Source organism: Pseudoalteromonas obscura (genome assembly GCF_030135505.1).
Taxonomy (GTDB): domain Bacteria; phylum Pseudomonadota; class Gammaproteobacteria; order Enterobacterales; family Alteromonadaceae; genus Pseudoalteromonas; species Pseudoalteromonas obscura.
Window position 1 is genome coordinate 1 of the sequence record NZ_JASJUT010000010.1, and the last position, 57,671, is coordinate 57,671.

The 57,671-nt window shown below is 41.2% G+C and carries 44 protein-coding genes and 1 pseudogene (1 of these 45 running past the window's edge); 27 read left to right on the forward strand and 18 right to left on the reverse strand.

The annotated features are described in order from the left end of the window. Positions 1–181: 181 nt before the first annotated feature. The 3 genes from QNM18_RS19470 to QNM18_RS19480 form a co-directional block, all read right to left on the reverse strand. A complete protein-coding gene (locus QNM18_RS19470) occupies positions 182–2,197 on the reverse strand; it encodes a TonB-dependent receptor domain-containing protein (protein WP_284138178.1) in 2,016 nt (671 codons plus the stop codon). Positions 2,198–2,337: 140 nt separating this feature from the next. Then, complete coding sequence (locus tag QNM18_RS19475; RefSeq protein WP_284138179.1) at positions 2,338–3,675, reverse strand: HAMP domain-containing sensor histidine kinase; 1,338 nt, start codon at positions 3,673–3,675, stop codon at positions 2,338–2,340. Further along, on the reverse strand, positions 3,662–4,357 hold the full coding sequence (locus tag QNM18_RS19480; RefSeq protein WP_284138180.1) for a response regulator transcription factor: 696 nt from the start codon (positions 4,355–4,357) through the stop codon (positions 3,662–3,664). Before QNM18_RS19480 ends, QNM18_RS19475 begins: the two co-directional genes overlap by 14 nt. A gap of 241 nt (positions 4,358–4,598) precedes the next feature. Between QNM18_RS19480 and QNM18_RS19485 the strand changes: the two genes are divergently transcribed. From QNM18_RS19485 to QNM18_RS19500, 4 genes are all read left to right on the forward strand, one after another. Next, entirely contained in the window at positions 4,599–5,705 is a 1,107-nt protein-coding gene (locus tag QNM18_RS19485; protein ID WP_284138181.1) for an SGNH/GDSL hydrolase family protein, read from the forward strand. Between the two features lie 307 nt (positions 5,706–6,012). Beyond that, positions 6,013–6,510 carry an SRPBCC family protein gene (locus QNM18_RS19490; RefSeq protein ID WP_211008530.1) on the forward strand — a complete coding sequence of 166 codons (498 nt, stop codon included), beginning with the start codon at positions 6,013–6,015 and terminating at the stop codon, positions 6,508–6,510. Further along, positions 6,507–7,397, forward strand: coding sequence for an AraC family transcriptional regulator (locus tag QNM18_RS19495; protein WP_284138182.1), 891 nt, complete (start codon positions 6,507–6,509; stop codon positions 7,395–7,397). Before QNM18_RS19490 ends, QNM18_RS19495 begins: the two co-directional genes overlap by 4 nt. A gap of 120 nt (positions 7,398–7,517) precedes the next feature. Further along, on the forward strand, positions 7,518–8,435 hold the full coding sequence (locus QNM18_RS19500) for an SDR family NAD(P)-dependent oxidoreductase (protein WP_284138183.1): 918 nt from the start codon (positions 7,518–7,520) through the stop codon (positions 8,433–8,435). Positions 8,436–8,611: 176 nt separating this feature from the next. Here QNM18_RS19500 and QNM18_RS19505 read toward each other — a convergent pair whose 3' ends face one another. The 3 genes from QNM18_RS19505 to QNM18_RS19515 form a co-directional block, all read right to left on the reverse strand. Further along, the gene (locus QNM18_RS19505; RefSeq protein WP_284138184.1) at positions 8,612–8,806 is read right to left on the reverse strand and encodes a hypothetical protein; all 195 of its coding nucleotides are present in this window, start codon (positions 8,804–8,806) and stop codon (positions 8,612–8,614) included. Positions 8,807–9,060: 254 nt separating this feature from the next. Then, positions 9,061–9,516 (reverse strand): NfeD family protein, encoded by a 456-nt coding sequence (locus QNM18_RS19510; RefSeq protein ID WP_284138185.1) that lies wholly within the window; start codon positions 9,514–9,516, stop codon positions 9,061–9,063. A 3-nt stretch (positions 9,517–9,519) separates the two neighbouring features. After that, the gene (locus QNM18_RS19515) at positions 9,520–10,473 is read right to left on the reverse strand and encodes an SPFH domain-containing protein (RefSeq protein ID WP_023397976.1); all 954 of its coding nucleotides are present in this window, start codon (positions 10,471–10,473) and stop codon (positions 9,520–9,522) included. A 212-nt stretch (positions 10,474–10,685) separates the two neighbouring features. On the opposite strand from QNM18_RS19515, the gene QNM18_RS19520 reads away from it, so the two are divergent. Then, positions 10,686–11,306 carry a class I SAM-dependent methyltransferase gene (locus tag QNM18_RS19520; protein WP_284138186.1) on the forward strand — a complete coding sequence of 207 codons (621 nt, stop codon included), beginning with the start codon at positions 10,686–10,688 and terminating at the stop codon, positions 11,304–11,306. 35 nt (positions 11,307–11,341) lie between these two features. Here QNM18_RS19520 and nudB read toward each other — a convergent pair whose 3' ends face one another. Next, the gene (gene nudB, locus QNM18_RS19525; protein ID WP_211008866.1) at positions 11,342–11,770 is read right to left on the reverse strand and encodes a dihydroneopterin triphosphate diphosphatase; all 429 of its coding nucleotides are present in this window, start codon (positions 11,768–11,770) and stop codon (positions 11,342–11,344) included. Between the two features lie 700 nt (positions 11,771–12,470). On the opposite strand from nudB, the gene QNM18_RS19530 reads away from it, so the two are divergent. The 9 genes from QNM18_RS19530 to QNM18_RS19570 all read left to right on the forward strand — a co-directional run bounded on the left by QNM18_RS19530 (position 12,471) and on the right by QNM18_RS19570 (position 24,843). Next, complete coding sequence (locus QNM18_RS19530; RefSeq protein ID WP_284138187.1) at positions 12,471–13,517, forward strand: tetratricopeptide repeat protein; 1,047 nt, start codon at positions 12,471–12,473, stop codon at positions 13,515–13,517. Positions 13,518–13,591: 74 nt separating this feature from the next. Then, on the forward strand, positions 13,592–15,478 hold the full coding sequence (locus QNM18_RS19535) for a M6 family metalloprotease domain-containing protein (protein WP_211008537.1): 1,887 nt from the start codon (positions 13,592–13,594) through the stop codon (positions 15,476–15,478). A gap of 299 nt (positions 15,479–15,777) precedes the next feature. Continuing rightward, entirely contained in the window at positions 15,778–16,791 is a 1,014-nt protein-coding gene (locus QNM18_RS19540; RefSeq protein WP_211008538.1) for an SDR family oxidoreductase, read from the forward strand. A gap of 1 nt (position 16,792) precedes the next feature. Further along, positions 16,793–18,016, forward strand: a complete 1,224-nt coding sequence (locus QNM18_RS19545; protein WP_284138188.1) for an aspartate aminotransferase family protein — start codon at positions 16,793–16,795, stop codon at positions 18,014–18,016. 9 nt (positions 18,017–18,025) lie between these two features. Further along, a complete protein-coding gene (locus tag QNM18_RS19550) occupies positions 18,026–18,472 on the forward strand; it encodes a type II toxin-antitoxin system RatA family toxin (RefSeq protein ID WP_284138189.1) in 447 nt (148 codons plus the stop codon). Further along, positions 18,469–19,584, forward strand: a complete 1,116-nt coding sequence (locus QNM18_RS19555; RefSeq protein WP_284138190.1) for an acyl-CoA dehydrogenase family protein — start codon at positions 18,469–18,471, stop codon at positions 19,582–19,584. The genes QNM18_RS19550 and QNM18_RS19555 overlap by 4 nt, the downstream gene beginning before the upstream one ends. Beyond that, positions 19,584–20,402 carry a formyltransferase family protein gene (locus QNM18_RS19560; protein WP_284138191.1) on the forward strand — a complete coding sequence of 273 codons (819 nt, stop codon included), beginning with the start codon at positions 19,584–19,586 and terminating at the stop codon, positions 20,400–20,402. The genes QNM18_RS19555 and QNM18_RS19560 overlap by 1 nt, the downstream gene beginning before the upstream one ends. 278 nt (positions 20,403–20,680) lie before the next feature. Continuing rightward, the gene (locus tag QNM18_RS19565) at positions 20,681–21,751 is read left to right on the forward strand and encodes an efflux RND transporter periplasmic adaptor subunit (RefSeq protein WP_284138192.1); all 1,071 of its coding nucleotides are present in this window, start codon (positions 20,681–20,683) and stop codon (positions 21,749–21,751) included. Further along, positions 21,748–24,843, forward strand: coding sequence for an efflux RND transporter permease subunit (locus QNM18_RS19570; RefSeq protein ID WP_284138193.1), 3,096 nt, complete (start codon positions 21,748–21,750; stop codon positions 24,841–24,843). Before QNM18_RS19565 ends, QNM18_RS19570 begins: the two co-directional genes overlap by 4 nt. A 429-nt stretch (positions 24,844–25,272) precedes the next feature. Here the strand turns inward: QNM18_RS19570 and QNM18_RS19575 are convergent, their stop codons facing one another. Next, complete coding sequence (locus tag QNM18_RS19575) at positions 25,273–25,455, reverse strand: hypothetical protein (protein WP_284138194.1); 183 nt, start codon at positions 25,453–25,455, stop codon at positions 25,273–25,275. 904 nt (positions 25,456–26,359) lie between these two features. Continuing rightward, positions 26,360–27,373 carry an IS110 family RNA-guided transposase gene (locus QNM18_RS19580; RefSeq protein WP_284138195.1) on the reverse strand — a complete coding sequence of 338 codons (1,014 nt, stop codon included), beginning with the start codon at positions 27,371–27,373 and terminating at the stop codon, positions 26,360–26,362. 466 nt (positions 27,374–27,839) lie between these two features. On the opposite strand from QNM18_RS19580, the gene QNM18_RS19585 reads away from it, so the two are divergent. From QNM18_RS19585 to QNM18_RS19595, 3 genes are all read left to right on the forward strand, one after another. After that, entirely contained in the window at positions 27,840–28,400 is a 561-nt protein-coding gene (locus QNM18_RS19585) for a hypothetical protein (RefSeq protein WP_284138196.1), read from the forward strand. Positions 28,401–28,789: 389 nt separating this feature from the next. Next, positions 28,790–29,359 (forward strand): hypothetical protein, encoded by a 570-nt coding sequence (locus tag QNM18_RS19590; protein WP_284138197.1) that lies wholly within the window; start codon positions 28,790–28,792, stop codon positions 29,357–29,359. Between the two features lie 1,396 nt (positions 29,360–30,755). Further along, a complete protein-coding gene (locus QNM18_RS19595) occupies positions 30,756–31,331 on the forward strand; it encodes a hypothetical protein (protein WP_211008548.1) in 576 nt (191 codons plus the stop codon). 10 nt (positions 31,332–31,341) lie between these two features. On the opposite strand, the gene QNM18_RS19600 is transcribed toward QNM18_RS19595, so the two are convergent. Together QNM18_RS19600 and QNM18_RS19605 are read right to left on the reverse strand one after the other, a co-directional pair. Continuing rightward, positions 31,342–31,899: a heme NO-binding domain-containing protein gene (locus tag QNM18_RS19600; protein WP_284138198.1), complete on the reverse strand. Its 558-nt coding sequence runs from the start codon at positions 31,897–31,899 to the stop codon at positions 31,342–31,344. Continuing rightward, a complete protein-coding gene (locus tag QNM18_RS19605) occupies positions 31,896–32,843 on the reverse strand; it encodes a sensor histidine kinase (RefSeq protein ID WP_284138199.1) in 948 nt (315 codons plus the stop codon). The genes QNM18_RS19600 and QNM18_RS19605 overlap by 4 nt, the downstream gene beginning before the upstream one ends. A 407-nt stretch (positions 32,844–33,250) precedes the next feature. On the opposite strand from QNM18_RS19605, the gene QNM18_RS19610 reads away from it, so the two are divergent. After that, positions 33,251–34,753, forward strand: a complete 1,503-nt coding sequence (locus tag QNM18_RS19610; protein WP_284138200.1) for a calcium-binding protein — start codon at positions 33,251–33,253, stop codon at positions 34,751–34,753. 219 nt (positions 34,754–34,972) lie between these two features. After that, the gene (locus tag QNM18_RS19615; protein WP_284138201.1) at positions 34,973–36,202 is read left to right on the forward strand and encodes a pentapeptide repeat-containing protein; all 1,230 of its coding nucleotides are present in this window, start codon (positions 34,973–34,975) and stop codon (positions 36,200–36,202) included. Between the two features lie 122 nt (positions 36,203–36,324). On the opposite strand, the pseudogene QNM18_RS19620 reads toward QNM18_RS19615, so the two are convergent. Next, a pseudogene (locus tag QNM18_RS19620) lies at positions 36,325–36,771 on the reverse strand (DUF3427 domain-containing protein); the annotation flags it as partial. A 230-nt stretch (positions 36,772–37,001) separates the two neighbouring features. On the opposite strand from QNM18_RS19620, the gene QNM18_RS19625 reads away from it, so the two are divergent. After that, on the forward strand, positions 37,002–38,249 hold the full coding sequence (locus QNM18_RS19625) for a UPF0149 family protein (RefSeq protein WP_284138202.1): 1,248 nt from the start codon (positions 37,002–37,004) through the stop codon (positions 38,247–38,249). 384 nt (positions 38,250–38,633) lie between these two features. Here the strand turns inward: QNM18_RS19625 and QNM18_RS19630 are convergent, their stop codons facing one another. Continuing rightward, entirely contained in the window at positions 38,634–38,774 is a 141-nt protein-coding gene (locus tag QNM18_RS19630; protein ID WP_023397949.1) for a hypothetical protein, read from the reverse strand. A 994-nt stretch (positions 38,775–39,768) separates the two neighbouring features. On the opposite strand from QNM18_RS19630, the gene QNM18_RS19635 reads away from it, so the two are divergent. Next, positions 39,769–40,152: a hypothetical protein gene (locus QNM18_RS19635; protein ID WP_211008558.1), complete on the forward strand. Its 384-nt coding sequence runs from the start codon at positions 39,769–39,771 to the stop codon at positions 40,150–40,152. 28 nt (positions 40,153–40,180) lie between these two features. Here QNM18_RS19635 and QNM18_RS19640 read toward each other — a convergent pair whose 3' ends face one another. Next, the gene (locus QNM18_RS19640) at positions 40,181–42,211 is read right to left on the reverse strand and encodes an amidohydrolase (protein ID WP_284138203.1); all 2,031 of its coding nucleotides are present in this window, start codon (positions 42,209–42,211) and stop codon (positions 40,181–40,183) included. A 207-nt stretch (positions 42,212–42,418) separates the two neighbouring features. Here QNM18_RS19640 and QNM18_RS19645 point away from each other — a divergent pair, with 207 nt between their 5' ends. After that, a complete protein-coding gene (locus QNM18_RS19645; protein WP_284138204.1) occupies positions 42,419–43,549 on the forward strand; it encodes a DUF1570 domain-containing protein in 1,131 nt (376 codons plus the stop codon). A 912-nt stretch (positions 43,550–44,461) separates the two neighbouring features. Here QNM18_RS19645 and QNM18_RS19650 read toward each other — a convergent pair. Then, the gene (locus QNM18_RS19650) at positions 44,462–44,767 is read right to left on the reverse strand and encodes a hypothetical protein (protein ID WP_211008561.1); all 306 of its coding nucleotides are present in this window, start codon (positions 44,765–44,767) and stop codon (positions 44,462–44,464) included. A 111-nt stretch (positions 44,768–44,878) separates the two neighbouring features. Between QNM18_RS19650 and QNM18_RS19655 the strand changes: the two genes are divergently transcribed. From QNM18_RS19655 to QNM18_RS19665, 3 genes are all read left to right on the forward strand, one after another. Continuing rightward, complete coding sequence (locus QNM18_RS19655; protein WP_284138205.1) at positions 44,879–45,769, forward strand: LysR substrate-binding domain-containing protein; 891 nt, start codon at positions 44,879–44,881, stop codon at positions 45,767–45,769. A gap of 1,588 nt (positions 45,770–47,357) precedes the next feature. Further along, positions 47,358–50,159: a tetratricopeptide repeat protein gene (locus tag QNM18_RS19660; RefSeq protein ID WP_284138206.1), complete on the forward strand. Its 2,802-nt coding sequence runs from the start codon at positions 47,358–47,360 to the stop codon at positions 50,157–50,159. 431 nt (positions 50,160–50,590) lie between these two features. Beyond that, positions 50,591–51,781, forward strand: coding sequence for a tetratricopeptide repeat protein (locus QNM18_RS19665; RefSeq protein ID WP_284138207.1), 1,191 nt, complete (start codon positions 50,591–50,593; stop codon positions 51,779–51,781). A 65-nt stretch (positions 51,782–51,846) separates the two neighbouring features. Here QNM18_RS19665 and QNM18_RS19670 read toward each other — a convergent pair whose 3' ends face one another. The 3 genes from QNM18_RS19670 to QNM18_RS19680 form a co-directional block, all read right to left on the reverse strand. Beyond that, positions 51,847–53,268 carry an EAL domain-containing protein gene (locus tag QNM18_RS19670; RefSeq protein WP_284138208.1) on the reverse strand — a complete coding sequence of 474 codons (1,422 nt, stop codon included), beginning with the start codon at positions 53,266–53,268 and terminating at the stop codon, positions 51,847–51,849. A gap of 161 nt (positions 53,269–53,429) precedes the next feature. After that, positions 53,430–53,861 (reverse strand): BLUF domain-containing protein, encoded by a 432-nt coding sequence (locus tag QNM18_RS19675; RefSeq protein WP_284138209.1) that lies wholly within the window; start codon positions 53,859–53,861, stop codon positions 53,430–53,432. Between the two features lie 123 nt (positions 53,862–53,984). Next, positions 53,985–54,422, reverse strand: coding sequence for a hypothetical protein (locus tag QNM18_RS19680; protein ID WP_247687175.1), 438 nt, complete (start codon positions 54,420–54,422; stop codon positions 53,985–53,987). A gap of 334 nt (positions 54,423–54,756) precedes the next feature. Between QNM18_RS19680 and QNM18_RS19685 the strand changes: the two genes are divergently transcribed. Both QNM18_RS19685 and ltaE read left to right on the forward strand, forming a co-directional pair. Then, the gene (locus QNM18_RS19685; RefSeq protein WP_284138210.1) at positions 54,757–57,000 is read left to right on the forward strand and encodes a response regulator; all 2,244 of its coding nucleotides are present in this window, start codon (positions 54,757–54,759) and stop codon (positions 56,998–57,000) included. A 403-nt stretch (positions 57,001–57,403) separates the two neighbouring features. Then, positions 57,404–57,671 carry the start of a low-specificity L-threonine aldolase gene (gene ltaE, locus QNM18_RS19690; RefSeq protein WP_284138211.1) on the forward strand. It continues 746 nt past the right edge of the window, so 268 of the gene's 1,014 nt are visible here — the first part of the coding sequence; its start codon is at positions 57,404–57,406; its stop codon lies off the right edge, out of view.

Genomic DNA, 57,671 nt, shown 5'->3' on the forward strand with positions numbered 1-57,671 from the left:
TTATCAACAACGGATAATTTAAAGGCAAGCGAATAATCTTTTTGAGTTCTCTTAGATATTGATGTCATGACATTCTCCAAATTTAAGTTGGAAAAGTGTCAACCTTATTTAGGACGGGACACTAAAAGAAAAAAGAGGCCTTATTTCAGGCCTCTTTGTTCAGCTGACTAGAATTTTGTTATTACAGTTGCCATGTAATGGTGGCGCGAATATCGCGTCCTGGCTCCGCAACACCTGTATCAATTGGGCCAAGTGCTGCATAGGTTGCATGGTCATAATAAAACTTGTCGAACACATTCTTGATGGCGACATCCAGTTTTAAGTTTTCGTTGTCCGTGATATACCACGTCGCTTTTAAGTCATGAACGCCATAGCCTACCTTTTCTGGTAATTGGGTATTGTCCCAGACATAGGTGCCAGCATCATCAAGGCGTTTAACCAGACGTGCTTGCCAAGCCAACTCTATTGAATCGGTGAGTGAGTAGTCAGCGCCCAAGGTTAAAGTATCACCAACAGAGGTACCAATAGACCAGTCTTGATCGGAGATAGGGGTTCCTGCAAGCGCTGGGTTTATATGCGTTTTCCACTCAGGGCTGCTGCTATTAAATGCCAGAGACAAAGATACTTTCTCAAAGCTATAGCGAGCATTGATGTTTAGCCCTTTATTCTCTAAATCACCGACGTTGCTCAGTATGTGGGCGGCCTGTGTTTCGAGGTTCTTTGCGGTAGAAACAGCATCATCAATCGTCGATACAAATACGTCAGCTTGCACAACGAGGTTGTCACCGAGATATTTAAATCCGAATTCGATGTTTTCAGCAACTTCTTTGCGCAAGTTTACGTCATTATCATAATAACCAAGGACAAATAGCTCTTTTACTTTTTGACCTCGAACAGCCTTTGCGTAACCAGTATTAACCGATAACTCAGGCGTAAGCTCATAAGTAAGGTTCACATTAGGGCTAAAGCCGCTAGAGTCAAAATTGTGACCGTTGTCATCGTCAAGTTCGTAGTTGTCGTATCTTACACCTGTGCTGATCTGAAATTGTTCTGTCACTTGGAAGTAATCTTGAATATAGATACCCAGCACTTTGCCTTTCTCAACACCGGACAGCTCATAGTTTGATCCAATGTCTTCTAATATCGCTTCGTCGTCTCTGTAGTCAAATCCAGCCACAATTTTGTGAGTGTTATAGAGCGCAATATTCTTGATATCAAAACCTTGTGAGTCATACTCGGCGAAATAAGTGTTTTGAACAACAATACCCGCTCTATTTTCACCTTTAGGGTGTGCGTGCGTGATAGAGTTTTTAGTTTGGTACGCTGAAAAAGCGACATCAATGAGATCATCATGCGGTGCGTAAAAATAATTTAGTGTATTTGTTGTACGCTCGCTTTCTTGCGGCAGTGGTAAGTTTTTACGGCTTGGGTGCCAATGGGCACGCAGTAAGCGTGTGCCGTCATCGTGGCGCACATCGTGACTTAGGCTAAATGATTGTGTGTCAGTTATATCACCACTAATTTTAGCAAAGCCAACTTCTTGCTCTGACTGAGAGTAAGGGATTTCATCACCGTTTCCATCTTCCATGTTCTCTGTGTCGCGCTTGATCAGTGATACCAATGCATCAATATCGTCAGTGACTCGACCATATACGGTAGAGCTTGCTTTGAAGCCTTCACTGTTGCCGTAATAACCTAGCTTGAATAAGGCGCCAAAATTTTCATCTGGTGCAAGCAAGTCTGAGGCACTCTTAGTTTTAAATCTCAGTGCACCACCTAGCGCGCCCGAGCCAGATGTGGCGTCCCCCGCACCTGCCACCACGTCTACTTGCTTGAGCAGTTCAGGTTCAATTGATAGACGACCTTGGTGGTGAAACAAATAGCCAGCTTGCAACGCGCCATCAATACTGACATTAAGCATGGTATCTTCTAGACCGCGAACATAAATTTTTTGCGCGACTGGGTTTGAACCACCTACCGATACTTGTGGAAGTGATCTGAATATATCTGACAGGTCATTCGCTTGTAGTTGAGTCAGATCAGTTTGGTCGATGATCATATCGGCGTCAGAAACTTTGCCGTGAACTTCGATGATTTCAATCTTTTGTTGTTTGTTGTCGGCTAAAGTAACAGGTGAACCAAAAGTTGCAACTGCCACAGCAAGGGCGATAGATGAGCGAGAAAAACCAAACTGCATTGGTGTGTTCCTTTATCTTAAATGAAAATAGTTATCAATACGCTGTGTATTATTCATGGTTCTGTCCCAAAACAAAGCACTTTTACAACTGTTACATTTGCAGTGACATTTGGTGCTAATTTATGTGACTACGGTTGGCTTTAGAGCTCAATGACGATACATAATCCGGATTTGGGTGTATTTTGTGCGTAGATATGTCCGTTTAGGCGCTCCATCTGCCTTTTACACAGTGCTAGACCCAAACCAAACGAGTGACTATCAGGTTGCGTATGCGAATAACCATGACTGCGATAAAACGGTTGAAATATATCTTCTAGCTCACTCTCAGCGACACCGGGTCCATCATCTAATATTTGAATTGTGTGCTTATCAACTACCACGGAGATATGCTTTGTGGCATACCGGCTGGCGTTTCTGAGCACATTCTCTATGACCTGACCAAGCACTCGGGCGTCACTATTGTGCTGCTGTGTTTCTGGCATGTTCAGCTGAAAGTGTAAATGTGGGGCTTCAAACTTAACTTCTTCAGCAATACAATCAATCAAATCAACGAGATCAAACGGGCTATTTGCAGTGTCTGTGTGTGGGCAAAAACGTTCGTTTTCGAGCCATGTTAGTGTGAGTGTATTTTCGGCAAGTTCTCTCATGGTGTTGGTGTTCTTGGCCACGCGAGAAAGCATATCTGGTTGGTCTAACCCGGATTTGTGGCATTCCAAAGCGGTTTCTATACGCGTAATTGGCGTTCTAATTTCATGCGAAAAGTCAGCGATAAACTGCCTTTGTGCGCGAATGGTGTTGGCGGTGCAGTGGGCCATTTTGTCAAATGTCGCTGCAATTTGTTTGAACTCCGTATCTCGGCTCGAAATTTTGTCTCCCACACGGCTGTCTAAATCTCCATCGGCAAAGGCGCGTGTTGTTTGTTCAAGTTGTTTTAGAGGCTTCATGATGGCGCGATATAGCAGCCAGCAAATGCCCGCTAGAACCAAAAATGGTACGAAAAATTGCAGTACAATGTAAGTGACTTTCCAGTAATTGCCTGGACGCATATGGCTGGGAAGCTGAATTAAAAAGTGAGTCCTGTCATCAGCAAAAGGAATGTCCATCACTGGGTTACGGGGGAAATATAAATGGATTTTCCAGCGTACATTTCGGCCCAGTGTAAACTCATCGAGGTAGTATTGCTGAAGTTGGGTATCTGCCAGTGGGGTCAGCTCACGCTGTACGACCGCAGCCCAAGTATTGTGCTCTTGCTCTATGTTTTTTACGTATGTACTCAAAGCCGCCATATCACCGTCTAAGAACAGTTGTTCTGCTTGTTGGCCTAGTGCAATTAACTCTTCTTGATGTTCTACTTTGATTTGACTCATTCTGAATTCGGTGTGGTTGACCAAGTAATCGATCACACCGAACAATATGATTGAGCCCGCTATGACCAGCGCGCACAAGCGTAAGAAATAAGAGGCTTTAAGGTTGAACATGCAGACGGTACCCTTTGCCATGTACGGTTGTAATCGACTCAGGGCTTAGCCCTACCGCGACTAGTTTTTTTCGAAGTCGACTCAAGTGCATGTCTAAACTGCGGTCATACCGGCTAAATTGGCGTTCAAGTACGCTCTGGTAAAGGAATGCTTTGCTAAGGGTTTCCTTGTGATTGTGGGCTAACTGCCACAGCAACTTAAATTGAATTGCAGTGATATCTAGCGTCTCTTTGTTATAGGCGGCAAGCTGCTTTTGTCTATCCAAGTGCAAGTCAGCCAAGACAATCTCAAATGGCGTTTGTGCTTGGGTATGACTTGCGTGGACACGCCTTAAAATTGCTTCTATACGCAATACCAACTCATCAAGGTTAAAAGGTTTAGAAAGGTAATCATCCGCGCCTAAGCTGAGGCCTTTAATACGCTCTTGCTCAGCACCACATGCAGATAAAATCAAGACTGGTGTGTGTTTTATTTTTCTAAGCTGAGCCAAAATTTCGTAGCCTTCCATACTTGGTAAGCGAATATCCAAAATGATGAGGTCATAATCGATAGCCAGCGCCTGACTAAGTCCTTGTTCGCCATCGTGAAGACAGTCTACCTGATAGCCCCTGTTGCTAAGTAGCACACAGACTTGTTGATTGAGAGTAATGTCGTCTTCTACGACTAAAATACGGTTGTTCACAGATTTGTGTCTTCTAAAATGAGAATGATTGTATTTTAAGATTATTGTGCCTGTGTATACAATAGCGACAAGGTCGGATAGTAAACAGACGTGCGCTGTATGAGTTTTTTTCAAATGGAGTGAGTTGTATTTGATCAAATTCCCAATGACTGAAGGAGTTAACCAGCATTGGGGTATATCACGAGGCAATAGGTAACATTGGAATACAGTCTCGGATACAAACTCATTTAAGGAATGACACATGTTAAGGTTAATATCTATCAAATTGTCGCTACTGGCATTTGTGCTCAGCTGCGTCGGAGGGCTCTTTTCCAGTGCCGTATTTGCGAAGAGTTATAAGGCGACCCATCATGCCATCGTATATGAAGGGCGAGTTAGTAAACATTACAATAAAGGCCAAGTAGAGTTTAACTGGCCGGGAACACAGCTCAAAACCAAGCTAGTTGGGAAATCACTTAAAGTTACAATGGCTGGATATGGTGATCAGTTTGATGTCTTAGTAGATGGGGTACTGCACAAGAAAATTGTCACAGGGCAAAATGGCAACTTTGAGGAGCACGTCGTATTTGCCCAACAGGATGTAAAAACGGTAGACATTGAAATCGTTAAACGTTGGGAAAACTACAGTAATAACACCAAAATTTTAAGCTTTACGACTGATGGTCGATTAGAGGGAATTTGGCAGCAGCAACCCCATATTTTATTTATCGGTGACTCTATTAGTGCGGGCTTTGGCAGTGAGTCAACTAAGCGCCAGTGCACTTGGAACGAAATTGTAGATACCAGCAATGCCAGAGTGGCGTTTCCTTATCTAACGGCGTCTCTGTTGGAGGCCAGTTTTACTCAAGTGTCTTATTCGGGCCTAGGTTTGATCCGCAATTGGAGCGGCAATGATCCTCACCACAATTTGCGTACTTACTTTGACAAAGTAACGGCTGTGTTTGGTGACAATAAAGCTTATGAAGATACACATCCTAATTTGGTAGTGATAGAAGTGGGTACTAACGATTTCAGTACAGATCCTCAGCCACACGAGCCTTGGGAGACGATTGAGGACGTGAAAGCAGACTGGGTTTCGACCATGGTAGAGTTTGTTAACACTGTGCGCTATCGCTTCCCCAACGCACCAATTGTTTTTATGCCAAGACCTGCATATCCATATGACTTTATTATTCCGGCAACATTAGAGGCAAAAGCAAAACTAGAAGAGCAGGGAATAGATAAGCTGTACTCTCACACTTTCTCTTCACCACTGGAAGGGTGTATTTGGCATCCAACAACAGCTGAGCATACCGATATTGCAAATAAGTTGTCGGTATTTGTTCGAAGCCATAATTTGTTGAACTAAAGGCTTAATCTGCCTGTTAAACCCATTAATTAGCGTTTTGCAATTGGTGGGTTTAACCACTCGAGACTTCATTTAATAACTTTGCCGCTGAGCACACTTGTATACTGTCCAAGCAGGAATAGTCAGCGTTTCTCAGAACTGAAAAAGTTCCGTTAGGGCGGCTTTAAATTCAACTACTGAGCCGCCCAAAATAAGGTGAATTGCATTGCCTTGAGAAACTTTTTATTGAGATAGCAAGAAATATCAAAAACGCGCTTTGGATATTTTCTAAAGTACACCTATCAACACAACACACACAGGTGTACTTATGAAAGTAACTAAAAAAATCATCATCAATAAACCCGCAGAGCAAGTCTGGCATTTAATCGCCCACGAATTTGATAAGGCACATTTATGGATGGGCCCTATCCCAAATTCAGTGGCTCTGGGGGCTGGTAAAGGGTTGTCTGGAGCGCCAATGGAAGGGCGTATCTGCGACTTAAATTCTGACCCCAATGGCGCTAAGGTCAAAGAGGTGATCACAGAATACAGTGAGCAAGGTAGATATTTGGCATTTGATGTCTTACCTGTCAACAACCCTAAAATTGTGCCTATTAAGCAAAACCATGTTCATATGTCAGTGCGTTCAATCGGCCACAATAAATCAGAGGTAACTTGGGTTGCCTCTCCTCAGCTGAAGCTGTTTGCTTACCCATTTTATCCACTGTTGAGATTGGTATTTCCGATTGCATTTGGCAAACTGCTCACGGGGTTGAAAAAATATGCTGAAGAAAATGTGCTAATGTCAGATATGGCACGTGCTTGAGCAATTTAGTAAAGAACTTTGAGGATTATGAGATGGAGCGGTTTTTTAAGAGCATTGAATATATTGAGTCACACTTATTTGAAAAAATCAGTGTGCATGAAATTGCGACAGCCTCACACTATTCAACTTATCATTACAGTAGGGTGTTTAAAGCATTGGTTGGAGATACACCTAAAGAATACTTGCGTAAGAGGCGCTTAACATTGGCGGCAAAACGTTTGCTAACAGAAGAGGTTGGGATTTTAGAGCTGGCAATTGAATGCCAATTTGAATCTCAAGAAGCGTTTACACGTGCATTTAAGGCGTTGTTTGATATGACGCCTGCACAATATAGAAAGATCAACGAACCGTTTAGGTTGTTGTATAAAAAACCAGTCAGCCAAAATGACTTGGCATTTTTACAGAATAATATCAGCATGGAGCCCGAAATTATTGAGCAACCAGCAATGAAAATTGTCGGTATTGCAAATCAATATGATGACGGTGATTTAAGTTTGCCGAAGTTGTGGTCGGGCTTTAGACCATACAGAGATAAAATACCAAACCGTGTCGGCAGTGACTTTTTTGGCATATATGAAAACTATGAAGAATCTGAAGATACCACGCGGTTTGTTTATATATGCTCAGCACAAGTTGAAAACTTCGACGATGTGCCTGAAGGCCTTATCACGCGTGAGCTTGAAGCCCAGACGTATGCTCGGTTCACTCATATAGGGCCCATTGCTAAACTAGAAGAAACACTGCGCTATATTTGGGGAAGTTGGCTACCTAAAAGCAGCTATGAATATGCAGATAAACCGGACTTTGAATTACTGCCCGCTAACTTCAATGATGCCGACCCCAATAACAAAATCTACTTGAACATTCCAATAAAGCCCAAAGCCTGATCCGTCAGGCTTTTTTTTGCTCAATAAACAAGACAGCAAGAAATATCAAAAAATCGCTTAGTGCATCGTTTAATCTAGTCGTATTGAACATTACATCATCATTAAGTGAAAGGTTACATCATGATCAAGCGCGTATTAATTACAGGAGCAAATGCAGGTTTAGGTAAAGAAGCAGCGAAACAGCTCGCGGCTCGCCCTGAGGTTGAAGTTGTCTATTTGGGTTGTCGAAACCGAGAAAAAGCCTTCATTGCGCAACAAGAACTAGAACAATTAACGGGGCGCAGCATTTTTAAAATAGTTGAAATTGATGTCAGTGACACTAGCTCTGTTAAACGCGCTGTTGAGTCATTGCCTCATAGTGTGGACGCATTAATCATGAATGCTGGCGGTACAGGCGGAAGGGACTTCTCGAAGCTAAATAGTGACGGCGTTACGCAGATATTTGCTGTGAACTTATTAGGGCACAGTGTGCTAACGGAAGAATTGCTAAAATATGGCAAGCTGACTCAAGTTGCTGTGTATGCGGGCTCGGAAGCTGCTCGTGGCGTGACTGAAATGGGTATGCCACGTCCCAATCTAACCACCTCGTCAGTGGAGGAGTTTACGACCATTTGTAACGGCTCTGCGTTTTCGAAGAATCAAGATGCAACAGCGCACTATGGGCCAATAAAGTATATGGGGGCGCTTTGGATGTCTGCCATGGCTAGACGCAACCCACACATCAAATTTATCACCATGAGCCCTGGGGCTACGACTGGGACTGAAGGGTTTAATACTTTACCTGTGATCAAGCAATACGCAATGAAAGGTATGATGCAAGTAATGTTATGGTTGGGTAAGGTGCACCGAGTTGAAGTAGGAGCTGGGCGGTATTTGTCCGCTATTTTTGATAAACAGCTAACATCAGGTCAGTTTTATGCCAGTAAAAAAGGGCTCACCGGAGTGATTGGTGAGCAACACCTTTTATTTGCTGACTTAAATAATGAGCAATATCAAGAGAATGCCCTTAAAGCGATACAGCGATTCAACAGCCATTGAGTTCATTGAACTACCTTAGAGCCTTGTATGAACGTGCGTCACAGTAATATTACACTTCACGAGATACACGATATTTAGAGACTAATTTGGGTAAAAAAATGGATTCAGCACGCTTAATTTATGCCTGATTTCAAATGGATCATCTATTTTTCAACCCGTTGACCTAAAATTCGCACTCATAAAGCACCTATGCTTTTCTTAGGTGAATCTCGGTAGATAGTGCTGTTAGTTACAAATTCGCCCGGCTCTCTAGCATAGCTATAGCCTGTTTCTTTATTGTCTTGAGCCTTAAATAGTTGGGCTGAATGAGCCTGGCTTATCAGCAACAGTGTCTGAACCACCAACAAGCTTAGTTTACAATTGTCGTGCATGGTTATTCCTTGCTTAGACTATGGCTTATAACTGCTGCGTCATTCACTATGTTATGGGCCGAAGATGAAGTCGGTGTGTCTGAAATATGAACAAATTAAGTTGTGAGCATGCGGGTTTTTAAGCTGATAGTTTGGAGAAGATAGTAGTGTCGGTTCAATGTGTGGAACGACTATTACCAAGCTCTGTTAAGTCATTTAGCAATATAGAAAAATTAGGAGAAAGCGCAGTGGGCTTGCGCTTTTCAATTGGTGGCTTATTCCACAGGCGTAACCCAAAGTATGCCCACTGATTTTTCGATGACTTTGACATGCGTGCCTTTAGGTAAGTCAGATTTACTTTTAATTTGCCATTGAATACCAGAGTATTGGTAATGGACTTGGTTTGATTCGGTCAAGTCCTGTTCTAATGTAAAACTAATTTCAGCAAAATCACTTTCCACGGGTTTGGTGTCTTGTTGTGCTTGCATTGCTTTGAGTGGTTTCCATAAAAGTAGCGCTAGCACCGCAGTTAAGATACCGTTTATCCATGCCGCGTTGAGTAAGTTTGGTTCGACCAGTCCGAAATACATGAATGTACCACTGGCTACAAGTGACAGGCCTAGAAAAAACAACACAAATGTTGAAAACCCTAGAATAATCACTTCAATACTGAGTGCTAACAAGCCAAAAATAATTAATGCTTGTGGTAAGTTTTCTGTGAGATAGGCCATACATTACCCATTCTTTTGACTGTTTAAGGTGTTAATTATCGACATGCCCTGAGCAACGAGTGAACTGGCATCCGTTCCATTGTCTGGTAGCAGTACAACTGACGATTCTTTAGCAATCGCTTCTTTTGCAGCAATTGCTTTGGTTGCCAAATCGAGTTGAATGGCTTTTTGGCCTTCTTGTGTATTGGCTGCTTCACCCACTTTTCTCAATGCATCTGCTTGAGCTTCTGCAACAGCAATGATGGCTTTTGCCTCACCTTCGGCCTTTAATATTTGCTCTGCTTTTTCAGCTTCTGCCGCTAAAACCTGAGCCTGTTTTTTACCTTCGGCAACATTAATTTCGGCCTGACGATCGCCCTCAGATTCTAAAATTTGAGCACGTTTAACACGCTCAGCTTTCATTTGTGCTTCCATAGCTTCCATGACTGAATTAGGTGGCACAATATCTTTGATTTCGTAGCGTAATACTTGAATACCCCACGGCTCTGATGCAGCGTTAATCGCAGTCACAATATTGGTGTTTAACATATCACGCTCTTCAAAGGTCTTGTCCAGTTCCATTTTGCCCAGTTCACTACGCATGGTGGTTTGAGCCAATTGTGTGACCGCGAACACATAGTCATCAACACCATACGTTGCTTTATACGGGTCGAGTACTCTGAAATACAAGACTCCATCTACGACTAAAGAAATATTGTCGCGAGTAATCGCGGATTGAGAAGGTACATCGGTTGCTTGCTCTTTCAAGCTCCTATCGGCCGCTACTTGGTCAATAAAGGGAATTATAAAATTTAAACCCGCTTCTTTTGTTGATTGGTATTTACCAAAACGTTCAATTATCCAGGCGCGATTTTGCGGGACAAATTTAATTGAGCCTTTTAAAAGTACAATAACAAAAATAAGTAAAACGGCTTCAATGGTAAAAAGAAAGTTCAGTATCGTTGTAACTGGGTCCATAAGATTTGAGTCCTTTTATTGCTAGAGCCTTTACAATAGCATGATGTTGTTAAGAGTAAAAATAGCTCTTTTTTAGTGTTGCTAACGTCATTATTGATCTATGTTTAAACGGTTTCACGATTTCAACTAGTGGCTGATTGTCATTATTTTGTTATACAGGTTACCTATCATAGATACTAAAAGCAGATACAATCAATTGGGGCCTTTGTACCATGACCGCGCAGTACTACGAACAAAACGCATTGAAATTAGCACAGATATACCAGACAGACTGCTTTGAATCATTACACGCAAATTGGCTTACTCATCTTAAACCCTATCTAGTGAAAGAGCATTTGAGCTTCTTGGACATTGGTGCCGGTGCAGGCAGGGATGCTAAGTTTATTGTTGAGCAAAATAGAAGCGCAGAAGTGGTCGCCGTTGAGCCTGTTAGTTCTATTAACCGATTAGGTCAGGCTTACACACGAGAGCTGCCGATTATTTGGTTTCGCGATGAGTTACCGCGTCTTGTTAAAGTGAAAAAGCAGTACGACACTTTTGACATTATATTGGTAAGTGGAGTGTTTAATTATCTTGATAGCCATGCTTGTATTCAAGCTCTCCTAACAATAAGGCAATTGCTTAAACCGCAGGGGTTATTAGTCATCAAATTGCGACACTGTACTGACGAGCAGCACCTTGAGCTCCGAGGTCTCACTAATTTTGACACCGAAGTGCTTGTAACTATGGCACAAAGTGCTGATTTAAGTTTGGAACTTATTACGGATAAAGAACAGGATGCGCAGGGGCGTGCCCACACAACTTGGCAAACAATGCTGTTTAAGCCAATATGAATTGGCTTTTTAGCATCTAAATCAAGGGCGCATCATTACAAGGCGAGGATTTCTTTTTTGTTACTTGCAGACCATGCTGTATTTGCTGCATCCTTTTGGTCTAGCCAGATGTAGTCTGTATGCTCTTCAGCGCATAACTTGACTGCAATATCGTTTGGAACACAAATGCTAAAAACGTGCTCTGAATTGATTTTTGCACTGCTTTCATAACGATGTCGCCATTGAGGGCGAATTTCATATTGATTAATTACGTCATGAGATCTTATTTCGAGGCCTAGGACATGAGCATCTATGCCGGTTTCTTCCTTTAACTCACGATAGGCAGTGGCTAATGGAGCTTCACCTCTATCTATCCCTCCGGTAACTGATTGCCAAAACTCGGGGTCGTCTTTCCTTTGCAGCAATAGAAACTGTTTATTTTGATTGTATATAACGACAAGAACAGAAAACGGTTGGCGTAGCATTTCTTTTTCCATGGATATAGGTACCAGATTATTATACCAAGTGATACGTATACAAGGGAGAGTTTGGGTCCATTTACAATACAAAAAAAAGGCAGGCTATCGCCTGCCCAATCTCCAATAGCAATAATCTTTGCCAAGGAAATACCCAATAAACCAACATCCTTATCAGTAAGCTCTACTTCTCGGGAGTTCTAGGAGTTACTTAATTAATTAAGTGGTGTCTCCAAAGGAACAACTTCATCCTACATGGATGTTTTCAAAATGTAAACTGTTTATGATGAAAAACTTCATATGTAACTTAAATGCGTCTTTTGTTTTTATTTGTTGTATTTTTATGCGTTTTTTCATATGAGTTGAAAAAATCCAATATTTACAATGTTGTATGTTTCTTGAATTTCTATTGTTGATTTTAGTAGTTTTATCGGGTACTTTCTTTTCATTGTTATGTCATTGATTTTTAATGTTAATAAAATTGAATGAATTTTTTCATATGTTTTATTTGTCCCGAAATGTTAAATAAATGTTTTCTTGATGCGTATTCCAAACAAATTTTCTTGTACTCATTGCGGGCGAACTTGTGGTTTGATGAAATGAAAGTAATTTGGTGAATTCAGGTCAATTGAGAAATTCTTAACCCAAGCTTGGTTTTCATTATGTTCTATACCATGCTTAGACAGGGTACCAAGAAAGTAGTGGCATTATGTTTATAGCAGGTTTGTTATCGGTAGTGGTTGTGATGTCACCAAGCGAAATGTTCATGACTCTCAATAAAATAAAAGAGCTCAATAGTCAAAACCCGCAACAGGCCGCACATGTATTTAGCTCGATACAATCCAGATTACCTAAAAAGCCCAGCCGAGGGTTATTAGAGCTCTACCTTGTCGGCTTGGAGTCAGGTGTTAGAGCCAATGATGCTGCAATCGTACAGCATGTTGTGTCCATATTTGAACGTGATAGTTGGCAAAGTGCAATAGAAGGCACAGAGCTGGACATTGCAACAGCAGTGGCAATTTATCATCGGCGTATTCACGACTACAGTTATGCAGAGATATTGAACGAATGTGCTATTTCGTATGCGGTCGACCCTAAAGAGTTTAGTCGAGTGGCTAACAATATGGCTGTCGTATATCGGTATAGTGGTCAGCCACAAAAAGCGGCAAACATCCTAAAAGAGTCTTTAATGTTGGCCGAAGACAGAGAAATAATAGCGAATATCAAGAATAATCTGGGTAACATCTATTTCGATCAAGAAAAGTATCGTCATGCTCAACTGATGTATATTCGCGCATTCCGTTTTCATTCTGAAATGGGGCAATCCGCTTATGCTGCTGGGACTGGGTTAAATTTACTCAACACGCAAATTTTTTTAGATGACTGGAATAGCTTTACGCGATTTCGAAGCTCAGTTGCTTTAGAAGTAGAACAAAGTGGTCAACCCGCTTTCAAATTGTTTTTTATGTGGCAAAAGTACTTGTACGAGTACATTAATTCAGGTGTTGATCTCTCGAATGATAGAGTGCACACATTAATTGAATCAATACCAATATTGCTCAAGAGTGAACTAGGGCCCTCTCTCCAGTTTTATTCAAAGCTTTTTCAGCGCGAAGATTTAGCTCAGGCATTGCAAGAGCAACTTAAAAAAACTCCAGATATCAAACGTATAAAGTCTCCAAGTGGAAAAAAAGTTAAGCTTGAAAGGTTATGCTCTTCGCGGATCATTGCAAAAAAATACTTCTCTGACCGTTAATAAGAATTGAATTCGGTTAAAAAAAGGTCAATACTTTAGTTTCCGTATCAGGAAAACTTGTAAAGGAAACTATAATGAAATTAGTAAGAAACATTGTTGCGTTGTCATCAATCCTTTTGCCGACGCTATCTATAGCCGCTATTCCCTATCAAAATGAAGAATATCAATTTACTCAGCCCAATGGTGAAGTTGTCTCTGTCTTTTTACAGGGTAATACCTATTATGCAGAGCAAAGAACGCGCTCTGGCAAATTGGTTGTATTTGATGAAAAACTCAACGGGATGGCTTATGCATCAGTGAACAAGGCAGGAACAGGCCTTGTCTCGACAGGGGTATTAGTTTCAGATCTAGATGAGGCAAAGAGTGGGATAGTTAGCATTGCCTCTGGCCCAGAAGTTGGGTTATCGAAAGAAGCTATTCAGGCATTAGTAGAGCAAAAGCAAAGTGAATTGTTACCAGCTCTTGAAAGTCCACTACTTGTCCGTACGCAAAGCACAGATGTGACGGCACAGGTGACTGGCCAAATCAAAGGGTTAACCATAATAATCGACTTCCCTGATGAGCGAGGGACTATTTCAAAATCTCAAGTAGAGCGCTTTTTAAATAATCAAAACTACACTGAGTTTGGGAATGCACAATCAGTACGTGGTTACTTTTTAGAAGTATCGAATAACAAGCTTGACTACACCAACACGGTCACTGCTTATTACACAGCGAAAAAGAACAAAGCCTATTATGCTGATTCTAGCTTGAGTTCAACGGTGCGTTCGCAAGAGCTGATTAAAGAGGCGCTCGATTGGCTAGAGTATCAACAAGGTTTTGATTTTTCCACTTTATCTACCAATAGCAGCAATCAAATTCGCGGATTAAACATCTTTTATGCTGGCAATTCTGACAGTGCATGGTCTAAGGGGCTATGGCCTCATATGGCAAGGTTGAGTCCGAGATTTTGCGCTGATGGAGTGTGTACAGATCGATATCAAATTACGGATATGCGTGCGAGCCTTTCAATAGGTACCTTTGTACATGAATCAGGGCATCTAATTACAAATTGGCCTGATCTCTATGATTACGATGGCAGCTCTCACGGATCTGTGGCCAGTTACGGGGTAATGGGCTTCGGTGCAATTGGCACTACTAATAAGTTTAGGCCGACACCACCTGTCGCGCATTTTAGAGCGATTGCTGGATGGGATACAGTAACTGAACTTAATCCAGCTGTAGATGCTAATGCACCGACTGGTCGCTTAAGTCATACATCAGGCAGCCATACATCTTATAAGTGGACCAATCCGAGCAATCGAAATGAAGCGTTCTATATCGAAGCAATTCATAAGTCAGGCCAAAATAAAGAGCAACCCAGCCAAGGTTTAGCTATCTGGCACGTAGACTCCAAGGGAAGTAACTCCAATGAGTGGTACCCATACATTCAAATGGAGCATGCTGATGGTAATCGTGACCCTGAAAATAAAGTAAATCGCGGTGACAGCACGGACTTGTATGGGGCCAGCGGTGAATTTAGCAGCGTCCTGCCAAATAGTTTGTCGTCACGAGGCACAAATGCATTGTGGTGGAATGGGTCTGACTCTGGGCTATCTATATCAGGTATCTCAGATCCCGCACAAACCATCTCATTTGATTTGGATTCGTCTGTTGTTGAGCCTCCAAAAGGTGAGACTTATCGCGGAACACTCGCGAATAAAGCCCAACAGATCCAACCTAATGGCAGCTGGTTTCAGTATGCAGGTGGTGTCATCAAGCTTGACCTAAATGGCCCAAGCAATGCGGACTTTGATTTGAAATTAGAACGCTGGCAAGGTGGTAGTTGGCAAAGAGTCGCAGTATCTGAAACACCCACGTCGGTAGAATCGATCTCTTACAATGCGACAAGCGGTTACTACCGTATTATTGTTTATTCTTACGAAGGTGCTGGTGACTATACGTTAGTAGTAAATAAGTAAGGTGTAGTCAACTTAGCTCACAATCAATAGTGGACCTAGACCGCTAAGACAGGTCCACTTTGAATATTTAACGCTCATATTCCTGTCTCAATATTTTTTGCACATTTCCTTGATACTTCAATAATTGGTTGCTGCAACTTCACTTTATTTTTGCGTGATAAAGGTAAACGAATTTCAAAGGTTAAAATTTAGTAAAATATTTGTTTGATCTGAAATTGAAAATCATTATCATTATTACCCGTAAAGGGGACTTTGTGGTTTAGCGTGCTTTTTACACACAATATGATTAAGGAGTAATTATGTCTCGTAGATTTCTATTAACCGGCGCGACAGGCGTCGTGGGGCTCTCAATATTAGAGCTTTTATCCCCAAATGATGAGATTGTTATTCTAGTTAATCAACGATCTTTTAGTGACTTACCTCAGGGGGTTAGTCAGCAAATTCAGGGTGATATACGCAAGGCCAATTTTGGTTTAAGTGAAGAACAAATAGCACAGCTAGCAGGGGTAGAGTGTATCGTGCACAGTGCGGCACTAACTGACTTTACTGCCGATCCAGATGTGTTGGCTGGCATTAACGTGGCGGGGCTGCAGCATGCCATTCAATTATCCGAACAGCTCAATGTACCGCTTATCCACATTAGCACTGCATTTGTAAAAGGTCGAAATGGCCATGATTTTAATAATTATGAGCAAAGTAAGCGTGAAGCTGAGGCGTGTCTGAGTGAACATATTACTGTTGTGCGTCCGTCAGTGATTGTTGGTGACAGTACGCTCGGATTGATGCCCAAAAAACAGGGGATCCACAACATGCTCAAGCTTGCGACGAAAGAAGTTATTCCAATAGTACCAGGGGACGCCAATACTCTGGTTGATGTAATCCCAAGAGATATTGTGGCCAAGTGCATTTTAACCATTGTTGATAAAAAGCTGACGGGTGAGTTTTGGTTAACGGCAGGTGGTCTTGCCAAAACATTAGGGGACTTGTTAACACTCGGAGAGGATGAGGAGATCACCTCACAATATCCAATCGGCTTTAAAGCTCCAAAACTGATGAGCCCAACCACCTTTGAGCGATTGGTTAAGCCAGTCTTTATGCCTGCACTGCCAAAACGTTTTAAACGTATGTTTGAAGAAACCTCTATTTACTTAAAATACCTAGATATGTCTGAAGGGTTTCAATCTGATGTGCCCAAGCTAGCGGAAGTTGCAGGCGAATGTTATGAATTTGATGTGCGCCACACTCTGGCTAAAAACTTGGTTGCTTATGATCAAACTCACCCGCTGATCACTGAATTGTCTGGAGCAGATTAACGTGAGAGAACATATACTTGGTCTACTTAAGACACACAGTAATCGCTCAAAAGCACGTTTATCCAACTTGATGAATTTGCCGATTGAACAAAGTGCTCAATCGGCGGAAATTCTCGATGAGAAAGGTAAAGTTTATTTAGATTTTGGTGGTTTTGGTGTTTTTATTTTAGGTCATAAACACCCCAAAGTTGTTGAGGCGGTTAAATCCCAAATTGATGTGATGCCGATGAGTTCACGTACATTAGTGAGTCCTAATTTGGCGACCGCGAGTAAAAAGCTGGTAGATATATGTCCTGATGCCATCCAATACGCTTTTTTCACCAATTCTGGTGCTGAGTCAACGGAGTTGGGGTTAAAGCTTGCCAGAGCCAACGGTTGCAAGCACATTATTGCGCTCACCGGTAGCTATCACGGAAAGTCATTGGGTGCGCTGTCTGTAACGCATCGCGATGAATTTCGAGCACCTTTTTCTCCTTTATTTGACAATGTTGAGTTTGTTGAGCGCGATAACATCGCTGCTTTAAAGTCGGCATTTGCAAAGCGCAGCGAGCCTGTTGCATTTATCGCAGAGCCAGTACAAGGTGAAGGCGGTGTTTATGCCTTGAGTTATGAATTTTTACATACCGCAAAGCAATTATGTGACCAGTCTGGCGGTTTGTTTATTTGTGATGAGATCCAATCTGGTTTGGCACGCACAGGCGCTATGTGGGCGATAGATAAACACAATATCGTGCCCGATGTGATGTTAGTTGGCAAAGGTCTCAGCGGCGGCGTCGTGCCCTGTGCCGCTGTAGTCGCGACAGAAAAAGCATTTGCACCCTTGAATCAAGATTTTATGTTGCATTCAAGTACCTTTGGAGGCTCGCCCATTGCACTGGCGGCGGCAGAGGCGACCATTGATGTTTTGCTCAGTGAGCAAGTAGCGCAACGCGCGGCTCGTCTGGGGCAACAGATCCTCGATAAACTCAACGACATCGTACACGCTAAAAATGCGCAACACGAGGAGCAAATTATCATACGAGGAGAGGGGCTGTTAATTGGTATTGATGTAGGCACGCCAGCCCGAGCTGGCCAGCTGACACTGTTACTGCTCAACCAAAATATTCTTACCAGCCATTCATTAAGTAATGCTTCAACTGTGCGCCTTACCCCTTGCGCATTTTTAACCGACGATCAGTTAGCACAGTTGTACAGCGCATTCACCATCGCAATTGAAAAGATTTAAGGAAAGACCATGAGAGACGTAAAATACATTCAAACTGTTAACGCTTCAGCACAGCAAGCGTTTGATAAGATTGCCGACTTCAAATCGTTTGAAAGTCATTGCCAAGCTGTGATCTCTGTGGAAGTATCAGAAGTTAGCGAACATGAGTCTGAGTCTGCCTGGCTAGTGCATTTTCATGACGGCAAAATGTCTTGGCGAGAGCGCGATATATTTGACAAAACCAATCTAAAAATTGAGTTTACGCAAATAGAAGGAGACGCAGACATCTTTGAGGGGTGTTGGCGTATCGAAGCACTAAATGACGCGCAGTGTACCATCGCATTCGATGCTCGTTTTTGTATGGGGATCCCAACACTTGCAGACATTCTTGAACCGATAGCAGAGTCCGCAATCAAGCAAAATGTCGAACAAATGTTGAGTGAGTTATTTGCAAGCCAAACAGAGGCCGTTGCATGAGTACCTACCAAAAAGCGCAGCAATTGCTGCGCGACACATTACCTGAATTGGCAAGTCACTTGAGAGAATCCCATTTTGATGAGCTTGAAGGGGAGCAAAGCCAAGCAATTAATATATTCAAATCAGCTGGCGGTGCGTCCACTTTAGTTAAAGAGAAATACGGTGGCAAAGGGCTCAGTGCATGGCAGGCTGTGCAATTACAAATGGCAATTGGGGGCGCTTCTCCGTCTTTGGCGATTGCCGCGGGTATGCATCAATTCTCAATTGCGACACTGCAAGAAATGGCCAAAGTTGGGAACGGATTAGAGTCACTGATGTTAGAAGGGATCTCTCGCTCAAACTTACTTGTCTCCTCGGCGTTTAGTGAGGGACAAATTGGCAAAAGCATTTTGAAGAGCCAAATTATTGCTAAAGAAATTGATAAAGGATACGTCATATCAGGTGTGAAAAAGCCGTGTAGCTTAGCCCATTGTATGGACTTATTAACGGCAAGTGTTCAAGTCGAGCCAAAATCCGGTGAGCCGTATTTTGCTGTGGCAATGATACACAAAGCGTGCGAAGGCATTTCTGTAGAAAAGTTTTGGCAAGCACCGTTTTTAAAAGCGAGCCAAAGCGAAGCCGTGGTGCTGGAGAATGTGTTTGTACCGCACTCAATGTTGGTCAATGTTGATGAAAAATCGGCATATCAATCGCATGTTGCTGGGTTTGTATGGTTTGAGCTGATCACCTGCGCTTCTTATTTAGGCATGGTATGTGGTTTAGTCGAACGTGCCTGTGAATTGGGTAGGTTACAAGATTCAGACAAAGCAAAGGTACATATTCAACTAGAGGCATGTGCACTATCACTTAAAGCAATCGCGAATGATATGAACGACCAAACTCAAGATACCCTTGCCCAAGTATTGAGTGTCCGATATCACTTGCAAGATGTGCTTGCTGATGTGACCCAAAATATACTGAGTTTGGTCGGCGGTATTAACTATATCAATACAGGCTATTTCGCGACAATAGCCCAAGTTATCCATGCATTTAACTTCCATCCGCCTGCTAAACACGCGATGTATGGACCCCTGAATCAATATTTTGATGGCCAAGAGTTGGAGATGGTGTAATGCGTTTAGCGCTGTGCAATATTGAAAATATGGCGACCTTGCCGGCAATTCTTAAGGTTTTGGAAACGCACAAGGATGACATCAAGTTAGTGATCACCAGCGATCCATACTCAAAGAAAAATGGTGGTTTTATAAAACAAGCCTATAAAAATATGTGTAACCGAGGTTATAGCTTTACAGAGTATCTGTTCGTTAAAATGGTACTTGCGACGCTTATCCGTCCTATATTAAAACGCTTCGGAATGGACGTTTTTCCCAGTATTAAACAGCGCTGTGAAGATCTTGGGATCACACACATCAAAGTCAAAGATGTAAATTCTCCTGAGGTGGTTAATCTACTCAAGGATAAACAAATAGACCTGTTGACCATTTATTACTTTGATCAGATTTTACACGACGAAGTCATTGGCATTCCAAAACAAGGCGTGGTTAATTTTCACCCTGCTTTTTTGCCTCAGTGCAGAGGCTTGTTTCCCATTATGTTCAGCTACCTATACAACCAGCAGAGATACGGGATCTCAGCCCATTGGGTAGAAAATAAAGAGATTGATGCTGGCCCTATCATCGCACAACGCATGATTAAAGTGCCAAAAGCTGAGTGCCTATTAGATATTGATAGGCAGGTAAGCAATCATTTTCCACAACTATATGGAGAGGTAATGCGTACGCTTAAACATCAACAAGCAGATGCTCAAAATCAAGCACATGCTGGTAGTTACTTTTCATATCCAACCAAGGAGCATCTCACCTTGTTCAAACAGTCACTTTGTTTGGTTAAATGGAGATGGGTCCTAAATGCGTTGAGAAAACAAGGCTAAGAATCTGCGGGTGAGTATGGATTTATTCACGAGATTAGTACTTAAATGTTATCGGTACATCTAGTATAAAAATCAAACAGCGGTACAATGAAGGTAAGTTTAGTATTTTTATTCTAATGTGACCGTTTATAGAGGGTTACTTAAGCGAGCGAAGTTGGCTCGCTTTTGGTTTTTAAATTACTTTACTTTGCCTGACTCTACAGAGTTTTGGCGCAATACACTAAACTGAAGGTCTACAGGGCAAGTATAAACAGTAAAGAAGTTCGCAAGGATCATATATGAGAGTTTTATTAAGCTTGATGTTGTTACTTAACGCACACTTTTGTGTCGCGGAGGATGACAATGCGCAAAATCAAGGGCTGCCCGTGGCGGCCTACAGTGTGCAAGAAGCGACAGGCTTTTATCAGTTTCGCCAAGTGACCGGTCAGGTAGTCAAACATCAAGAAGCGGAAATCGGGTTTGAATTTAATGGCGTGCTTGAAGCACTTTATGCTGATCAAGGCGATGCGATTGAAAAAGGGCAATTGCTTGCGAAGCAAGATACCCAGTTACTCGAGGTTGAAAAACTTGAACACCTTGCCAACCTAGATAAAGTCAAAGCCCAGCTGACACTCGCACAGCAAGATAGCGAACGACTCTTAAAACTCAGTAAATCAAACTATTCGGCACAGCAACAGTTAGATCAAAACCGCTCACAAATCGCCGTACTCAACGCGGAATTACAAGTGTTGAAGGTCAAGATTAAAGGGATTGATATTCGACTTGGTAAAGCCCATTTAAAGGCTCCTTTCGATGGTGTTATTGCTTCGCGAAATGTGTCTCTTGGTGAAGTGGTGGGACCGGGGCAAACTGCACTGCGTGTACTGGAACAGGGTAATTCAGAAGTGCGCATAGGTGTGCCACAAAACTTGTTGGTAAACATCCAACAAACTATGCCCATTAGTGTGGGTGGACATGTATATCAAGCTGAAAAGCGTTCCGGTGGTACAAATTTAGACCCCGTATCTCGCACAGTTCAATTGCGCTTTGCATTACCGCATGATGCGGTTGTTTTTTCAGGGCAAATGGCATCGATGACAATCGCAAAGAAACAGCAGAAAAAAGGGTATTGGGTACCTATTAGTGCACTCACTAACGGTACTCGCGGCACTTGGCAAATATACCAAATTGAGCAAGGCCATTTACAGCCTACAGCAGTTGAAGTGCTGCATAGCGATGGTCAATACGCTTATATAGACGGGGATTTGCAAAATGGCACAGAAATCTTAGCCAATGGGACTCACAAAGTTGCAGCGCATATTAAAGTAGATATTGTCCAATCGGTTGCTACTCGAGGTGAGCAGCAATGATTGCTTTTTTGTTGAATAATGCGCGTTTTCAAGTCCTACTCATCGCCTTACTGTTAGTGTCGGGTTTTGCGGCTTTAAGTAGTTTACCTCGCACCGAAGATCCACGGATAATCAATCGCTTTGCATTTGTGACTACCTACTTACCCGGTGCATCAGCAGCGCGAGTAGAAGCGCAGGTTACTGAAAAAATAGAGCAAAAGTTAAAACAACAAGCAGAAATAAAAAACTTGATAGCGATGTCCCGCTCGGGGATCAGTGTACTGAGTATCGAGCTAGAAGATGCGGTCATCGATAGCAACCCGGTGTGGTCAAGGTTGAGAGACTTGCTTGACGATGTGCAAATTGAGCTGCCCGAAGAGGCATCATCTCCCTTGTTAGAAGATGACCGGGGTTATGCGTATACCAAAATTGTCGCGTTAACCATTGAGCCCGACCAATCGGCATCATCGTCGCTGCAACAGACAAAACAAATAGCAGTGAACCGATATACCAAAGAGCTTCGCAATCGATTAAGAAATCAAACTGGCGTTGAAGTGGTTCATTTATTTGGAGTCGCAAATGAAGAGGTGAGAATTACCTTAGACCCCACTAAGTTAAAATTGGCCAATTTGTCATTTGAGCAAGTCGCGCAAGCGGTAAAAAATGCAGATGCAAAAATATCTGCGGGCATGATCACCAACTCACAAGTTCAAATGCAAGTAGAGCTCTCTGGCGAGTTTACTAACATTGCTCGAATTGCAGCTATTCCTATCCAAAGTGATAGTCGTTATGGTCAGATACAGCTCAGTGATATTGCGAAAGTCGAGCGCATGCTGGTTGAACCGCAGCAAGAGGTTGCTTGGGTGGATGGTATGCCCGGGGCCTATTTAGGAATACGCATGCTGCCAGACGTACGTATTGATAAATTCTCAGCGCAGATAGACACTTTACTTAACGAGTTCAAGCATACGCTCCCCAATAATATTCAACTACACAGCTTGTTCGACCAAAAAGGTTACACCGAAGAGCGACTCGGTAGTTTATTAGACAATATTTTGCTCGGTTTTGCGCTAATCCTTGTGGTTCTATTCGTTACTTTGGGGCTCAGGGCTGCGATAATTGTTGGCCTCGCTCTGCCACTTACTGTGATGTTTACACTGGCATGTATGAATATGTACGGGTTACCAATTCATCAGATCTCCGTGACCGGTTTGGTAGTGGCTCTGGGTATCATGGTCGACAATGCCATTGTAATTACCGACGCGATTCAAAGATATCGACAACAAGGGTTAACGGTAATGAAAGCCGTATCTAAAGCGGTTAATCATTTTTGGCTACCACTTCTGAGCTCAACCTTAACGACCATTTTGGCATTTATGCCCATCGTATTAATGCCTGGGCCTTCAGGTGAGTTTGTAGGTGGTATCGCTTTAAGCGTGATTTTTGCTTTAGTGGGATCCTATGCTATCTCTCATTCCTTAATTGCTGTATTCGCAGGAAAATATGTTCAAACTGACAATACAAAAGGCAATGGATTCTTAGTTCAAGGGATCCGGCTTGGCGCGCTAAGTGAGGCTTTTGAGAAGATGTTAAAGCGCTCTTTAAAAACACCATTACTCACTACATCATGTGTCATGGTATTGCCTATTTTAGGGTTTATTTCAGCAGGCCAATTAACCGAACAGTTTTTTCCACCTGCAGATAGAGATATGTTCCATATCGAAGTCCGGCTATCGGACAATGCCAGTATTCATGCAACCAATGCATTAGTTAAAAGAATGGACGAACATATTCTTAAGCATGAAGGTATTGAGCGTCTTGATTGGATGGTCGGGCGTAATATCCCGATTTTTTACTACAACTTAATGCAAAGGGACAAAGGAGCGCGAAATTACGCTCAGGCGATGGTTAAAGTCACTGACTTTGAACGAGCTAATACACTGATAAAAACCTTGCAAAGTGAATTAGATAGGGCATTTCCTGAAGCACAAACTCTGGTTAGAAAGCTTGAACAGGGGCCACCATTCAATGCCCCAATTGAAATTAGAATATTTGGTCCAGAGCTCGATAAGTTGGCTGAGTTAGGTCAACGTGTAAAGCAGACTGTGATTGCGCATCCTGATGTGACGCATACGCGAACAACATTACAATCTGGCGCGGCGAAAGTTGAGTTAGTTGCACAAGAACCCCAGTTGATCCATGCTGGTGCTCAAGCACAGCATGTAGCAGCTCAGCTTCAGGCACAATCACAAGGCGTGACGGTGGCTAGTATTTTGGAAGATACGGAAACCGTGCCGGTAAGCTTACGGTTTGATAATCAGTATCGTGATGGATTGGATGGTTTAGCCAATGTGGAAGTGATGGGTGATCAGCCTTTGCTCTTATCTGCATTTGCTACAAGTCGTATTGTGCCTGAACAAAGTACGATCCATCGCCGAAATGGAGAGCGACTTAATGTGGTGGAGGCATTCTTGCAAACTGATGTCTTGCCTGCAAAAGTCTTAAAAGAGATACAGGTGCAATTAGAAAAAGAGCAATTTGTGCTGCCTGTAGGCTATCGGTTGGAAATTGGCGGTGAATCTCAACAGCGAGATCAAGCTGTTGGGAGTTTACTGGGTAAAGTTGGCGTAATTTTTGTCTTGCTGATAACTGTGCTTGTGTTGACATTTAATTCCTTCACGACAACAGGTTTAATATTGATAACTGCCTTTCAATCAGCGATGTTGGGCATTTTAAGTGTTTATATTGCTGGTTATCCATTTGGGTTTACAGTCATCATAGGGTTACTCGGTCTCATGGGACTTGCGATCAATGCTGCGATAGTTATTTTGTCAGAGTTGAGAGCGAGTAAAGCCAGTACCATAGACGAGATTGTGTCGGGTGTAATGACGTGTGCTAGGCATATTACGTCTACGACTATCACAACGGTTGGTGGCTTTTTGCCTTTGATCCTTGCTGGTGGTAGTTTTTGGCCTCCATTTGCAATCGCGATTGCTGGGGGCACTGTGCTGACAACTGTTCTATCATTTTTCTTTGTGCCTAGTTGTTATTGGTTGATGAAGAAAAAGCAATCCTCTTCTTTTATCACCAATCTCAAAAAGATAAAATCATGAAATTAGCGAGAATGGCTGGGTTATATAGCAGCCATTCTTTATATGTTCGAACATTACCAACAGTGTCTCTCCATTTTTTTTGCATATTCTGCCGATATGCTTGGATTAATAGAAAATAAAGTCGATTTTAATACCTTCCAAGCAAGCAGAGTCACATGGACGTGGCTTCTTTTTCAGTTAAGTTCACTTGTCTGTTTATTGTTATCCTTTAAGACTTAAACGGATAGCAAGCCTGAAATAAACGATCCGAGTAATATGTAAATGATAATCAAGCTGATAAACTCTCTCGAAAGATTATGCAATCAAGGGTGAGCATAACGTGTGGTATGGCATTATCAATATTTAGAAGATATTAAAAGGGAGGGGCTGATTTTGAATTAGAAAGCCCAAGTTAAATACCTTGAGCTATTCATCATGTTTTTAACCAGGTTATAGTGGGTGTTTACATGTTCCAACTTGCATGTGTGTAAACCAACGACAGCCTTTTTCAAAAACCGTTGCTGGGAAAGGGTTACCACCTCCACCTGCTATATTAGGCGTTTGCATAACAGGAAGCGCTTTGCTGTCTTTTGATAGTGACTTAATTGCTTTTTTATTTATTTTTAATTTCACTTTATATTTCCCTGTTGAATCAAGTGTTCAATATTTACATTATCAGAGTTTTTACATCTGTTAAAGCGCTTGGTTTGTAAATTTCCTCTTCATCCTGTAGGTTAACTCATAATTTTTAGATGTTTTTACTCATATTTCCTCGCATTTTAAATGGATGCCTTTGTGGTTTTGTTTTTTGAAATTGTAAATAATGTGCGCCTTATATTTGTACATTGTCAGCTGTGAATTGGTGGCTTTGGTAAAGTTAAAAGGTGTTAAATCGATTTAGTGCAATAATGATTGGTTTGGGTGTGTGTTGTTTTTTAAATTTTTATATGTTTTTAATTTTTATTTTTGAATAAATTATTAATTATTGGGCGTGTTTTTTATTTGCCCATATAAAACTTATCCTATCGAACAGGCATCCTTGATGCGCGTGACGAGATTACTTTTAACTTAGCCTTATCACCCTAAATTTGTTTCAGGGTCCATCTATTTCCAACCTTAGCGTCAATCATTCAACCAGCTACGAATATGGATTGCGGGGCGAGCCCACAATGACGAAAGGGGATAGTAACAGTTGATTTCAAGTTTTACCCTTTGAAATAGCACTAGCTACCCTTAATCCATCTCCATGAACTAAACCTCTCGTGTCTCTGAACTAAAACCCGCATCCCTGAACTAAACCTCGTCATCCTGAACTTGTATATGGACTCCACTTGTTTGACATCATGTTTTTAAAATTAAAGATGCTTGCGTATATGCGGTTTCTTTTGAGAGCGCTACTCTCTAACCTTTGATTTATTCGCACCTTCTGTCCTAAACGTTTCGCTAGTGTATTATCACTTCAAGTTCAGACAGGTTTTCAGAAGGTTGGTCTTACCGTTTTAATTACATTGTTGTCGAACTCTTTTGAAGATGTTTTTTAAATCATAACGGGCTGGTAATTCGTACCTTGTTTTAGCATTGCCCAAGCCGTTCTGATATTTTTATTCACCAGCGCAATACAAGCTCGCTTTACACCTGAACGAGCAACCAACCTTAAGAGCCATTGCTGCTTTAATGTCTTGGGCTTTTCCGGTAGATTAGAAATGTATGACAATGCCCCCAAAAATAAACAGGACTTTAGCTGTTTATCTCCAGCACATCTATCAATTCCCAGCATCACGGTTTTACCGCCACTGCTAAATTGTTTTGGGGTAACGCCTAAATATACTGAAGCACATCGTCCATTTTTAAAGTGCTCTGTTTGACTCAAGCTGGCAATTAGCCCCGCTGCACCTAAAACACCCACACCTTCAAGCGCAATAACACGTTGGCATTGCTCATTTTGAGAAACAAGCAGTTCTAGGTTTTTAGTGACTTTATTCAGAGATTGCTCTATTTGCTGGTATTGAGCTTTTAAGACATTAACTAATGGCAATAACACCTCTGGTAAATCATTACGCTCAGTTAAAACCCCTTTTAATGCTTTCTTGGAGCGAGGAATAGTGATGCCATATTCATAAAATAGGGCCCTAATATGATTACCGAGTTGTGTAAGCTGTTTATCTAAAAACTGACGACTTACAGTGAACGTTTGGAGAATTTGCTGTTCGATATTTTTGACTGGGGAAAAGGGCATATTAGGCTGCATAGCAGCAACCGCAATCCCGATAGCGTCATTGGCATCTGTTTTTTGTTTGCTTACATAAGGCTTAACATGTTTCGGAGACATGCCTCTAACTTCATGACCATAGGACTGAGCAATCCGCCCCCAATAATGAAAGCGCCCACATCCCTCCATGGCAACAATACTAGGCGGAGAGTTAGCGAGTATTTGGCGAACTTTAGATGGAGACTGTGCTTTATTAAACACAATTTCATCATGTTTAGAGACTTTTGCGACTTGAATAATATTTTTTGCAAGATCGAGCGCAATCACGTTACGATTATTCATATATGGACTCCTTTGTTTTGGTCGACACCACATTACGCTGTATGTGAGATGTGGTGGAGTCCATATATCGTTTCAGGGTCCATCTACTTCCATTCTTAGCGTCAATCATTCAACCAGCTACGAATATGGATTGCGGGGCGAGCCCACAATGACGAAAGGAGGTAGTGACAGTTGATTTCAAGTTTTACTCTTTGAACTAAATCCTGCTCTGAGCAATCTCATTTATCTTTAAAGATAATTTATTTTATCCAAGCTTTGCTAGGCGAAATTCCCAGTTGTTTTGGCGGGTGTGTTGCTGTATTTTATTGTGAATTTCACACTTATTACAGGTGTGTCATCTGGTGATTTTTCTCGCGCTGCTTGATAAAAAGCCTAAATTCCGAGTGTTTTTATCGTTCCCTAATTGTTGCTGAATATTGTTTGTACTAGGTCCAAAACGTAGAAAGAGAGTGTTTCCGTGCCGCCAATGCCAGAATTAGAGTTGTATAATCTCATTGCGCTCAGAGGGTTTCAAGTTTGTGTGTTTAGCATTGCTATATACTTTGCTTTTGTAGCAAAGAAAAAAGGCATCGCGTTTTTATATGACAAGCGCTTTAAACTAAATTCTGACTACAGCATTAAACTAGTATCCTATTGGATCACATTTGGGGTGATTTTTGTGCTTCACCTTGGTGATGAGCAAATTAACTATGCAATTATTACCGCAGACGTCGACTATATATTTAGGAGGCGGCTTTTCTATCTAGTTAGAGTGTGGATTGTACTGATGTTTTTGACATCTGTATACGCACTACATTCGCTCAGAGGCTGTCCGTTTTCATATACAACGCGATTGGTTTATTATCTTTCTATGCTTGTTGCGACAATTAGCTTTGCACAATTTATTTTGAGAGGGTATCTACACACGGATATCTTAAGCCCTGTTTATCGGGGATTTAATGCGGTTCACTACTTTTTTCTTTCTATTACCTTATTGTCTTACCCTGTAAAGGCGATCTATCAATCTTATCGAATTCGAGCGACTTAAGCTTTGATGGTGCTTTCTATGTTCAAATATGATAACCAACGATTTTAAATGACCACATGAGACCAGAACGCATTTTTTTCTGTATTCGCCAGTTTTTAATGTTAACTCAATACGTAAAATAACAAAAAGATGGTAAGGATAAGACTGTTTAATAGCAAAGGGTGAATATAGTATTCTTTAACTACCTGGAGGTATTGAGTTGTTTTGCCGCTATTGTTGGTGTATTTTATTGTGGTTTTTACATCTATTTGAGCCTATTATAGACTTGCATTTTGATTGGCATACAACCCGGAGTTAAGAGATAGACCCTACTTAAATTTTACCTTGTCCATATCTATTGATAACACATAGTGATTTACCAAGTCCAAATGTAGGAATGGAGTGTTTCCGTGTCCCAAATGCCAGAAATGGAATTATACGATTTTATCGCGCTCAGAGGGTTTCACCTTAGCGTTTTTTGCATTGCTATATATTTTGCTTTTGTAGCAAAGAAAAAAGGAATCGCATTTTTGTATGACAAGCGCTTTAAGCTCGACTCTGACTACAATATAAAACAAGTATCCTATTGGATTACATTTGGCGTGATTTTCGTATTTCACTTTAGCTTCGATAAAATTAACTATGCAATTATTACCGCAGATTTGGATTATATGTTTAGGAGGCGGCTTTTCTATCTAGTTAGAGTATGGATTGTACTGGTGTTCTTGGCATCGATATATGCACTGCATTCGCTCAGAGGTTGCCCTTTTTCACAGACAACGCGGATGATTTTTTATATTACCATATCCGTCGCGACACTGAGCTTTGTGCAGCTAATTTTGAGAGGATATTTGCATACAGATATCTTCAGCCCTGTCTATCGGGGAGTTACAGCAGTTCATAATGTTTTGATTTCTATTACTTTACTATCATACCCTGCAAAGGAGTTGTATCAATCTTATCGAATTCGAGTTGGTTAAATGTGTGACTAGGTGTGATATCGCAGTGTCCTGATTATTTGTTGACTGAGCGTAGCTTGGTATTTGGTAGAAAGAGAAAATTAACAGTGTTCCAGTACATATTTGAAAACTACCCTGCAGTTCCTTTTAGAACCTTTCAAGTCATCATGACTGTTACTTTGTTCTATTTTATTTATGAAATAAAACGTCATGACATATCTATGTTTTACGATAAGTCTAGAGAGTTAAAAAGTGATGATGATAAAGACCTAGTCTCTTGGGGAATAACATTTTGTGTTGTTTATATTATGCAGTTTATTGATCACCCTATGCATATCGCTATTATAGGTTTGGATATGGACTACATTTTGAGGCGTAGACTCTTTTATCTACTTAAAATTTGTACAGGCTTGGTAATCTTTTTTGCAATCTATGCTCTGCATGCCTTAAGAGGATGTTCATTTTCTCAAGCAACAAGATTTATTTACTACATTTACTTGCTGCTGATAACAGTACACTTTTTGCAGTTTATCTTAAGGGGGTATATGGAAACCAATATTCTAAGCCCATTGTATCGAGCGAATGCATCTCTATGTTATCTATACCTGACTATAACAATACTGACTTTACCCATATCACGGCTTTACCGACGTTGGTATACGGCAAGAAAAAAAGTTGATTAAAGACTCGAAACTGCTTTCAACTGGATTTTAAGTTCAATTACCCAGTACTGAAAAACAGCAAAACAAGGTCATTACGGTAATATAAAGCCCGCAATGAAAAGAGATATACTGAGAATTCATCTATGACACGACCGGACCAAATAGAACTTGCAACAATAGCATATTGGGGCTACAGAACTGCAGTATATACGGCATTCTTTTATTTTATTTTACAAGCTTACAGGCGTGGCATCGCAATATTTTATGATAAGCGTTTAAAATTAACAGATACGTCAGATAAAGATCTAGTTTCATGGGGAATAACTATTTCAGTCATGTTTGTTCTGCAATGGATTGACCATGTACTCCACTTCTCATTGATTGGGCTCGAGATGGATTATCTATTGAGACGAAGATTATTTTACGTGATAAAATTGTCCTTGGCCTTGTTTTTTATCTTTATCATCATAGCACTGCATACACTAAGAGGGTGCACATTCTCTCGCCTTTCTAGACTGTCTATGTATTTGTTTATACCTAGCGCTACCATGAATTTTATGCAATTGATTTTTAGGGGCTACTTGGAATCAGAGGCTTTACGGCCTTGGATTGTAATGGTCATGGTGAGTGTCCAGATATGTTATTTTGTTGCAATATTTATATACTTAGCAATACAACTATTTGCCGATTACAAGCGATATATAAGAGGTCGAAAAAATGACCAAGAAGAGTGTTAAACCGACTGAGGCTATGCTGTGGCACAGTCTTTAGAACCCGAGTTGTACAACTGGATCGCAGTAAGAACCTATCAAGTGGTCGTGCCTGTTGTTTTTATGTACCTGATTTACATGATAAAAAAGAAAGGCGCGAGATTCTTCTATGATAGAAATCAAGCTGTAAAAACAGACTCTGAGAAAAGTTTGATTTCTTGGAGCATCACTGTTTGGACCATAGTTATGTTGTATATGACAGATGGGTATGTGAACCAAGCAATCCTTGATGCTGATATGGATTATTTGGTTCGAAGGCGGCTATTTTATTTTACTAAAATGTGCTTTTTAACCGCATTTATGCTTTGTATATACACGCTTCACAGACTGCGAAATATCAGTTTTTCTCAATCTACCCGCGTAGTTTTCTATAGCAGCACCTGCAACATTACAATGTTTTTTGCTCAGTTTATATTACGCGGTTATTTGGAAAATGACATTTTGTTGGCCGCCTATCGCCAAGTATCAGCGGTTCATTACATTGTCTGTTGTTTGGCGATATTGTACTTGCCACTTCGTTTGTTTATCGCTGATTTAAAGCTACGAAAAGGCGAGTACTGACTGAATAGTATTAAACTGCAACCTCTTTTGCATAAACAATCGAGTATTTGGCACAGTTCTGGTTGTCTTGCCAACCAATTTGTTTAGTGACATGCAATGGCACTCCATAGAACTGTGCCATTCCAGCAAGTACGCCCTCAACCAAATCGAACATTCTCCTCGACGATGTGTATATCAAGTTAGCTTCGATGGGAGAAAGTGCATCATATTGAAATCTAGGAGGTTGTGCGTCAGGATAGAGCTTTTTTAATTCTACGTGATGCAAGTCGTCCAATTGTTTTAAAACATAAGCCGGGTGTGCGTAGTCTGTAAATTGCTTTGGTAACAAGCCTGACAGACGAGGATATAACCACTTTCCAAAACCAAAATGCGCCTGCTCTAGGCTGAACCCTGCTTTTTCGATCACAATGTCGACCAATTCGATGAGTTGTTCGTCTGGGTAGTTTTCCGTGCGGACAAAACCTGTACTGGTGTCAAACGAACAAGCCTCCAATGCGTCATATAATAACTCTTCACCGGCGACTTCACTGACAAACTCTTCGAGTAAGATAAATATATGTCCTTTCATGATACGGGCTCCTGTGTAAGCGGCAGACTAATGGTAAAAACTGTCCCTTTTCCCTCTGTACTTTCAACTGCAATACGGCCCCTATGTTGTTGAATTATTTTGTATGAAATAGATAGTCCTAGGCCTGTACCTTTTCCAACGGGTTTTGTGGTAAAAAATGGATCAAAGATATTACGTAAGTTTTGTGCTGAGATCCCAATGCCATTGTCCGCGATGGTGACATAAATGTTTTTGTCATCGAAACTACTTGTAATGTCTATCTTACCGAGCTTTTCGATTGCTTGCCCGGCATTAATTAAGAGGTTTAAAAATACTTGGCACAGCCTATTTCCGCTGCAACTGAGCTTGGGTAATTGACCAAGTTGTGTGTTTAATGTCGCATGATGTTTAAAGCTGCTTTGCGCCAAATTGATAGCTTGATCTAACACCAAGTTAAGATCTTCAGGTGCCATCTCTTCATTGTCAACGTGTGTGTAGTTTCTCAGCTCGGTGACGATAGAAGCAATTTTGTTTAACCCACACAATGACTCATCCATCAGATCAGGAATATCATCTTGGATAATGGCCACATCATAACTGGACTTTAGCGTCAGCATTTGCTGCTCATTGGGAACCATTTTTTCAAGGTCATCTTGGTAAGCTAACAGGGTGACCAAGTACATTTTTAGCGTTTCGATATTGGACCTTGCATAGCCTGTAGGTGTATTGAGCTCATGTGCCACACCCGCAGAAAGTTGGCCCAGAGATGCCATTTTTTCTTGCTGGATCAATTGCTCTTCTTGTTTTTTCAGCGCATCGAGCGCCGCACACAACTCTTCGTTTGCCTTATACAAACTGCGCGACTTTGACTCGAGCAAATCCTCAGCGTGTGCTTTGCCAGCCAGCGCACGCTGCAATTTTTTTTCGAGTAATACGATGGTGTTATTTGCTTCTAGTGTTGTCATGCAAATCCAAATCAGTCGTTACACTTAGTTACTTACAAGCAAGAATGGCTCCATATTATTTCGTATGTGTTGTCTAAGATACTTTATTCATTGAAAACAGAAGGTAACGATAAGTGCTGAGCTTTTCTTAAACTGGTTTTGGTACCATATTTGCATTTTGCAAATATGGTACAAGGCGGAGATTTTTATCAAAATGCAAAAATAAAGGTTTGTTAAGTCAATTTGCGAAAAGCAAAGCTGTTTTGCAATTTGGTACTGGCAATTTCTGCCAAACTACTCGCCAATTGTGCCATAAAGCACCCCGGCGGAATATCTTCACTTTTCTTACTTATTTGCTTTCTAGGCTCCTCAAAGTGGTCAAATAAAGGAATAAAAGGCCTTTTTATCAATTACTTTGGGGATACAAAATGACATTTAAAAAAAGAGCAATCTGCGCTGCTTTAACTATAGGCCTATCGAATTATGCGTTGGCGGGCTGCGGTGGTTTAAGTGACGGTGCAAGCGCTTACATTGACGGCGATACATTAAAAATTAATGGCACGAATAGCAGTGAAAAGTTTACGTTGAGTGTGTCTGGCGACAACTTAAAAGTAACCAGAAAAGTTGGCAACAGCAGTAGCTGCGATACATTCTATTTGAGCCAAATTGACAATATTTACGCATCCTTAAACAGTGGTAACGATACATACAATGGCAAGGATGTAAATGTCATTCAAAAGGTGTATGGCGGCGATGGTAACGATCACATCACTACAGGTCGTCAGAGCGACTATATTCGCGGTGGAAATAATAACGATACGATTTTTGGTAACAGCGGCAACGACACCATATTAGGTGACAACGGTAATGACGAAGTGGATGGTGGTTATGGTAACGACTACATTCGCGGTGGAGCTGGCCACGATAAACTGCTGGGTGCTCATAATAACGATAAGATTTTAGGCGATAGCGGCGGCGACCTGATCATGGGTGGGCAAGGTGAAGACCGGCTGTACGGCGGCGATGACAATGATTACATCGGCGGTGGCTGTGTACTTGAAAATGCCAATGGCGGTGACATTTACGATGCGCCGCACTGTGATCACAGCAAAGATGGCGCAGACAAACTCTACGGAGGCAACGGCCACGATGTACTGAGTGGCGGTAAAGGCAGTGATACCTTATATGGTGATGATGGCAACGATTACCTTGCGGGTAATGAGGGCCGTGAAGACCGCTTGCATGGAGGCGACGGAGATGATGCGTTATTTGAAGATGGCGACGGCAATTCGAACAATAAACGCTGGCACAAAGCGTGGGGTAATGATGGCGACGATATTCTAGTAACCAACGGCGAGTTCTCTGATCAAGAAGGTGGCAAGGGTAATGATGTGATCATTGCCCTTTCAACGGGGTATGATGCCAAAATTGAAGGCGGCAAAAACGGCGACTACATTTGGACTGGCGACAGTGCCCCACAAGGTTCGTGCGGTCAGGGCAATGACAAAGGTATGTTCTTACTAGATAAATGCGAAGGCACAACTTGGGTAGATGATTATCAAGGCCTTCTTTCAAAAGTGGATAAACGCAGTAACTTCGATAATCCGTATTTTGACGCAGCAGATGCCGTAGTAGAAATGGACGGCTCCCACACTGGCTTTAAAAATGGCTGGCGTAGCTATAAAGAAAATCAAAAACCCCATGCCTTATACGACATTGTTTCATCAATGGTGTTTTATCGTTGGTTAGACAATCGCGCAACAACGCCATGGTCATATTACGAGTGGAAAGTGTCGTTTAATCCTGGCAGTGGTATGTACGGCACATACACACACTGTATGGAAAACAACATAGCTTATACTTGCGTTTGGCAAATCGGTCAAAGCCAGCAGTGCTACAACAAAGACGGCAATATCATTTCATGTGACTGATCTAATCTGGCAATTAGATGTTAAACCAAAGCCCACACTTGTGGGCTTTTTTGGTTGGAGTGTTTGAATATTCAGGTTCGTGTGTCCCGCAGTTGTCCCAAATATTCTGTATCGTACACATCTAATATCCGTAATCATTTTTTCAGTAAATACAGCTTTTACAAATGGGCAATTTTTTATAAAGTTCAAAGAGGCTTATTACTTCCAAAGGATATGAGAATGAACAAGTGCTGCTATGTACACAAAGAGATTACAGTTGGAGAAGAAACTTGGGATCCCGAAAAAGATGGTGGCGATGATTGCCAATATTCTAAGATAGAAAAAAGCTTGGCAGAGATCGAGTATTTTACTGTTGATGGGAAAGTTTGGTGTGAGTTTCACTGTCCAATATTTGATAAAAATGGACATCCTACGCTAAAGTCAAAATGGAGTGATGAGCGAAAAGATGAGTTCGAAAAGAAACTATTTTTAATTGCTGGTAAGAGTAAGGATGTGTTTGAACATGATCGCATTGATTACAGTGGCACAATATTTAATATCCCTTTAGATTTTAGTTCATGTATACATAACGATTACCCCAACTTTTCATATTGCATTTTCTATCATGAGGTTGATTTTAGCGAATGCAGGTTTACGGGTGACGTCACATTCAGAGGGACTGTGTTTCATAAAGAGGTTTCTTTTTATAAAACTAGATTTGATGAAGGTCTTGATTTCATCTCATGTACTTTCTACGACTCTTTTAATGTTCAATTTTCCCTAAAATCGACTTTTGAAGACAACGAAGAGCGAGAGCTTATAAAGAGCATTGACTTCAAGGGGTGTACTTTTTTTGATCAGGCAAAGTTTGACAATCGTAAATTTAAAGGACACAGTGACTTTACAGCTTGTATATTTCATAAAGCACCTACTTTTTTCAATTGTGAGCTGCATCAAGAGACTGACTTCCCACCTTTTTCAAATTTTTTAGATACCGCTCCAAAAGCAATCAAAGCTTACAGAGTTTTAAAGCTTTCGATGGAAAATGTTAGGAACCGACATGATGAAGCTTCTTTTTTTGCTTTAGAGCAACTCTGTATAAGAAAATCAAAAAAGAGAATGGGTTATATATCAATTGGGTATTTATATGAGTTATCAAGTTTATACGGATTAAGTACTATTCGGCCACTTATATGGGTTACTATCGTTACAGCAGCTTCTTTTTTGCTGTATTTTATAGCCTTTCACATGCAACATAATTATGGTCTTGAGGCTGTAGACTTTGCTATGAAGCAAATATTCAGACCGTTTTCAATTTGGTCCCATAAAGAAACCATGTATTTGCAATCTCAGTATAAAATTAACACTTTGATAACTTTAAAACTCATGGCATCAGTGCAATCGATACTAACTTTCTCACTATTAAGTATTTTTTTCATTACAATAAGATGGAAGTTTAAAAGGGGCTGAGGTTAGATATACGACAATGAAACTTTGTAAGCGTATTTGTTCTAAGCATCTAAAAAGGGCTAGGTAGGGACTTTACTCATGTTGTTTTTGCTGGTCGATATCTATTCTAAAGCTTTTTAGAAGATCTCTCTTTTGATTTTGCTCTCAAGAGAAACACCTGCGTTTGCACCAGAAAATAACTCGCTTTGGCTAAGCCCTGTTTGCGGGAATATGTCTTTGCTATAACTTGGTAGGTCGCTAGAAATAGGGTTTTGCTTGTCAAATAGGGCGGTGAGGATACGACCTTGCGAATCAATGAGGTTTTCACTGATTAATTGTTCGTCTTTGATGTGATCTTTTAACCAAAATACTAGCTTGTTGGCCAGTTCAATTTGCTTGGTGATGCGGTTGTCATCACTATTTGGGATGGCTTCAATGGCATGGGCGACTAGTTTTGAGAGAAAGCGTGATAGCCACACTGAGGCTTCGTTTGATTCAAGCTGACGCTCTCCGATGTAAAACTGCTCGCGGTCTAAGTTTTGCTCTACCACTTGGGTAATCAGCTGCTCATAAATGCCAATTTGCTGCATGGCCAAATCCTGTTGTTTTTATTCTAACTAATTGATAGCGAATGTATCTTATCGTTTTTTTAATGAGTGGGCCAGGAAGTACACAAATAAGCGCTAATCCTTTCTGTGCAAAAAGAATGATAACGATTGGATGCGTCTCCTGAGTGCGGCATTGCGTATCAATGGGTAAAAGAGTAACGTTTAGTAGCTATCATTATTCAATATAAAAGGGACTTCTTTTGATACACTCAATGGCCCGTAAAACTATCTTCGCTTTTTCACAAAATACACAACACCAGCCTGATTATAATTACATTGAAGGGTTTTTGGTTGGACTTGCAACCCTAGGCATCGAGGTTCGGGTTGATGAATGGTTAGTTAACATATTTGGCGACTACCAATCGATTGAGAGATATCAGCTGGAAGCCTTAATAGAGTTGTGTGAGCAGTGTAAGGTGACTGTGGCTAAAGCAACTTATAAGTTGCCAGAACAGTGCACGCTATCGAAAAAAGATATTGCAACGTCTTTAGATGAAGAGGCGCCTTTACCTAAGTTTTGCACTGGCTTTATAGCAGGTCTGAGTACTGTATTAAATGATTTAAAACTGTCTGCCGAGCACAAAGAGGCGATTGTTGAAACACAAGCTTTTTTTGCTGGGTTTACTAGCCTTGATAGGGCGAAGCTGACGTTTTCTTACTCTGAACCGACTCGAACATTTGAGCAAGAAGCTTTATTGGCAAAAAGAAGATTGGCCTCAACAATACATGCTCTTTCCGATACGTTGAGTATGCTGCCGTTTGATCTTGATGACTTTGCAGATTCAGAATTTAAGGGAGTTGATTACAATGAGTTTAGTGATGAAGAGCTAGAAACCAAAGATGATACCGTCAGTTTCTTGCTTCAACTAGATGATGTTGACTCTCTGCACTTACTTGATGAATTTCTTAATGTAGAAGAGCAAATTTTTATAACTCCTGCGTTCAAACAACAAAACGAAGGGCATTTCTGGCTTATTCATGAGACTCGGCCTTATATGGCTGTGCGTTTTCACAAAGCTAGGTTACTGTTTGAAAGTAATCAGTTCCAGAAAGCATGCATTGAGTTAGAGGCATTGTTAAAACTTAACCCGAATGATAATCAAGCTTGCCGCTATTTGTACGCAAACTGTTTAGTCTTGCTAAAACAATGGGATAAGTTAAAGGTGTTGTTGAACGAATATGAAGAAGGCGGGGTTTTTATGAGTGCTGCCGATGTTTTGATGCGATTTGCTTTAGATGGAGAGTCTGCTGAGCTAAATGCAATCAAACAAAGCTTGATTAAAGCAAACAAACACTTTGTAAAAATTTTAACAGGGCAAGAAAAAGTTAGACTTCACGATGTGTTAGGTTACACACTTGGTTCTAAAGAAGAAGTTATCACCTATATTGAAATGGGCGGTAAAAAAGCATGGCTAAGCGTTGAGGGGAGTTTATTTTGGTTACGGAATAAAAAGAAGTAGTCTTTGTTCTTAATTATAGAGCTTAAACAGTCAGTATTTGCAAAGTTTAAAAGTAAGCGATTTTGTCTCCCTCGTCATTGCTGGCTTGCCCCGCAATCTATTTCGTTGGTTAATGACCCTGAAACAATCTCAGGGTGACAGGGATGAGGATTGGCGTGTTTTTATCAAGTGTACTTCTGTATGCTGAAGGTGTTACGACTTAAATCCTGTTGCTGATAGCCTATGTAATAGGTTTGTTTAGTATGATGAAGTACAAGCGGTAGAGGTCGGTTTAAATGGTTTAATACTATCGAAAAAGGCCAAATATGCATCTCTTGGCCTCAATCCAATACTTATAACTATATTATGATTGAACAAGTATTCTCTCTATACTGCTTAAGCGTATTATTGCACAGTTTGATAAAATGGGTCAGTCGGTTGGTAAGTAGTACTACCACCGGCTATTTGAGGTGTAGCCTCAACCGGTAATGCTGTTTTATTTTTTGATAGTTTTTTTAGTGGCTTTTTATTTAACTTAACTTTCATTTTCAATTCCTTTATTTTTTATTATCGGTACTTAAACTAACAAGTGTAAGTTAAGAGGTCAATAAGTTGAATTAACAACGAGCTTAAAAGGTCAATGCCGTGCTCGCGCTGTGTGTGGAAGTCGTTGGACAAGGTTTGTCTCTAAGCTGCTTAAGCGCATATAGTATAGTCTGTATAAATAGGCCCTGAAACAATCTCAAGGTGACAGGGATGAGGAGTCTCGCAGGCATGTGCTCGGTGCAGGCTCCTTGATTGAAGCAATTTTACTCCTGAGTATAAATATAGCCCCAAAGCGGCATTGCCAAGTATCTGTATTTGAGATTCAAATTCTGGATGGGTTTCATCACCATTCGAGGCCAATATAACTGCCGACTTATTAGTTTTATTTATGGCAAAATAGCTAAACACGCCGGGATCTCCGCCATCAGGGTGGATATGTTCATGGTCAAGAAACCAAAAATAGCCAACGCCTTCACTACCTCCTGTATTCGGGGTGTTGGTTAACGGGCTTTGACGATCTGGACAATTTAATTAGCCAAACATTGGCGTTATCTCGATATAACCGGGCAATGGACATCACCCACTTTGCGAAGTGCCACCTTGCGGGCAAATTGAACGCGAATTAGAACAGCTCCGCCAGCAGCTTAGCAATCTAGAAATTGACTATACTGTAGACAAGGTATTGGCAAAAAGTCAGCTGTTTTTGGACCGTCGAGCATTACTGCGAGCATTGAACAACTTAACGTCAAATGCCTCGCATTTTGCCAATAACAAGATAAACGTGTGATTGCTACTCGTTGAAAATTCATGTTTATTAATCGTTGAGGATGATGGCCCGGGCATTGAGCAAAGCCAATGGGCGCGCATTTTGAATTACGCTCGCCACTTGAGATCACCACCTGATTGATACATTTGGCAGTGTGGCTGTCACAATGTCGTTGCGACAACTTCGTTGCGACAACTTCGTTTCGACCACGTCGTTGAAGGAGAGAGGATGAATCTATTGGTACGTTTTTTGTTTTCCATAACCATTGTCATTGTCGTGTTTGTTGTCTCTGCAACTCTTGCTGGGGTGCTCGCCGATATCGCAGGGGTTTGGAAAAAGCCGATGATTGGCGGCGTGGCGGCTGCATGTGTGGTGTTTTCTGGGTATGCCTCCGCGCCAAAACATAAGCTAATATCAGCATCTGTTTGGCTTATAGTCGGGGCGGTTGCAGCGTGGATTTTATCTAGTGTATTTATGTACGCTGAGGATGCAGCTACGCAATTACCTTTATTGATCACGTATGCTAGTGGTGCATTGAGTTTAATGTTATGTTGGCTTTGGCATAAAAGGGCGTTAACGATGAGTTCCGACAAAGCCGAAACGCATCGTTAATCGAGATTAAAAAGTAAAACAGACCTTTTTATAACTCATTTTTGTTTTGATATCGTAACTTGCCACCAACCCAGGTTTGCAGCACTGGTATATCGCGAATTTCTTTTGGATCTTTAATGCTTAATGGATCTTGCTCTAAAATCACATAGTCCGCCAGTTTGCCTTCTTCAAGGCTACCAAGCCATTGGTCGGTATGACATTGCCATGCGGCATCATAGGTGATGGCGCGCAATGCTTGGTCACGAGTAATGCATTCGGCTTTATTGAGAACAGCGCCCTCAGGAGATCTTTCCATAATTCGGGTTACCGCTTGTTCCATCATGCGCAGCGGTCCCAGTGGACTTACTGACAAGTCACTGTGTAATGTGATCCGTGCGTCAAGGTCTAGCATGGTCTGACAGCGATCTAACAGTTGCGCTTTTTTCTTAAAGATCACTTGCTCAAAAGCATATCCCCAATAGCCAACATGACCGATTAAAAAGCTCGGGGAAATCCCCAGTTGTTGCATTCGTTTAGCGTTCTTATCACTTAGCAGTGAACAGTGTTCAATACGGTGGCGACTCTCCAGTCCCGATTGTCCATTGAGCGCATTTTCATAAACGTCTAAGGTTATTTCTATGGCGTGGTCACCATTGGCGTGGATAAGCATTGGCCAACCCTTCGCGATAATATTATTAACCATTGTTTGGAAGTTTGGCTTTTGCGGCTCTTGATCAACTGGTGGTGTGGTCACAATGGCAACCTCCTCGGTTTGCTGATCTGTTGTTACAGTGGCAGTCACCTTGGCATGTGGATCTATAACAGCGGAAACCTTCTTGGTTTGTCGCTCTGTCACAGTGGCAATCACTTCAGTATGTGGATCTGCAACCCCTTCGGTTGTAGGCGATACACTAAAATTAAAAATACCGTAGTTACCCTCTGGGTTACAGCTATATTGATCAACTTGATACCCAGTAAGTCCCTGATTGGAGCCATCTGAAACCAGTTTAACGGCTGCTTGAAATGGTTGGTTCAAGTCGACTCGTTCAAGTGGCTTAAAGGGATGGATATCGTCTTCGGTATTTTGCACGTTGGAGCACAATTTTGCGTAGCCGACGCGTGCACGTTGTGGGGTGAGAGCTTGATAAGCTATGAGCACGTCTTCCATAATGGGCTGCATACCAGCTTCAAGCATCATGGTGACACCACGCTCATTGGCAGTTTTAAATATACTGCTGATATTCTTTGGCAAGTCTTCAATAATTTGGGCTTTTTGTGACAGTGGGATAGCGTCAAAACCGTAGCCCATTTGATCCAGCTCTTGTAAGGCACCTTGTTTCTGAACCAATTTGGTCAACTCATCACGTTCACTTTCGGGGAATTTACTTACGATCTCATTTAATGCAATTGTGTTGATGTAAGCCGTGTGTAATGATGCTGCTAGCCAAAATACAGCGCGATCAGGAAACTTTTGGTCTAGCCATTTTATGTCAATCACTTGTAGTTGATTATCAACAAAAGGCATCAGAGATGGATCTACATCGACTCCAAGCAGCCATTCGCCCTCTGTTAAATGTTTTTCAGCTTCAAGGGCTGCCTCGAAAATTGTTTCTGGGCTATAGTCTTCTTTCAAACGCTGGCTATCATATGGCTTATCATTATAAGGTCCAAGCGGTGCCCAGCTCATAGTCATTGCTGTTGGGACAATATGCACATGTGGCTCAATCAATCCCGGTAAAAGGGTTTGTTGTGGAGCGAGTTCAATGTGATCTTTGTCTAGCATACCCAGCGCATGCATTTTTGTGCTGACTGAATCCAAGTCACCCACAGCGACTACAGTGTCACCGGCAAAGCCAACGGCATCTACTTGCTCTGTTGAGCCATTTATCATTGGGCGAATTTTTCCACCGGAATACATGACCAACTTTTTCAAAGCTTCTTGATCCGTTTCTTGCTTATTGGCATAAGCTTGGTTAATACTGGTTTTTATTTTGTCTAAGCTTGGCTGATTTTCAAACGAGGACCAAAGAGGGTTGTGGCATGCGCACTGGGCGCATTCGTGGCAATCGTGATGACTCATAGTCGTCTTCCTTTTGTTTGCTTGATTGTGAGTGTTTAAAACTATTGCAAAAAAGCATACAACTAAACGCCAATATATAAGTATTACACTGTGTTACAGGTAAGAAAATGGAAATAACTATTTGTACCTATTGTAGTTAGGTACGATTGAATATTGGTGCTTGATGGATATGCACCACATGACCTAATGTAAGGATGAACGGAAAAAATGTACACATGGAAGGATCCTATCAACAAGATATGCATTATTGTTTTGTCGATATCGCTTTATCTATTTTTTGATGACAGGCAGTTTTGGTTTTTTCAAGCGAGCTCAGAGTTTGCAAATGATTCAAATAAACCAAGGGATACCGAAGCTGAACTCTCAGTGGTTGGCGTTGATATTCAGAGTGAACTCAATGGAAAAAATACAGTTAAACTGAGAGAAATTGTAGACCATCAAACTAACCTACGTCGTTTTGGACGGTGTGAACCAACACTTGGAGAAAGTATTAAGTACCGAGTCGAAAACGGTATTTACACCTGGGTTGATAGCAAGGGAATAACCAATTATTCGGATCAAAAACCTAAGCATCATGCAGCTTTGTATCAACCAAAAAGTAATCGAGTTTTGGATTACTTTGAGCTAACAATCACAGGGAAAACGGTTACTCATTCTTTTAAAAATGCGCTCATTGCGCGACTAAACGCAATATTCAGAAGCTATACCAGTGTTATTGGGCTGAAAGCCATGCGAAAGGTCACACTTAGCATAGAGGTGCTGCCAAACAGGCATGAGTATGAGCGCGTAGTGAAATCGTACGGTGGTGTTGGCGTAAATACAGCTGGGATTTATTTTGGCAATAAAAACAAGGTATTGGTAGTGCAAAGGTCCTATGAAGATACTATGCAAACGGCTGTCCATGAAGCATTGCATGCAATCAATCAAGCTGTAATAGGTTACTCGCCACGATGGTTAAATGAAGGGCTGGCCGAGTACTTTGAAGCCATACAGGTAAACATGCAGCACGCTAAAATAAAACCCCAATACTTCCTTGATAAGCATGGTCGCATTCGGGGGAATATTGTAACCCCTTTGAATCTAGTAAGTGCTGAGCACCTTTGGAAAACTGAACAAGCAGAATCTCTCTACAAAAGCAGTTGGGCATTTGTTCACTTTTTAATGTCATCAAACTCGGGGCGTCAGACACTCAAAGATATTTTGTTGCAAGAGCAATCAGAGCCGTGTAGCTCACTCTCTGCGAAACAGCTTAAGGGCATATTGGCAAGTAAGCAGCCCAAGTTGGTAGCGGCTTTTCAAACATATTTGAATCTTCCAATTAAAACGCAGCGCCTGTGAATAGTGCGTTGTAACTCTTTATTACTTGATAGATTGGAGTGGTAAATTTTTAAGTGAATATGGTAAAGGACGGTGGGTGAATTGAGTGCAGCTCACTCCTGTTCGTGATTTAAAAGCAAAGTGTAAGTTTTAATCTGGGACTATATGCAGTCCCTCGGGCTAAATGTACAACGGTAACCAGATCGCAAGATGGTCGCTGCTTGGTACATGCAAATCACTCTGAATTCAATAAGGTTGAAATTGCATATCGCTACCTTGTAGATACTTCTGTTCGTAACTCTTTGTTGATAAGTCCATCGGATAGAAAGTGATGAGTTTGTCTGGTGGGATTGTAAAGTGCAGCGTTGTCGCGAAAAATGTTGGTTGTCATCTGTTTTAGTGGTTGTTAATTGTTTTAAAAATGGAAATTAACTGCGCCGTATAGCGGCAACAACATCTCGAAAGGAGTGTATAAGGGTCTATAAGGGATGCATAAACATGACTAGTCGACGACAATCACCGGGTTCGGCTGGTGGACACTCTTTTTAGTCTCTTTACCTATATTAAACACTATTTACCGGCGGGGGATACTGGTGCACTTTTGATCCTAATATTTTCAATGGTCTCAGGATTTACTATGTCACTGAGTTGTCAAGCCGCGACTATTATCGGTAACACCTTTACACCCAAGAACCTCTTATATCGAAGCCACATTGACCATTAAAGCTTAAAACAGCAGTTTGAATATTACCTGAACTTAAAACAGTAGTTTAACAGCAAAGAGCAACGTTGCATGAAGCGCCATTATAGGCCAAGCGCCATGAGGGCCTATATCGGGTTGTTTGATGTGGTTAGCCATTTCCCTATCTGTGAACAGTTTCTTAGATCAAAAATTCTTGAGCTAAGAAACTGCAAAAGCGTGACAACACTTTACTAAAGTAAACTTAAAATCTGTTTAGCGTTTTTACGGGCTAAACAACTTTTTACCGGGTTATTCGAAAACGCTTTTGAGGAAATTTCTACTTGCTCACCTTGATGTAAAGTATCGCCTTTGTAGACCTTTACTCGACAGGTTGTTTTGTCTTGTTTATCGGTGTAAACAAGTTCCACTTTTTCTGCTTTCATAATTAAGTTTTTGTAGGGGTAGCCTGCGTTGGTGAAAATTCTTTCAACCTGTACCTGCTGAGCCACTGATGTAAAAGCGACGAACGGAATTGCGAGTATAATTGCATATTTCATGATAAAAAGTCCCTATATCTCTGGTTTCATGGCTAAGTATTAGGCGCATTGAAAAAACTGACAAACGAGAAATTTTGTTTCATAGTTAAGTTTTAATTAAGTGAAAAAGTTATGAAAGCACCACCATTTAAAGGTCTTTGGTACTTTAAAACAGCAGCAGAACTAGGCAGCTTTAAACAAGCCGCAGAAGCGCTATTTGTGACACAAGCAGCTGTAAGTCAACAGATCCGAATTTTAGAACAACAGCTAGGGTGTACTTTGTTTGAAAGACAGACTAGAAAGGTACACCTAACTCAACAAGGGCAAGATTTATTGCCATATTTGCACAAGGCATTTGGGCAAGTTGAAATGGGTCTATCGATGTTAAAATCAGACCCCAATCCAAATACCATCAGTTTGTCTGTTTTACCCTCATTTGCTACGTGTTGGCTGCTACCAAGGCTGACGAGCTTTAACAAAGCTTTGCCAAGTTACCAGCTTCGGATAGATCCTACCGAGCAGCTGGCTGACTTTAATCATGAAGATATCGATATTGGGATCCGTTTTGGCTTGGGCGACTATCAAGGATTAAAAAGTGAGTTAATTGCAAAAGACGAATTAGTTATTGCATACCGCCCCGGGCTTATAGATCCGCGCAAACCTTTGCGCGCACAGCTGTCTAAGCTCAACTTCATTTACGATGAAGGGCGTGACAATGAATTGGCTTGGCAAGCATTGAGCTCGCAACTTGACTTAGAAGGTCATACATTGAGCAATTTGAAAATTGACAATGCAGCGCTTGTACAACAAGCGACGGTTGCCGGGCAAGGGTTCTCTTTACTGCGTAAACGCATGGTGGAGCAATCCCTGGAAATGGGGCAGTTAGAGATCTATCCCGACTTCGCTTGGTTATGCGAGTACGGTTACCATTTGGTTGCGCCAGAAAACCATTTTGAATGGGCTAAATTCAAAGCGTTTCGTGATTGGATTGTTGCTGAGTTAAACGGGATAGAGGCCTGTTAACCGAGGATTTTAAGGTTAAGACATTACTGTTTGAAAAGATGTCCGAGACATAGATGCGACTGAGTTTATTGACTTGGTTTTGCTATCAAAAATATAACGTCACTGTTGTTGTATATTTGCCCTAGCGTCATTATGAGCTTGCCCCGCAATCCATGTTTTAGTGTAGAGCGCCGTTTGAGATGGACTCTGAGTCAAGCTCAGGGTGACGGGCCTAGGGTGGGTGATGAGATTGGGGTGGTGACGAGATTGGGGTGGTGACGAGGTTGGGGTGGTGACGAGGTTGGGGTGGTGACGAGGTTGGAGCTGGGTTAAGGGGTTGCGAGAGGTGGCGCAGAGTTCAGCCTTTATCTCCATCGTCATTATGAGCTTGCCCCGCAATCCATGTTTTAGTGTAGAGCGCCGTTTGAGATGGACCCTGAGTCAAGCTCAGGGTGACGGGCCTGAGGCGGGTGATGAGATGTGCGACAGGGGTTCTATGTTGGGACTGGGTTAAGGGATATTGACGGGTTGCGAGAGGTGGCGCAGAGTTCCGCCTTTATCTCCATCGTCATTGTGGGCTTGCTCCGCAATCCATGTTTTAGTGCAGAGTGCCGTTTGAGATGGACCCTGAGTCAAGCTCAGGGTGACGGGGCTCAGCCTTTATCTCCAGCGTCATTATGAGCTTGCCCCGCAATCCATGTTTTAGTGTAGAGCGCCGTTTGAGATGGACCCTGAGTCAAACTCAGGTGACGGGGTTGGGCGGGTGATGAGATCGGGGTGGTTGCGAGGTTGGAGCTGGTTTAAAGGACTGATATAGAGTTATGGAAGGTGGCGTAGGGCTCAGCCTTTATCTCCATCGTCATTGTGGGCTTGCCCCGCAATCCATGTTTTAGTGTAGAGCGCCGTTTGAGATGGACCCTGAGTCAAGCTCAGGGTGACGGGCCTGAGGCGGGTGATGAGATCGGGGTGGTGACGAGGTTGGAGCTGGTTTAAAGGACTGATATAGAGTTATGGAAGGTGGCGTAGGGCTCAGCCTTTATCTCCATCGTCATTGTGGGCTTGCCCCGCAATCCATGTTTTAGTGCTGAGTGCCGTTTGAGATGGACCCTGAGTCAAGCTCAGGGTGACGGGTCTGGGTGGGTGATGAGATCGGGGGGGTTGTGAGGTTGGATCTGGGTTAAAGGACTGATATAGAGTTATGGAAGGTGGCGCAGAGTTCAGCCTTTATCTCCATCGTCATTGTGGGCTTGCTCCGCAACCCATGTTTTAGTTCAGAGTGACGTTTGAGATGGACCCTGAGTCAAGCTCGGGGTGACGGGGTTGGATGGGTGATGAGATCGGGGTGGTTGTGAGGTTGGAGCTGGGTTAAAGGACTGATATAGAGTTATGGAAGGTGGCGCAGAGTTAAGCCTTTATCTCCATCGTCATTGTGGGCTTGCCCCGCAATTCATGTTTTTGCACTTATAACCCTGTGGACATATAGGTGTGGAAGGTGAAGCACAAATAACTGCCAAATATTTGAACCTTGGCTAAAATTACAAGCAGTGGCTTGCAAGCGCAGCTCTTTGCTGGCAGTCTTGGATTTGGCGTCTCTTGATTAGATTTTTGTATGAAACTCATTGTATTTGTTGTTTTATTTACCTTTTTGTCTGGTTGTAACTCGATCCAAAAACCTGTTGCTCCTCACCTGCTATTTCACCAGCCAAATGATGTATCAACCGATGCTCTGGTGGCTCAAAGTTACCTATTACTATCTCAAGAGGCCTACCGACTAAAAGATTATGACTATGAGTTTGAATTACTGAATGAATTAGCTGACTACGAATACGGGCCTGCTCAACTAGAAATCGCCAAAAAGCTGTTAAAAGGGCACGGTAAAGAATATGTACACGGAACCCCTCTTGAATGGGCAACGAAGGCTGCTGAGCGAGATTATACGCCCGCAATATTGTTTCTGGCGCAATGGTATCGCTATGGTGGGGATGGCGTCGATGTAGACCTTAAGGAAGCAATGAACTTATATGCTCGTGCCATTGAATTGGGAGACTATTCAGCTGCTACAGAATTGGGGTACATATTTATAAGGCATTGGCGAGAAGAAAAAGGCTATGAAACAGCACAGCAGCTGTTCGCTAACGCAGCATATCATGGCGATGTTAAAGCGTTATGTGGCTTGGGTATTGTTTACCGAGAGTCACAGAAACTAAAAGATTTAGAGAAAGCCGCAGACTATTTTCAAGTGAGTTATGTGAGAGGTTACAAAGAGTGTGCATTTGAACTTGGATACCTTTATCACAGAAGTAAGCCCAATACACAACATGCATTGCGATGGTATCAAGTTGCGGCAAAAAACGGGTCGCGAGATGCACTTAATAATTTAGGCATGATGTACAACAATGGCGACGGTGTAGATATCGACTATAGTCGTGCAAAAAGCTACTTTGAGCAAGCTGTTGAACTAGGTAGTAGACTGAGTTTTGGTAATTTAGGCAGTTTATATGAGTTGGGCAAAGGCGTAGAGCAGGATTATGATAAAGCGGTCTATTGGTATCAAAAAGGCGTAGATCGGCAAGATGCCCAGTCAATGCACAATTTGGGTACTTTATACAGCTTAGGGAGTGGAGTAGAAAAGAACCGAGAAAAGGCACTATCTCTGTTTGAGCAGGCTGCCGATTTAGGTAATCGATTTTCCGCTTTTAACTTAGCCAATGCGTACTATTATGCTGATGGTAAAGAACAAAATGATGAGTTAGCACTGGAGTATTACCTAGTCTCAGCCAGGGCAGGATATGCGCCGGCATTTTGTCAAGCCGCAGAGGTTGCATTAAAAGATAGTTGGACACTGGCAAGGTCATACTTCCATGAAGGCGCCAAACTTGGACAGGAAACTTGTCTGAAAAGCTTAGTGAAAGGCTTGCGTGCTAACAAAGAGCAAGATATACCCATTGTTGGGCTATTAAAAGCATTTGCTAATCGCGATGTCGCTTTTGCGAATGAAATGCTTGGCCACATTTATCAATTTGGTGAATTTGGTTTATTTAGAAGCTTTGAAAAGGCACAAGCTTTTTATTTAAAAGCAGCAGAGCTAGGCGCAGTAAATGCGTTTGCAAATTTAGGCTTTTTGTACGAACAAGGTGATTTAGTCGAGCAAAACTTAGATACCGCGGCCTCTTTTTATCAAAAAGCAGCTGAATTAGGTTCAGCACTAGGAAAGAATTACCTCGCAACTTTTTACTTAAATGGCGTGGTTGTTAAAAAGGATAGAACTAAGGCGGTAGAGTTATATCAAGAAGCTGCTGAACTCCATAATACCGCTGCTCTAATCAATCTCGGCGATATTTATTTAGACTATGGCTCGCGTGATTTTCAGTTAAAGGCATGTGCCCTATTCAAAAAAGCATATGAGTTAGGCGCCAAACGGGCGGCTGTAAGGCATAGTCGTTGTGTTGTTGAGCAAACCGGTGATATTAAATCAGCGTACCAGTTACTTGAAGATAGTCGGGGACAAGATTGTAGTTTATGTGTTGTAAAACAGGCCGAGTTGATTTTGAACAAACAGATAGAGGGTAAATCACAACTAGAGGCGTTTGGTATGCTGCAAAATGCAGCGCAGGCCGGCAATGCAGCTGCTGCATATAAACTTGCTAGCTTATATGAAAGTGGAGGTATTAAATCTCAGGATCTGGCCCTTGCTTTCAACTGGTACAGAACCTCAGTTACCTTGGGGGAAGTAGATGCGCTTAATAAAATTGCGGAGTTTTATTGGGCAGGGAAAGGGGTGGATAAAAGTGAAGACGATGCTGTAGAAGCAATTTCTCAATTAGCGAAGGCCAAAAACTTTAATGTTGCTTCATTTGTAGGAGAGCATTTCTATCATGGTGTTAACGTCGATATAGATTTAAATAAAGCCAGATATTATTTTATGAAAGCGGCGCAACAAAACGATGGTATTGCGTTGAATTCACTTGGAGTGATCTATCGCGATGGTTTACGTGTCGCTGTAGATACTGAGCTTGCAAAAGACTACTTTGAACGCTCAGCACATTTGGGGGTGCCAGATGCGATGCATAACTTAGGTGCATTAAATTTGTCTCAAAACAAAGAAAAAGACGGACTTGAATGGTTGCAGCGAGCGGCGGAGAAACAATTCGTTAAAAGCTATATCTTATTGGGTGATTATTACGCTAGCCATGATGCCAATGAAGAGTCCATGCGCAAAGCCGTTAAATGGCTGAAGTTAGCTGCGGATGAAAAAGCCCCCGATGGTATGTACAAGTTGGCAATGTTACTCAAAAAGCAAAATCGCAATCAATTTACAATTGAAGTTCAAATGTGGTTGAAAGCAGCTGCATCTGGTGGTCACCAAGCTGCGGTTAGCGAGCTTAAAGTGTTTGAATTGCAGAGGGAATAAACTGAGGGATTTATTTTGGTAATGTCAATGAAAAAGTTAATATTGATGTGAAGGGGATTTTAAATATATTTTAATCTAAATCAGTGTTATTTTTAGGTTTTGTCATCGTTTATACTTAGTGTGCACATAAAAATAGAATTTAATTAAAACTAAATAACACTAGATATTCGACAGTTATCATCGAAAAAACAAGTGCTTCGATGTAGCTCACAGGTGCTTGTATCGTTACATTCTGCCTCGCTAGGTTGAGAAAGCAGTTTTAACATTTAAATACAGACGACTCATTTTCTCTGATTTTTATTGCACTTTTTTATGGGGTTATATTTTGTGATTTAGCTAAAATGGAAACTGCAGGTTATTTTTATGTGTAAATAACTTTGTCAGTCATGTATCATATTAATATAAACATAAATGTTAAATGGCTTGAAGGATTGCAAAGCATTAATAAAATTAAAGATGAGCTGTCTTTTTTATCTGAAAAGCAGCCTGACCCGTTTTTTATAGAAGGGTACATAGTTGGGTTAGGATTAACGCCACAAACAGTTTTACCAAGTGTCTGGATCCCTAAACTGTTTGGTGACGATACTCCTGATGATGAAATGCATTTAAGATCGTTAATGGACTTTTATCATGTCTATATGGATAGAGTGATGGAAGGTAATTTAACACTACCCATTGAGTGCTCATTGTCGAAATTGGACCTGCAAGTGGCACTTCGAAACGACATGCCATTGCCAAACTATTGTATGGGCATGCTACTATCCTTATCTTTTATTGAGCAAAATAGCCTTAGCCCTGCTCAATGTAGTCAACTTGAAAAGTTAAGACAAGTGTTGAGTGGCATGAAGAGTTATTTAAATGCACAAAACACTTTCGGAAGAAACTGCGACTTTCGTGAGCAAACATTATTGGCTCATAATGACTTGGTACTGTGTATAAAAGAAACCGCTTATGAAATGCGGTTTTCAGAGCAGTGTATTCAGGAAGCTGAAGAAACTAGCTCGCTACCAGGTTTTAATCGTGACCAAATAGAAAGCCATCTAAATGATATTCTGAATAAAGATAGTCAAGCCACACTTAGATTAATTGATGAACTTATCACCGTTATTGAACGAGAGCTTATCACTGTAAACTTTATAGAGCAGTTCAGGGAGGAGATTGAAAACCTCCATGAAGCACAGCCTTATTTTATATTGAAAACGAGAAAAGCGCAGATCCATTTTAATTTAGATGAATTTGATATAGCCCAGTGTGTTTTAGAAGAGTTATTGGAGCTTGCCCCAAGTGACTATTATAAAAATCGATATCAGCTATATAACTGCTATATTAAACAAAAAAAATGGTCGAGTGTGAGTGAGCTTATTGATAAGTTTAATTCTTGTAGTCTTCCAGATCGTGCAACTCAATTACTATGTGAATACGCCCAAAACGGTAATAGTCAAAAAGCTCAAGAGTTAAAAAGTGCTATTAAACAAAAGTTTCCAGACTTTATTACCTTAACTGAAGCCGATTCTCAAAGAGAAACCAACCAAATATCTGATGCGTTGACTGAATACCTAGGTAAAGGGGGGGCGAAAGCTTGGCGCTCAGTAGAGGGAAGTTTGTTTTGGCTTAAGGTTTGAAACAAAGATTGTCGGTTTCAGTGGTCGTGCAAGAAACCGACAAATCGAAAGGTGATTGCACTGAGCTAAGCTACTTCTTCTTGTTCTTGAGATAAGAATTCATTCATTGTGAGCGGTACAGATGCAAAGTATCCTTGAATGTATACATTTGGAAAGCGCTTCATATACTGGTATTGAAATCTATTTTCAACCCCTTCAACAATAATCGTTTTATTACTGTTTTGTGCTGATTTTATAATGGCGTCTAGTCTTGGAGCTTGTGCTTCTTTATCCTGAATATGCGCAATATACGTTTTGTCAACTTTAACTGAGTTGAAGTAACGACTGTTCAATAAGTCACTATTTCTGTTTTCTTTACCAAAATCATCTATCGCAAAACTAAAACCAAGATTAGACATTTTCCTCAATGTGTTGATCGCATTATCACTGAGCTTTAAATCGTTACCTTCAGCTATTTCAAAAGTGATAAATGCAGCAATTGATGGCGTATCTCGAATAACCTTTTTGAGATAGTTTATTAGGCTTTCATCCTCTAATAGTTGCGCCGAAATGTTCATATGGATAGGCTTTAGCCTTTCACGGGCTTCAAGCTTTATTTTTAGCATAGAGTAAATCTGGTTGATGACTATTTTTGTTAGTTCACTATGTAGCTCAGGTTTGTCCTCTATCATCGGCATGAAGGCTTTCGGGCCCAGATTTTTGGTATTACGCCATCGAATAAGCGCCTCGTAGCGTCGAGGTCTATCTATATTAGATGTTTTGAAAATAGGTTGAAAAACAAGGTAAAAATCATCTTGGTTAAATGAGATGCTGTTCATCAACTTGAGTAGCACGTGTTTTCTATACATCTCTGCTTGATATATTTTCTCATTGTGAAAAAACGTACCTGTTGGTGATTCCAGTGCGTATTTCATTGAAAATGTCAGTCTGCGTTGTACTTTGTCTATACCATACAGAGAAGACTGTCCCGTCAAGCTCATAGAAGAAATTGCATAGTCAATCGGAACTTGTGTGTTATTTACCCAAACTTGTTTGGGCAGCTTTTCTAAGATTTCTTTTTGTTTTGCTTCAGCTTCTTTTTGGTTGGATTCTGTATCATGGGTAACAAATGCCATGACCATATAATCAGAATCGTGCAGCGCTAAGGCAAATGGCTGGCAAGACTTACCTACCTCTTTAAACAGTTGAGTAAGTGTATCTTGATTGTTTTCGATAGAATCAAAAACGGGTGTTCTTCCTAGCTTAATTAAAGAGACGTGAAACTTAGAAAACTTCCTATCTACTTTCATTAACTTCTGCATAAAAAACAAATAATTAGGGATGTCGCTAGTGCCGTGATACAACACTGACTTACTTAGCGCTTCTTTTGCTTTTTTTAGTTCATTTAAGACTTTTAAATCCTTTTTATGGAGTCGATTAGTCCTTACGAGTGCAATGATGCTCATTGCTGCAATAATAATTGCTATGCTTAAATAAATATTGTTCATAAAAGAAAAACAGTTGAGAAAAGTACGGATTGAATTTAAATACAAAAAAATGGACGAAATATGTGTTTTTTGTCGATTAAGCGGTTATTTACATTACAGTCAATTACAGAACAGTTCACAGGCTGAACAAGATTCATGATTTAAATGCAATTTTAGAGATGTTAATTACCAAATGAGCGTTCGATATGTTCGTCAATTTCAAACTCGTGGTTGCGAAAAGATTTGAGTAATTTATAGCTTAAGGGAAGGCGTCTATGAGGCCTGGACTTTTTGACTTCTCGGTATGAGGGGTTTTTATCAAGATCGATTAGTCCCATAGCCCATTTGCGAAAATTGCGCTTTTTAATTGGGTTACAAATCAGCGCTTCGACATTAATATGTCTTTTATCCTGTTTGATATGCTCAAACAGTTGCTCTACTCTAGGTCTTTCTCCTTCAATAACTTGCATAAAATGGTGGCCATCGTAAAGTAGCATTCCCGATATACCTCGAAGTTGATTGGCTGCGGCGCACTGCCTGCGTAGGGACTCTAATTCTTCATCACACAGTGGGGTGGTCACCGTGCTAATATAAATAAGCTCAATCAATTCCATGGCATTACCGACTTTATTGCAATATAAACAAAGATAGACAGCAATGCAGAGTTTTGCACTTTAAAAAGCGGGTTAGTGGTTGTGATGAGTCTAATTGAGGGGGAAGCCCCCTCAAAAGTTCTGTTATTTCAAGCCAATGCTATGTTTAACAGTCACTTCGCATGGCGAAGAGTTTTTACCAAATGCCGATTGTACGAATAGCTGATCGCCAGGTTTTAAGTTAGACAGGATTAACTTAGTTGTATCGTAGCGACGCTTAGCAACCTGATCATCCCAAGCACCTGAACTATCTTTATTTACATCATAATAGATCATACAACCGCCTGTGGCGCCCTCATTGGTTGTCCAATCAAAGTTAATTGTATAGTTAGAAATGCTATAATTGAACTTAGCATTTTGATTTTGGCCATAGCTGTCAGTGATGTTGACATATGTCCATCTGGCTTGTGGTACACCAGGACGCGGCTGTTCGGTAATATTAACACCTAAACTTGAGTCTGCATAAGCCGAAGCGCCAACAGACATTGCAGCAGCCACGATGGCCAATTTTATATACTTCATTTTAAATTTCCTTTTTTATATTTTCATTTTTATATTTTCAGTCAACCTCTAATTTATAAACTGTATTTCTGAGGTTAATTTGAAAACGAACCCAATTTAACACGCCAAGATTACAATTTAAATTCTCTTTTGTAACATTTAATTATTTTAGATAACGCGGTATTTGCTGTTGGTATATATGTTGTTTATCGACTTGTTTGTGTCCAGTACCGGAAGAGGTGAGTTTTGTTGAAGCATCTGGCTTGCGCACTTTACTTTAAAGCAACCCTCTCCTACTTTTTTAGTAGTAGAAACTAAAAGGCTTGTTTATGCGACAAATAGGGGGGCAATGTTAATGCTGACATTGTCAACGCAAACAATATTGCTTATGTGTGCAGTTGGTATTGTTGCGTCAGCAACTGCCCTTACTTTTTTATGGATGGCTAATAGAGACATTAAAGCTACTGCGTTTTGGGCTGTCGGCCCGTGGCTACTGGTTGCCAACTTTTGCCTTTTCGCGGCTCAAAATTCACTTCCCTATTTTTTTAAACACATTGTTTCTAATTTTTGTGGTCAGTTGTCTTTAATCATGATGCTGGTTGGCTTGTATTATGCGGTTCAAAGACGCCCGCCTTGGCGAATATTTGGGGTATATCTGGGCGTGTTTCTAATATGTTTGGGCATTTTTACTTTTTGGCAGGACTCATACGGTTTGCGACTAAAGTTGTCTGTTTTGACAATTTTATGTACCTCAATCTGGATAGTCGCCATTTTAGTTGAACATCGTCGCAATAGATTTGAAGTTTCCGGAGCACTCGTTGTGTTGGGGCTTGGGTGCTTAAACACGGCTGGTATTTTTCGGATAAGTGCTCCTATTAGCGAAGGTTCAACTAGCATTTTGACAGATACGAGTATCTATATTCAGCTGTTTTTTATCACCATCATGATTGCACAGTTAGTGTTTAATTTTGGTTTTGCCATTATGGTTGGGGAGTTGCATAATTTTGCAAATAAGCGAGCCCAACAAGCGCTACTTAACACTAACCATGAACTAGCTATTGCGAAAAAGCGGGCTGAAGAAGCATCAAGGCACAAATCTGAGTTTTTGGCTAATATGAGCCATGAGATCCGCACCCCCATGAACGGTGTTATTGGAATGTTGGAACTGGTGGAAAAAGAAGGGCTGAGTGAGGTTCAGCACAATTATGTAATGACTGCAAAATCTAGTGCAGATGCTTTGATGGTTGTAATTAATGATATTCTGGATTTTTCTAAAATAGAAGCAGGCCGGCTTGAAATTGAGCATGTTGAGTTTGATATCATTGAACATAGTGCTTCACTTGTGCAGGCGCATGCTCACGCAGCTCACGGCAAAGGACTAGAACTAGTACTTGATACATTAGGTGTGACTTCTCGCTGGGTAAAAGGAGACCCCATTCGTTTTAAACAAGTCTTGGGAAACTTGGTGGGGAATGCGCTGAAGTTTACGAGCCAAGGAGAAGTAACAGTGACATTAGTTACTGTGTTACACAACGATGAGGTAAAGTTGATCGGGCATGTTAAAGATACTGGGATAGGTATAGAGTTAGATAAACAAGAAAAATTATTCCAGTCCTTTTCTCAAGTCGATTCTACAACCACCAGAAGATTTGGCGGAACGGGCCTAGGTCTTGCAATAGTAAAAACTTTATGTCAGTTGATGGGGGGCAATACGTCGTTGCAAAGCGAAGTGGGTGTCGGCAGTGTGTTTAGCTTTGAAATTATACTGGAACCGGTGAAAAAGTTAGATCTAGTTCCCGAAGCTCGAATACAGTCGGTGTTGATTGTCGACAGTTCAGAAGCTTCGGCTGAATTACTCAAAAAGATGTTTTGTCCGTTTGCGCATGAAGTGGTTGTGGAGACTAATTTCAAGGATGCACAGTCAAGCTTACGAGAAGACACCGAGTTGCTCCTTTTGAGTCGGTATGTGGCGGGAAAAAAGACCGACAATTGGTTAAAAAAGTGGAAAGTTAGCTCCACAACTACGGCAATTGTTTTAACTTTACTCAGTGATACACACAGTAGTGGGTATTTTAAAAAGCTCGGGTTTTCAAGTCGTGTAAACAAGCCGTTTACCCAAAAAGAGCTTGAGAGTACACTTGCATCTATGAACTCAACTGAAATCACAACTACAGATAATGATTCTCCTCTTGAACGTTCATTTTCTCATCAAACCGTTTTATTGGTCGAAGATAACCCCGTTAACCAACTCGTAGCAAAAAAAATGCTAGATTCTATCGGTTTGATTGTAGAGCTGGCGAGCCATGGACAAGAAGCAATTGATAAACTCCAAGAACAGGAACATGACTACCAGTTGGTCTTAATGGATTGTCAGATGCCGTTTATGGATGGGTTTGAAGCAACGCGCCGGATCCGAAATGGGGAAGCGGGTGAGGCCTTTTTAGACATTCCAATATTGGCACTTACAGCAAATGCCATGAAAGGAGACAGAGAGGCTTGCATTGACGCAGGGATGAATGACTACATTACCAAGCCAATCCAGATGGAGAGTTTAATGAACTTCTTATCTAGGTATTTGTCACCAGAACTTGCTCGCTAACCAACATTATGACCGCTCATCAGCTGAAATATTGCTCTTTTTGAGGATGTATGCAGCGGTTTAACCTGTGGGCGAGTGTGTATACCCTCAACATTGATATATGCCTATTTTTCGCGGTGTTTTATTTATTTCTTTTTTAATGACACTTGCTCGTAAAGCTCAACTTTGTCCATTTTATGCAATACCGGGTTGAACAATAGTAGATGGCAAGTTGGATTTTTTGTGTCAATCAGAGTATCAAACAGTCACAGAAAACGGTGGTGTCGCCGCTAATCCGAAGGCTGGCGCTTGTTTATATTCTAAAGGCATACACCAAATTCGTATGCAGGTAATTTTCTGGTGAATTGAAAACATGGGGCTTTGTCCATATTATATTTTTATTCAATCGCAATGAGGAACTCCCATGATAGACTTTCGCTCGGATACGGTCACCCAGCCTTGCAAAAATATGAGGCGGTTAATGAGTAATGCTATGGTTGGTGATGATGTATACGGAGATGACCCTACCGTAAATGAGCTTGAGCACTATAGCTCAGTGAAACATGGCTTTGATGCATCTATATTCGTAACTTCAGGTACACAGGCCAATTTATTGGCAATTCTCGCGCATTGTGAACGAGGTGATGAGTATATTTGTGGCCAAGGTGCACATAATTATAAATACGAAGCGG

What these genes read in the sequence shown, in the direction of transcription:
- QNM18_RS19510 (WP_284138185.1), bottom strand. Translation starts at nt 9,516, where the DNA reads ATGGCCTATCTCACAGAAAACTTACCACAAGCATTAATTATTTTTGGC.
- QNM18_RS19505 (WP_284138184.1), bottom strand. Translation starts at nt 8,806, where the DNA reads ATGCACGACAATTGTAAACTAAGCTTGTTGGTGGTTCAGACACTGTTG.
- QNM18_RS19565 (WP_284138192.1), top strand. Translation starts at nt 20,681, where the DNA reads ATGAGAGTTTTATTAAGCTTGATGTTGTTACTTAACGCACACTTTTGT.
- QNM18_RS19555 (WP_284138190.1), top strand. Translation starts at nt 18,469, where the DNA reads ATGAGTACCTACCAAAAAGCGCAGCAATTGCTGCGCGACACATTACCT.
- QNM18_RS19585 (WP_284138196.1), top strand. Translation starts at nt 27,840, where the DNA reads ATGCCAGAATTAGAGTTGTATAATCTCATTGCGCTCAGAGGGTTTCAA.
- QNM18_RS19535 (WP_211008537.1), top strand. Translation starts at nt 13,592, where the DNA reads ATGAAATTAGTAAGAAACATTGTTGCGTTGTCATCAATCCTTTTGCCG.
- QNM18_RS19550 (WP_284138189.1), top strand. Translation starts at nt 18,026, where the DNA reads ATGAGAGACGTAAAATACATTCAAACTGTTAACGCTTCAGCACAGCAA.
- QNM18_RS19640 (WP_284138203.1), bottom strand. Translation starts at nt 42,211, where the DNA reads ATGAGTCATCACGATTGCCACGAATGCGCCCAGTGCGCATGCCACAAC.
- nudB (WP_211008866.1), bottom strand. Translation starts at nt 11,770, where the DNA reads ATGCTACGCCAACCGTTTTCTGTTCTTGTCGTTATATACAATCAAAAT.
- QNM18_RS19625 (WP_284138202.1), top strand. Translation starts at nt 37,002, where the DNA reads ATGGCCCGTAAAACTATCTTCGCTTTTTCACAAAATACACAACACCAG.
- QNM18_RS19600 (WP_284138198.1), bottom strand. Translation starts at nt 31,899, where the DNA reads ATGAAAGGACATATATTTATCTTACTCGAAGAGTTTGTCAGTGAAGTC.
- QNM18_RS19615 (WP_284138201.1), top strand. Translation starts at nt 34,973, where the DNA reads ATGAACAAGTGCTGCTATGTACACAAAGAGATTACAGTTGGAGAAGAA.
- QNM18_RS19660 (WP_284138206.1), top strand. Translation starts at nt 47,358, where the DNA reads ATGAAACTCATTGTATTTGTTGTTTTATTTACCTTTTTGTCTGGTTGT.
- QNM18_RS19655 (WP_284138205.1), top strand. Translation starts at nt 44,879, where the DNA reads ATGAAAGCACCACCATTTAAAGGTCTTTGGTACTTTAAAACAGCAGCA.
- QNM18_RS19560 (WP_284138191.1), top strand. Translation starts at nt 19,584, where the DNA reads ATGCGTTTAGCGCTGTGCAATATTGAAAATATGGCGACCTTGCCGGCA.
- QNM18_RS19635 (WP_211008558.1), top strand. Translation starts at nt 39,769, where the DNA reads ATGAATCTATTGGTACGTTTTTTGTTTTCCATAACCATTGTCATTGTC.
- QNM18_RS19685 (WP_284138210.1), top strand. Translation starts at nt 54,757, where the DNA reads ATGCTGACATTGTCAACGCAAACAATATTGCTTATGTGTGCAGTTGGT.
- QNM18_RS19610 (WP_284138200.1), top strand. Translation starts at nt 33,251, where the DNA reads ATGACATTTAAAAAAAGAGCAATCTGCGCTGCTTTAACTATAGGCCTA.
- QNM18_RS19490 (WP_211008530.1), top strand. Translation starts at nt 6,013, where the DNA reads ATGAAAGTAACTAAAAAAATCATCATCAATAAACCCGCAGAGCAAGTC.
- QNM18_RS19580 (WP_284138195.1), bottom strand. Translation starts at nt 27,373, where the DNA reads ATGAATAATCGTAACGTGATTGCGCTCGATCTTGCAAAAAATATTATT.
- QNM18_RS19630 (WP_023397949.1), bottom strand. Translation starts at nt 38,774, where the DNA reads ATGAAAGTTAAGTTAAATAAAAAGCCACTAAAAAAACTATCAAAAAAT.
- QNM18_RS19470 (WP_284138178.1), bottom strand. Translation starts at nt 2,197, where the DNA reads ATGCAGTTTGGTTTTTCTCGCTCATCTATCGCCCTTGCTGTGGCAGTT.
- QNM18_RS19475 (WP_284138179.1), bottom strand. Translation starts at nt 3,675, where the DNA reads ATGTTCAACCTTAAAGCCTCTTATTTCTTACGCTTGTGCGCGCTGGTC.
- QNM18_RS19645 (WP_284138204.1), top strand. Translation starts at nt 42,419, where the DNA reads ATGTACACATGGAAGGATCCTATCAACAAGATATGCATTATTGTTTTG.
- QNM18_RS19500 (WP_284138183.1), top strand. Translation starts at nt 7,518, where the DNA reads ATGATCAAGCGCGTATTAATTACAGGAGCAAATGCAGGTTTAGGTAAA.
- QNM18_RS19515 (WP_023397976.1), bottom strand. Translation starts at nt 10,473, where the DNA reads ATGGACCCAGTTACAACGATACTGAACTTTCTTTTTACCATTGAAGCC.
- QNM18_RS19675 (WP_284138209.1), bottom strand. Translation starts at nt 53,861, where the DNA reads ATGGAATTGATTGAGCTTATTTATATTAGCACGGTGACCACCCCACTG.
- QNM18_RS19680 (WP_247687175.1), bottom strand. Translation starts at nt 54,422, where the DNA reads ATGAAGTATATAAAATTGGCCATCGTGGCTGCTGCAATGTCTGTTGGC.
- QNM18_RS19570 (WP_284138193.1), top strand. Translation starts at nt 21,748, where the DNA reads ATGATTGCTTTTTTGTTGAATAATGCGCGTTTTCAAGTCCTACTCATC.
- QNM18_RS19520 (WP_284138186.1), top strand. Translation starts at nt 10,686, where the DNA reads ATGACCGCGCAGTACTACGAACAAAACGCATTGAAATTAGCACAGATA.
- QNM18_RS19530 (WP_284138187.1), top strand. Translation starts at nt 12,471, where the DNA reads ATGTTTATAGCAGGTTTGTTATCGGTAGTGGTTGTGATGTCACCAAGC.
- QNM18_RS19650 (WP_211008561.1), bottom strand. Translation starts at nt 44,767, where the DNA reads ATGAAATATGCAATTATACTCGCAATTCCGTTCGTCGCTTTTACATCA.
- QNM18_RS19605 (WP_284138199.1), bottom strand. Translation starts at nt 32,843, where the DNA reads ATGACAACACTAGAAGCAAATAACACCATCGTATTACTCGAAAAAAAA.
- QNM18_RS19670 (WP_284138208.1), bottom strand. Translation starts at nt 53,268, where the DNA reads ATGAACAATATTTATTTAAGCATAGCAATTATTATTGCAGCAATGAGC.
- QNM18_RS19485 (WP_284138181.1), top strand. Translation starts at nt 4,599, where the DNA reads ATGTTAAGGTTAATATCTATCAAATTGTCGCTACTGGCATTTGTGCTC.
- QNM18_RS19540 (WP_211008538.1), top strand. Translation starts at nt 15,778, where the DNA reads ATGTCTCGTAGATTTCTATTAACCGGCGCGACAGGCGTCGTGGGGCTC.